Source organism: Demequina sp. NBRC 110056, assembly GCF_002090155.1.
Classification (GTDB): Bacteria; Actinomycetota; Actinomycetes; order Actinomycetales; family Demequinaceae; genus Demequina.
Map to the genome: position 1 here is coordinate 565,769 of NZ_BBRM01000002.1, position 55,701 is coordinate 621,469.

General features: G+C 72.0%; 56 protein-coding genes and 1 tRNA gene (2 of these 57 only partly in view). 13 read left to right on the plus strand and 44 right to left on the minus strand.

What is annotated here, in order from left to right:
- From lgt to B7K25_RS02715, 19 genes are all read right to left on the minus strand, one after another.
- Positions 1-686 carry the 5' portion of a prolipoprotein diacylglyceryl transferase gene (lgt, locus tag B7K25_RS02625; RefSeq protein WP_084103936.1) on the minus strand. Its footprint begins 379 nt before the window's first position, so 686 of the gene's 1,065 nt are visible here — the first part of the coding sequence; it begins with the start codon at positions 684-686; the stop codon falls past the left edge of the window.
- Positions 683-1,489: a tryptophan synthase subunit alpha gene (gene trpA, locus B7K25_RS02630; RefSeq protein ID WP_084103938.1), complete on the minus strand. Its 807-nt coding sequence runs from the start codon at positions 1,487-1,489 to the stop codon at positions 683-685. Before trpA ends, lgt begins: the two co-directional genes overlap by 4 nt.
- Positions 1,486-2,694 carry a tryptophan synthase subunit beta gene (gene trpB / locus B7K25_RS02635; RefSeq protein ID WP_084103940.1) on the minus strand — a complete coding sequence of 403 codons (1,209 nt, stop codon included), beginning with the start codon at positions 2,692-2,694 and terminating at the stop codon, positions 1,486-1,488. The genes trpA and trpB overlap by 4 nt, the downstream gene beginning before the upstream one ends.
- Positions 2,691-3,500, minus strand: coding sequence for an indole-3-glycerol phosphate synthase TrpC (gene trpC / locus B7K25_RS02640; protein ID WP_084103942.1), 810 nt, complete (start codon positions 3,498-3,500; stop codon positions 2,691-2,693). The genes trpB and trpC overlap by 4 nt, the downstream gene beginning before the upstream one ends.
- Before the next feature lie 256 nt (positions 3,501-3,756).
- Positions 3,757-4,197: a DUF2752 domain-containing protein gene (locus B7K25_RS02645; protein ID WP_144018810.1), complete on the minus strand. Its 441-nt coding sequence runs from the start codon at positions 4,195-4,197 to the stop codon at positions 3,757-3,759.
- 7 nt (positions 4,198-4,204) lie between these two features.
- Positions 4,205-4,546, minus strand: coding sequence for a DUF4190 domain-containing protein (locus tag B7K25_RS02650; protein ID WP_084103946.1), 342 nt, complete (start codon positions 4,544-4,546; stop codon positions 4,205-4,207).
- Between the two features lie 45 nt (positions 4,547-4,591).
- Positions 4,592-4,828 (minus strand): HGxxPAAW family protein, encoded by a 237-nt coding sequence (locus B7K25_RS02655; RefSeq protein WP_084103948.1) that lies wholly within the window; start codon positions 4,826-4,828, stop codon positions 4,592-4,594.
- A 30-nt stretch (positions 4,829-4,858) separates the two neighbouring features.
- Positions 4,859-6,400, minus strand: coding sequence for an anthranilate synthase component I (locus tag B7K25_RS02660; protein ID WP_084103950.1), 1,542 nt, complete (start codon positions 6,398-6,400; stop codon positions 4,859-4,861).
- Entirely contained in the window at positions 6,397-6,798 is a 402-nt protein-coding gene (gene hisI, locus B7K25_RS02665) for a phosphoribosyl-AMP cyclohydrolase (protein WP_084103952.1), read from the minus strand. Before hisI ends, B7K25_RS02660 begins: the two co-directional genes overlap by 4 nt.
- Positions 6,799-6,906: 108 nt before the next feature.
- Positions 6,907-8,712, minus strand: coding sequence for an ABC transporter ATP-binding protein (locus B7K25_RS02670; protein ID WP_084103954.1), 1,806 nt, complete (start codon positions 8,710-8,712; stop codon positions 6,907-6,909).
- Positions 8,709-10,580: an ABC transporter ATP-binding protein gene (locus B7K25_RS02675; protein WP_084103956.1), complete on the minus strand. Its 1,872-nt coding sequence runs from the start codon at positions 10,578-10,580 to the stop codon at positions 8,709-8,711. The genes B7K25_RS02670 and B7K25_RS02675 overlap by 4 nt, the downstream gene beginning before the upstream one ends.
- Entirely contained in the window at positions 10,577-11,347 is a 771-nt protein-coding gene (gene hisF / locus B7K25_RS02680) for an imidazole glycerol phosphate synthase subunit HisF (RefSeq protein WP_084103958.1), read from the minus strand. The genes B7K25_RS02675 and hisF overlap by 4 nt, the downstream gene beginning before the upstream one ends.
- Positions 11,347-12,288: an FKBP-type peptidyl-prolyl cis-trans isomerase gene (locus tag B7K25_RS02685; protein WP_084103960.1), complete on the minus strand. Its 942-nt coding sequence runs from the start codon at positions 12,286-12,288 to the stop codon at positions 11,347-11,349. Before B7K25_RS02685 ends, hisF begins: the two co-directional genes overlap by 1 nt.
- A gap of 32 nt (positions 12,289-12,320) precedes the next feature.
- On the minus strand, positions 12,321-13,757 hold the full coding sequence (gene pafA, locus B7K25_RS02690) for a Pup--protein ligase (protein WP_234988044.1): 1,437 nt from the start codon (positions 13,755-13,757) through the stop codon (positions 12,321-12,323).
- An 8-nt stretch (positions 13,758-13,765) separates the two neighbouring features.
- Positions 13,766-13,951, minus strand: coding sequence for a ubiquitin-like protein Pup (locus B7K25_RS02695; RefSeq protein ID WP_084103962.1), 186 nt, complete (start codon positions 13,949-13,951; stop codon positions 13,766-13,768).
- A gap of 262 nt (positions 13,952-14,213) precedes the next feature.
- Positions 14,214-15,731 (minus strand): depupylase/deamidase Dop, encoded by a 1,518-nt coding sequence (gene dop, locus B7K25_RS02700; RefSeq protein WP_234988045.1) that lies wholly within the window; start codon positions 15,729-15,731, stop codon positions 14,214-14,216.
- A 2-nt stretch (positions 15,732-15,733) separates the two neighbouring features.
- The gene (gene arc / locus B7K25_RS02705; RefSeq protein WP_084103964.1) at positions 15,734-17,143 is read right to left on the minus strand and encodes a proteasome ATPase; all 1,410 of its coding nucleotides are present in this window, start codon (positions 17,141-17,143) and stop codon (positions 15,734-15,736) included.
- On the minus strand, positions 17,143-18,168 hold the full coding sequence (locus B7K25_RS02710) for a tRNA (adenine-N1)-methyltransferase (RefSeq protein ID WP_084103966.1): 1,026 nt from the start codon (positions 18,166-18,168) through the stop codon (positions 17,143-17,145). The genes arc and B7K25_RS02710 overlap by 1 nt, the downstream gene beginning before the upstream one ends.
- A gap of 63 nt (positions 18,169-18,231) precedes the next feature.
- Positions 18,232-19,374 (minus strand): M50 family metallopeptidase, encoded by a 1,143-nt coding sequence (locus B7K25_RS02715; RefSeq protein ID WP_084103968.1) that lies wholly within the window; start codon positions 19,372-19,374, stop codon positions 18,232-18,234.
- 99 nt (positions 19,375-19,473) lie between these two features.
- On the opposite strand from B7K25_RS02715, the gene B7K25_RS02720 reads away from it, so the two are divergent.
- Positions 19,474-20,298 (plus strand): PD-(D/E)XK nuclease family protein, encoded by an 825-nt coding sequence (locus B7K25_RS02720; protein ID WP_200807825.1) that lies wholly within the window; start codon positions 19,474-19,476, stop codon positions 20,296-20,298.
- A gap of 6 nt (positions 20,299-20,304) precedes the next feature.
- Here B7K25_RS02720 and B7K25_RS02725 read toward each other — a convergent pair whose 3' ends face one another.
- On the minus strand, positions 20,305-20,994 hold the full coding sequence (locus tag B7K25_RS02725) for an HAD family phosphatase (protein WP_234988046.1): 690 nt from the start codon (positions 20,992-20,994) through the stop codon (positions 20,305-20,307).
- A 24-nt stretch (positions 20,995-21,018) separates the two neighbouring features.
- Here B7K25_RS02725 and B7K25_RS02730 point away from each other — a divergent pair, with 24 nt between their 5' ends.
- Positions 21,019-21,891, plus strand: coding sequence for a PAC2 family protein (locus B7K25_RS02730; RefSeq protein ID WP_084103970.1), 873 nt, complete (start codon positions 21,019-21,021; stop codon positions 21,889-21,891).
- A gap of 266 nt (positions 21,892-22,157) precedes the next feature.
- Here the strand turns inward: B7K25_RS02730 and B7K25_RS02735 are convergent, their stop codons facing one another.
- The gene (locus tag B7K25_RS02735) at positions 22,158-23,021 is read right to left on the minus strand and encodes an undecaprenyl-diphosphate phosphatase (RefSeq protein ID WP_084103972.1); all 864 of its coding nucleotides are present in this window, start codon (positions 23,019-23,021) and stop codon (positions 22,158-22,160) included.
- Between the two features lie 67 nt (positions 23,022-23,088).
- On the opposite strand from B7K25_RS02735, the gene B7K25_RS02740 reads away from it, so the two are divergent.
- Positions 23,089-24,048 carry an aldo/keto reductase gene (locus B7K25_RS02740; protein WP_084103974.1) on the plus strand — a complete coding sequence of 320 codons (960 nt, stop codon included), beginning with the start codon at positions 23,089-23,091 and terminating at the stop codon, positions 24,046-24,048.
- 25 nt (positions 24,049-24,073) lie between these two features.
- Here B7K25_RS02740 and B7K25_RS02745 read toward each other — a convergent pair whose 3' ends face one another.
- Positions 24,074-24,418 (minus strand): hypothetical protein, encoded by a 345-nt coding sequence (locus B7K25_RS02745; protein WP_084103976.1) that lies wholly within the window; start codon positions 24,416-24,418, stop codon positions 24,074-24,076.
- 42 nt (positions 24,419-24,460) lie between these two features.
- On the opposite strand from B7K25_RS02745, the gene B7K25_RS02750 reads away from it, so the two are divergent.
- Complete coding sequence (locus B7K25_RS02750) at positions 24,461-24,715, plus strand: DUF5703 family protein (RefSeq protein WP_234988047.1); 255 nt, start codon at positions 24,461-24,463, stop codon at positions 24,713-24,715.
- A 41-nt stretch (positions 24,716-24,756) separates the two neighbouring features.
- Here the strand turns inward: B7K25_RS02750 and B7K25_RS02755 are convergent, their stop codons facing one another.
- From B7K25_RS02755 to B7K25_RS02780, 7 genes are all read right to left on the minus strand, one after another.
- Entirely contained in the window at positions 24,757-26,058 is a 1,302-nt protein-coding gene (locus B7K25_RS02755; protein WP_084103978.1) for a M20/M25/M40 family metallo-hydrolase, read from the minus strand.
- A 102-nt stretch (positions 26,059-26,160) separates the two neighbouring features.
- The gene (locus B7K25_RS13830) at positions 26,161-26,307 is read right to left on the minus strand and encodes a GPGG-motif small membrane protein (protein ID WP_200807826.1); all 147 of its coding nucleotides are present in this window, start codon (positions 26,305-26,307) and stop codon (positions 26,161-26,163) included.
- A 225-nt stretch (positions 26,308-26,532) separates the two neighbouring features.
- Positions 26,533-26,919: a hypothetical protein gene (locus B7K25_RS02760; protein WP_084103980.1), complete on the minus strand. Its 387-nt coding sequence runs from the start codon at positions 26,917-26,919 to the stop codon at positions 26,533-26,535.
- A 119-nt stretch (positions 26,920-27,038) separates the two neighbouring features.
- A tRNA-Leu gene (locus tag B7K25_RS02765) sits at positions 27,039-27,127 on the minus strand.
- A gap of 101 nt (positions 27,128-27,228) precedes the next feature.
- Positions 27,229-30,615, minus strand: coding sequence for an error-prone DNA polymerase (locus tag B7K25_RS02770; protein WP_084103982.1), 3,387 nt, complete (start codon positions 30,613-30,615; stop codon positions 27,229-27,231).
- Complete coding sequence (locus B7K25_RS02775) at positions 30,608-32,374, minus strand: hypothetical protein (RefSeq protein WP_084103984.1); 1,767 nt, start codon at positions 32,372-32,374, stop codon at positions 30,608-30,610. Before B7K25_RS02775 ends, B7K25_RS02770 begins: the two co-directional genes overlap by 8 nt.
- Positions 32,371-33,075 (minus strand): hypothetical protein, encoded by a 705-nt coding sequence (locus B7K25_RS02780; protein ID WP_084103986.1) that lies wholly within the window; start codon positions 33,073-33,075, stop codon positions 32,371-32,373. The genes B7K25_RS02775 and B7K25_RS02780 overlap by 4 nt, the downstream gene beginning before the upstream one ends.
- A gap of 233 nt (positions 33,076-33,308) precedes the next feature.
- Between B7K25_RS02780 and B7K25_RS02785 the strand changes: the two genes are divergently transcribed.
- Entirely contained in the window at positions 33,309-36,041 is a 2,733-nt protein-coding gene (locus B7K25_RS02785) for an alpha-amylase family glycosyl hydrolase (protein WP_084104512.1), read from the plus strand.
- 10 nt (positions 36,042-36,051) lie between these two features.
- On the opposite strand, the gene B7K25_RS02790 is transcribed toward B7K25_RS02785, so the two are convergent.
- The 7 genes from B7K25_RS02790 to glgA all read right to left on the minus strand — a co-directional run bounded on the left by B7K25_RS02790 (position 36,052) and on the right by glgA (position 42,119).
- Entirely contained in the window at positions 36,052-36,849 is a 798-nt protein-coding gene (locus B7K25_RS02790; protein ID WP_084103989.1) for an RNA methyltransferase, read from the minus strand.
- Between the two features lie 132 nt (positions 36,850-36,981).
- The gene (locus B7K25_RS02795; protein ID WP_234988048.1) at positions 36,982-38,064 is read right to left on the minus strand and encodes an SPFH domain-containing protein; all 1,083 of its coding nucleotides are present in this window, start codon (positions 38,062-38,064) and stop codon (positions 36,982-36,984) included.
- Positions 38,061-38,498: an NfeD family protein gene (locus B7K25_RS02800; RefSeq protein WP_084103991.1), complete on the minus strand. Its 438-nt coding sequence runs from the start codon at positions 38,496-38,498 to the stop codon at positions 38,061-38,063. Before B7K25_RS02800 ends, B7K25_RS02795 begins: the two co-directional genes overlap by 4 nt.
- 114 nt (positions 38,499-38,612) lie before the next feature.
- The gene (locus B7K25_RS02805; RefSeq protein WP_084103993.1) at positions 38,613-39,536 is read right to left on the minus strand and encodes a sulfite exporter TauE/SafE family protein; all 924 of its coding nucleotides are present in this window, start codon (positions 39,534-39,536) and stop codon (positions 38,613-38,615) included.
- A gap of 110 nt (positions 39,537-39,646) precedes the next feature.
- On the minus strand, positions 39,647-40,114 hold the full coding sequence (locus tag B7K25_RS02810) for an Rrf2 family transcriptional regulator (RefSeq protein ID WP_084103995.1): 468 nt from the start codon (positions 40,112-40,114) through the stop codon (positions 39,647-39,649).
- 9 nt (positions 40,115-40,123) lie between these two features.
- Positions 40,124-40,906, minus strand: coding sequence for an ABC transporter ATP-binding protein (locus B7K25_RS02815; RefSeq protein WP_084103997.1), 783 nt, complete (start codon positions 40,904-40,906; stop codon positions 40,124-40,126).
- Between the two features lie 10 nt (positions 40,907-40,916).
- The gene (gene glgA / locus B7K25_RS02820; RefSeq protein WP_084103999.1) at positions 40,917-42,119 is read right to left on the minus strand and encodes a glycogen synthase; all 1,203 of its coding nucleotides are present in this window, start codon (positions 42,117-42,119) and stop codon (positions 40,917-40,919) included.
- 72 nt (positions 42,120-42,191) lie between these two features.
- Here glgA and glgC point away from each other — a divergent pair, with 72 nt between their 5' ends.
- Both glgC and serB read left to right on the plus strand, forming a co-directional pair.
- Entirely contained in the window at positions 42,192-43,433 is a 1,242-nt protein-coding gene (gene glgC / locus B7K25_RS02825) for a glucose-1-phosphate adenylyltransferase (RefSeq protein WP_084104001.1), read from the plus strand.
- Positions 43,430-44,062, plus strand: coding sequence for a phosphoserine phosphatase SerB (gene serB, locus B7K25_RS02830; RefSeq protein WP_084104003.1), 633 nt, complete (start codon positions 43,430-43,432; stop codon positions 44,060-44,062). The genes glgC and serB overlap by 4 nt, the downstream gene beginning before the upstream one ends.
- A 24-nt stretch (positions 44,063-44,086) precedes the next feature.
- Here the strand turns inward: serB and B7K25_RS02835 are convergent, their stop codons facing one another.
- From B7K25_RS02835 to fabG, 4 genes are read right to left on the minus strand one after another with little or no spacing between them, the layout of a single operon-like run.
- Positions 44,087-44,641 carry a pyridoxamine 5'-phosphate oxidase family protein gene (locus B7K25_RS02835; RefSeq protein WP_084104005.1) on the minus strand — a complete coding sequence of 185 codons (555 nt, stop codon included), beginning with the start codon at positions 44,639-44,641 and terminating at the stop codon, positions 44,087-44,089.
- 32 nt (positions 44,642-44,673) lie between these two features.
- Complete coding sequence (locus tag B7K25_RS02840) at positions 44,674-45,186, minus strand: histidine phosphatase family protein (protein ID WP_084104007.1); 513 nt, start codon at positions 45,184-45,186, stop codon at positions 44,674-44,676.
- Positions 45,187-45,190: 4 nt separating this feature from the next.
- Positions 45,191-45,958 (minus strand): enoyl-ACP reductase FabI, encoded by a 768-nt coding sequence (gene fabI / locus B7K25_RS02845; RefSeq protein ID WP_084104009.1) that lies wholly within the window; start codon positions 45,956-45,958, stop codon positions 45,191-45,193.
- A gap of 56 nt (positions 45,959-46,014) precedes the next feature.
- Positions 46,015-46,719, minus strand: coding sequence for a 3-oxoacyl-ACP reductase FabG (gene fabG / locus B7K25_RS02850; protein WP_084104514.1), 705 nt, complete (start codon positions 46,717-46,719; stop codon positions 46,015-46,017).
- Between the two features lie 201 nt (positions 46,720-46,920).
- Here fabG and B7K25_RS02855 point away from each other — a divergent pair, with 201 nt between their 5' ends.
- Positions 46,921-47,865: a hypothetical protein gene (locus tag B7K25_RS02855; RefSeq protein WP_084104011.1), complete on the plus strand. Its 945-nt coding sequence runs from the start codon at positions 46,921-46,923 to the stop codon at positions 47,863-47,865.
- Positions 47,866-47,942: 77 nt separating this feature from the next.
- The gene (locus B7K25_RS02860; protein WP_084104013.1) at positions 47,943-48,788 is read left to right on the plus strand and encodes an SURF1 family protein; all 846 of its coding nucleotides are present in this window, start codon (positions 47,943-47,945) and stop codon (positions 48,786-48,788) included.
- Positions 48,789-48,833: 45 nt separating this feature from the next.
- Here B7K25_RS02860 and B7K25_RS02865 read toward each other — a convergent pair whose 3' ends face one another.
- Complete coding sequence (locus B7K25_RS02865) at positions 48,834-50,432, minus strand: ABC-F family ATP-binding cassette domain-containing protein (protein ID WP_084104015.1); 1,599 nt, start codon at positions 50,430-50,432, stop codon at positions 48,834-48,836.
- A gap of 141 nt (positions 50,433-50,573) precedes the next feature.
- Here B7K25_RS02865 and B7K25_RS02870 point away from each other — a divergent pair, with 141 nt between their 5' ends.
- From B7K25_RS02870 to B7K25_RS02885, 4 genes are all read left to right on the plus strand, one after another.
- Entirely contained in the window at positions 50,574-51,236 is a 663-nt protein-coding gene (locus tag B7K25_RS02870) for a biotin transporter BioY (RefSeq protein WP_084104017.1), read from the plus strand.
- 9 nt (positions 51,237-51,245) lie between these two features.
- A complete protein-coding gene (locus B7K25_RS02875; protein WP_084104019.1) occupies positions 51,246-51,953 on the plus strand; it encodes an energy-coupling factor ABC transporter ATP-binding protein in 708 nt (235 codons plus the stop codon).
- Positions 51,950-53,152 carry an energy-coupling factor transporter transmembrane protein EcfT gene (locus tag B7K25_RS02880; protein WP_084104021.1) on the plus strand — a complete coding sequence of 401 codons (1,203 nt, stop codon included), beginning with the start codon at positions 51,950-51,952 and terminating at the stop codon, positions 53,150-53,152. Before B7K25_RS02875 ends, B7K25_RS02880 begins: the two co-directional genes overlap by 4 nt.
- 67 nt (positions 53,153-53,219) lie before the next feature.
- Positions 53,220-54,653, plus strand: coding sequence for a basic amino acid/polyamine antiporter (locus tag B7K25_RS02885; protein WP_084104023.1), 1,434 nt, complete (start codon positions 53,220-53,222; stop codon positions 54,651-54,653).
- Here the strand turns inward: B7K25_RS02885 and B7K25_RS02890 are convergent.
- The 3 genes in view from B7K25_RS02890 to sufU are tightly spaced (at most 7 nt apart) and all read right to left on the minus strand, a layout consistent with a single transcriptional unit that may run on beyond the window.
- Positions 54,650-55,207: a DUF1697 domain-containing protein gene (locus B7K25_RS02890; protein ID WP_084104025.1), complete on the minus strand. Its 558-nt coding sequence runs from the start codon at positions 55,205-55,207 to the stop codon at positions 54,650-54,652. The genes B7K25_RS02885 and B7K25_RS02890 overlap by 4 nt on opposite strands.
- A 7-nt stretch (positions 55,208-55,214) precedes the next feature.
- Positions 55,215-55,541, minus strand: a complete 327-nt coding sequence (locus B7K25_RS02895; protein ID WP_084104027.1) for a metal-sulfur cluster assembly factor — start codon at positions 55,539-55,541, stop codon at positions 55,215-55,217.
- Positions 55,538-55,701: the end of a Fe-S cluster assembly sulfur transfer protein SufU gene (gene sufU / locus B7K25_RS02900; protein WP_084104029.1), read on the minus strand. Its footprint extends 298 nt past the window's final position; 164 of the gene's 462 nt are visible here — the last part of the coding sequence; its start codon lies off the right edge, out of view — the gene reads right to left on this strand; the stop codon is at positions 55,538-55,540. Before sufU ends, B7K25_RS02895 begins: the two co-directional genes overlap by 4 nt.

Consider the following 55,701-nt stretch of genomic DNA (forward strand, 5'->3'; position numbering starts at 1 on the left):
ACCATCTCGATCCACAGGCGACCCGACACGTAGACCATGACGTACAGCCAGAACACGCGGCCGCCGCGCAGGTCGAAGCGCCGGTCGAGCCACACGATGAGCGCCGCTCCCGCGACGTTCCACAGCAGCTCGTAGAGGAACGTCGGGTGGAAGGTCGCGAACTGCTCGTAGCCGTCCGGGCGGAACGCCGGATCGATCTCGAGGGCCCACGGCACGTCCGTGGGGCCGCCGAACAGCTCCTGGTTGAACCAGTTGCCGAGGCGTCCGATGGCCTGCGCGATGAGGACGGCTGGCGCAGCCGCGTCGGCGAACGCCGTGAACGACGCGCCGTGGCGACGGGCGCCGATGTAGGCGCCGAGCGCTCCGAGCGCGATCGCGCCCCAGATGCCCAAACCGCCGTTCCAGATCTCGAAGGCCGCCCAGGGGTCCCCGCCCTCGCCGAAGTACGGCCCCGGCGTCGAGATCACGTGGTAGAGCCGGCCGCCGATGATGCCGAACGGGATGGCCCACAGGGCTATCTCGCCCACGGTCTCGGCGTCGCCGCCGCGCTCGACCCAGCGCCGGGTGGTGTACCACAGGGCGAAGAAGATGCCGGCGAGGATGAACAGCGCGTAGGCGTGGATGGTGAGCGGGCCGATGGCGAACGACTGCCACTCGGCGGGCGGGCTCGGGATGTACGTCCTCATGCGCGGGCCTCCCTCACGCCGGCGGCGAGCTGGGAGACGCGCTCGCGCAGCGCCGCGATCCCCTCGTCGGGGGTGGCGGCTTCCGCGAGGATCCGCACCAGCGCGGTGCCGACGATGACGCCGTCCGCGTACCGTCCGATCTCGGCGGCGTGCTCGCGGGTCGAGACGCCCACGCCCACGCACACCTTGGGAGCTCCGGCCTCGCGTGCCTCGCGGACCACGCGCTCCGCCGCGTCGCCCACCTGGGCGCGCTCCCCTGTGACCCCCATGAGCGGCGTCGCGTAGACGAAGCCGCGCGAGGCCGCGCACGTCATGTGCATGCGCTCCGTCGTGGTCGACGGGGCGACCAGGAAGACGGTGTCGAGGTCGGCGGCACGCGCCGCGGCCACCCAGTCCTCCCCGGCGTCGGGCGTGAGATCGGGCGTGATCACGCCCGAGCCGCCCGCGGCGACCATGTCAGCGGCGAAGCGGTCCAGGCCGTGCTGGAGCATCGGGTTGAAGTAGGACATCACCACGGGCTCTGCGCCGGCCTCGCGCACGGCGCGCACCGCGGCGAACGTGTCGGCGAGCCGGACCCCGCCCTCGAGCGCACGGGCGACGGCGAGCTGGATCACGGGGCCGTCGAGCACCGGGTCGGAGTACGGCGGGCCGATCTCGACGATGTCGGCACCGGCCTCGACCATCGCGACCATCGCACGGATCGACGTGTCAACGTCGGGGAAGCCCACCGGGAGGTAGCACACGAGCGCCGCGCGCCCCTCGCCGTCGTTGATCGCGTCGAGGCGATCGGACAGCGCGCTCACTCGCCGTCCTCCGGCAGCATGTCGAACCACCGTGCGGCCTGCTCGACGTCCTTGTCGCCGCGGCCCGACAGCGTGACGAGCAGGGTCGCGTCGGGACCGAGCTCGCGGCCCAGCGTGAGAGCGCCCGCGAGGGCGTGGCTCGACTCGATGGCTGGCAGGATTCCCTCGGTGCGGCTCAGCAAGCGGAAGGCCTCCATCGCCTCGGCGTCGGTGACGGGCCAGTACTCGGCGCGTCCGATCTCCGCCAGGTACGCGTGCTGCGGTCCCACGCCTGGGTAGTCGAGCCCCGCCGAGATCGAGTGACTCGGCATCGTCTGGCCCTCGTCGTCCTGAAGGATGTAGGAGCGCGAGCCGTGGAGGACGCCCGAGCGTCCTCCGGTGAGCGTCGCGGCGTGCCGGCCCGTGTCGACCCCGTCGCCCGCGGCCTCGCAGCCGATGAGCCGCACGGAGTCGTCGTCGAGGAACGCGTCGAAGGAGCCGATGGCGTTCGAGCCGCCGCCCACGCACGCGAGCACCGCGTCGGGCAGCCCACCGAGGGCGAGCATCTGCTCGCGCGCCTCGACGGAGATCACGCGCTGCAGGTCGCGCACCATCGCAGGGAACGGGTGCGGGCCGGCGGCCGTGCCGAACACGTAGTTGGTGGTCTCGACGTTGGTGACCCAGTCGCGGAAGGCCTCGTTGATCGCATCACGCAGCGTGCGCGTGCCGGTCTTCACCGGGATCACCTCGGCCCCGAGGAGCCGCATGCGGGCGACGTTGAGCGCCTGGCGCTCGGTGTCCTCCTCGCCCATGTAGATGACGCACTCGAGGTCCATGAGCGCCGCAGCCGTCGCCGTCGCGACGCCGTGCTGGCCGGCGCCGGTCTCCGCGATCACGCGGGTCTTGCCGATGCGCTTGGTCAGCAGCGCCTGGCCCAGCACGTTGTTGATCTTGTGCGAGCCCGTGTGGTTGAGGTCCTCGCGCTTGAGGTAGACGGTCGCTCCCCCGGCGTGGCGGGCGAAGCGCGGCACCTCGGTGATGATGCTCGGGCGGCCCGTGTAGTCGCGGGCGAGGCGGTCGAGCTCCTGACCGAAGGCCGGGTCGACGCGCGCCTTGTCGTAGGCGTCGGTGAGCTCGTCGAGCGCCGCCATGAGAGCCTCGGGGACGAAACGTCCGCCGAACGCGCCGAAGAAGGGCCCGGGGGCCTGCTGGAGCGACTCCGTCACGGACGCACCGCCCGGAGCGCGGGGTGGGCGCCTGCGGCGACCATCTCCGCCACAGCGGTGCGGGGGTCCTTGTCCTTGACGAGCGCCTCGCCCACGAGCACCGCATCGGCGCCCATGCGGGCGTACTCGACCACGTCGTGGCCGTCGCGGATGCCCGACTCCGCGACGCGCACGATGCCGTCGGGGATGATCGGCGCGATCCGCGCGAAGGTGTGGCGGTCGACCTCGAGGGTCTTGAGGTTGCGGGCGTTGACGCCGATCACGCGGGCGCCAGCGTCGGCGGCGCGCTTGACCTCCTCCTCGTCGTGCACCTCGACCAGGGCGGTCATGCCCAGAGAGTGCACGCGCTCGGTGAGGCTCTCGAGCGCCATCTGGTCGAGCGCCGCGACGATGAGCAGGACGACGTCCGCTCCGTGGGCGCGCGCCTCCCACACCTGGTACGGCGTGACGATGAAGTCCTTGCGCAGAATCGGGATGTCGACCTTGGAGCGCACGGCGTCGAGGTCGGCGAGGGATCCGCCGAAGCGGCGCTGCTCCGTGAGCACCGAGATGACGGTCGCGCCGCCGGCCTCGTACTCGGTCGCGAGCGAGGCGGGGTCCGTGATCGGTGCGAGGTCCCCCTTCGAGGGGCTCGAGCGCTTGACCTCGGCGATCACGGAGATCGCGTCGGAGGCGAGCATGGCGCGCGCGTCGAGGGCGCCAGGAAGCCGCCCGGCGCGCTCCTTGAGCGCGTCCATGGACGTGTCCGACTGCCGCACCGCCAGATCCTCGCGCACTCCGGCGACGATGCTCTCCAGAACGCTCATTCCCTGCCCCCGTTCATGGCGACCATCGTACCGCCGGGCCCGGGCGGCCATGACCGCCGCGGTCAGGCCCGCCCCGATGCCGCGCAATGGATCCCTTTCGCTGGCCTCGAGCCTCAGAACAGCGAGATGGATCCGTTTCGCGCGGGCGCAGGCGGGCGCTGAGCGCTGGCGCGGGCGCGTACGGAGGGCCGATGCGCGGGCTGGGGCCGCACGTACGCTCGACTCCGGAGCGCGGTCGGTTGAGGGGCGAGATCGACTAGGGCGCCAGGAAGGGCTCGAGCGCCGGGATGTTGCGCACCACCCAGAACAGTCCGAGCACCGCCGGAATCGAGATCGCCACCCACATCGGGATATGCGGAGCCGTGCCGCCACGCCACGCGATGCGCAGCCACGACGCCAGCAGCAGGACGCCCGCAGGGACGATGAGCAGCACCACGAGGGGGTTCAGAGCGAGGGCGGCCGCCACGTCGCCGTGGGCGAGCTCGTGCACCGCACGCAGGCCACCGCAGCCAGGGCACCAGTGCCCGGTGGTGGCGAGGAAGATGCAGGACGGGAAGAAGCCCGCCCGGTAGGGGTCGGCGAGCGCCGTGTAGGCGGTGCCGACGGCGAGCACGGCCGAGGCGATGAGCGGCGCCGCGAGGCGCCGCGGCCGGGACATCGGAGACGTCCCAGCCACCACATCGGCCGTGCTCGTCACGTGGAGATCAGACTCCGGTGGTCGACCACTCGTAGGTGCCGGTCGCGATGAGGACGGCGTACAGGATGCCACCGAGCACGGAGAGGATCGATCCGATGATTCCGAGGATGAATCCGACGTTGCCGATGTTGCCGTTGGTCGCGAGACCCTGCTCACCGGCCTCCTTCGACTTCTTGCCGAGGATGATCGCGGGGATACCGGCGAGCAGACCGCAGCAGACGATCGACAGGATGCCGAGCACGAGCGCCCAGACGCCGAGCTGGTTCTTCTCCTCGCTGCTGCCGCCACCGGGGAACGGCTGGCCGGCCGCGGGGGGCGGCGGCGGAGGGGGCGGGGTGATGTCGCTCATGCTTCTCTCCTTTGATGTGGGTGAGCGGCCGGGGACTCCCGAGCGCTACTGCAAGGGCTGGCCGTGGCCGAGCGCGCGGAGCGACGCTCCGGCGGCCAGCGCGACGACCGCGAGACCGACGCCGACCCACACCACGGGCCAGACCGGGATGGCGATCCCGATCGACGCGACCAGCGCGGCGATCATGAGGCCGATGTTGGTCACCCATGCCGCCGTGGTCTTGCCGTGGTTGGCGTGCGCCTCCTCCGGAAGGTCCTCCGGGGCGATCTCGATGCTCGACATTGTTGCTCCTTGCGTGTCGTGGTGGTCAGTCTAGCCAGGCCGCACGGCCGTGAGCCGTGAGGCGAGGCTGATGGCGCGGATCATCGCCGCGGCCTTGTCCTTGGTCTCCTGGTCCTCGCTCGCCGGAACGGAGTCCGCGACGACGCCGGCGCCCGCCTGCACGTGCGCGACGCCGTTCTCGATGAGCGCGGTGCGGATCGCGATGGCCATGTCCATGTCGCCCGCGAAGTCGAAGTAGCCCACCGCTCCGCCGTAGAACGCGCGCCGGGTGGGCTCGATCTCGTCGATCAGCGCGATCGCGCGCGGCTTGGGCGCGCCCGACAGGGTGCCGGCGGGGAAGGTCGCGGCGAACACGTCGACGGGGCCGTAGGCGGGCTCGAGCTCGCCGACCACCGTCGAGCAGATGTGCATGATGTGCGAGTACCGGTTGACCTTCATGAACTCGAGCACCTCGACGGACGTCGGGGCGCACACCTTGACGAGGTCGTTGCGTGCGAGGTCCACGAGCATGACGTGCTCGGCGATCTCCTTGGGGTCGGCGAGCAGCTCCTCCTCGAGCGCCTTGTCCTGCTCGGGCGAGGCGCCACGCGGCCGGGATCCCGCGATGGGGAACGTCGACACGCGGCCGCGGTGCACGGCCGCGAGCGACTCGGGGCTCGCGCCCACCACCGCGAAGCTGCGACCCAGGTCGTCCTCGAGATGGAAGCAGTACATGTACGGGCTGGGGTTGAGGGTGCGCAGCACGCGGTACACGTCCAGGGGCGAGGCCTCGGTGTCGAGGTCGAAGCGCTGTGCGGGCACCATCTGGAAGACCTCGCCGTCGCGGATCGCTCCCTTGGCGAAGGTGACCATGTCCTCGTACTCGCCGGGCGCGGACCGCTGACGGACCTCCGGCGCAGAGGCGTCGGGGTCGATCGCGGAGACCTCGCCCGGCACGGCGTCGAGCAGCGCGCGCTCCATAGCCGCGACCCGCTCGACGGCGTCGGCGTAGGCACCCTCGATGCCGGTCTCCTGGGCGTCAGCGTTGACCGCGTTCGCGATGAGCCACACGGACCCGTCGTGGTGGTCGATGGCCGCGACGTCGGCCGCGAGCAGGAGGTGCGCATCCGGCACGTCGATCTCGCGAGGCGCCTTCTGGGGCAGCGTGGGCTCCCACTGGCGCACGATGTCCCAGCCCATGACCCCCACCAGCCCGCCGGTGAGCGGGGGCAGGCCGGGGATCGGCTCGGACTGGAGCTCGCGCAGCGTCGCGCGGATGACCTCGAGCGGCGCCCCGTCGGCGAGGCCCACGGGCACGTCACCCGACCACCGCGCCTCGTCGCCGTCGATGGTGAGCGCCGCGCGGGAGCGCACGCCCACGAAGGAGTAGCGGCCGCGCGAGCCGTCGGGCTCGGCGGACTCGAGGATGAAGGTGCCCGGCCGCTCCCCCGCCAGGGCGCGGTAGACCGCGACCGGGGTCAGCGCATCGGCGAGCACGCGGCGCACCACGGGCACGACGCGTCGCGTCGCGCCATACGCGACGAACTGCTCGAGGGTCGGCCAGGTCTCGCCCCACTGGACGGTCACGGTCATGACTGGCCGGCCCCCGCATCGGCGCTGCTACCGTCGCCCGCGAGGCCGTCGGCGTCGACGGCACCCAGGTCGCCGCCCGCGTCGAAGCACGACCGCTCGCCGGAGTGGCACGCGGGACCCACCTGGGTCACCGTGACGAGCAGCGCGTCGCCGTCGCAGTCGATCTCCACGGCGTGGACGTGCTGGACGTGTCCCGACGTGTCGCCCTTGCGCCACAGCTCGCCGCGCGAGCGGCTCCAGTAGACCGCCCGTCCGGTCGTCAGGGTCTGGTGCAGGGCCTCGTCGTTCATCCACGCGACCATGAGGACGTCGCGCGTGTCGCGATCCTGGACCACGGCGCACACGAGCCCGTCAGGAGTGCGCTTGAGGCGCGCGGCGACGGTGTCGTTCAGCGGCATGGGCTCATCCTTCCAGATCGCGGCCACGTCTCGCGTCGCCCCGCTCGCGTGACGGCGGAGGGCCGATGCGCGGACTGGGGTGGGCTCGCCCCCGCGGCTGGGTCGGGGCTAGTCCCTCGTCTGCGAGACCCACGCGGCGTACAGGGACGCGTAGGTGCCACCGGCGGCGACGAGGTCGCGGTGGGGACCGACCTCGATGAGCTCGCCCTGCTCCATGACCGCGACGAGGTCGGCGCGCTCGGCGGTCGACAGGCGGTGCGCGATGACGACCGCGGTGCGGCCCTGCATGAGCCCCTCGAGCGCGCGCGAGATGCGCACTTCCGTGGCGGGGTCGACCGCGGAGGTCGCCTCGTCGAGGATCAGCAGGTCCGGGTCGCGCAGATAGGCCCGCGCGATCGACACCAGCTGGCGCTCGCCGGCGCTGAGCAGCTCGCCGCGCGGCCCCACGTGGGTGTCGAGGCCCTGCGGCAGCGCGTCGATCCAGGCGTCCAGCCCGAGCGACTCGAACGCGGCGAGAGCGCGGTGCTCGAGGTCGTCGGCCGAGGCGTCGGGGATGGCGTAGGCGAGGTTGCTGCGGATCGACCCGTCGAAGAGGAAGCCCTCCTGCGGCACGACGGCGATGGACCGACGCAGCGAGTCCATGGGCACCTCGCGCAGGTCGACGCCGCCGACCCTCACGAGCCCCTCGGTCGGGTCGAAGAAGCGGGACATGAGGCGCGCCAGCGAGGTCTTCCCCGAGCCCGTCTGGCCCACGAGCGCGATGCGCTTGCCCGCGGGCACCGCCAGGTCGACGCCCTTGAGCACCTCGGGACCGCCGGGGTACGTCAGGCGGATGCCCTGCATGTCGAGCTCGCCGTGGCCGTGCGGGATGGGGGTGCCGTCCGCGCCGGGATCGGCGATGGTGACCTCCTCGTCGACCAGCTCGAGGACGCGACGCCAGCCCACGACGGCGCGCTGCATCTCCGCGAGCATCTCGATGATCCACATCAGCGGGCCGGCGAACATGTAGACCAGGAACGCGAAGGCGACCACGGTGCCGACGGTGAGGTCGCCGCGCAGCGCGAGCGCGGTGCCGCCGATGAGCGCGAGCCCCGTCGCGAGGGACTGACCGATGACCGTCGAGGAGAAGTTCAGCGAGGCGAGGATCGACGCCTTGCGCTCGGCGCGCAGGATGTCGTCGATGTCGGCGTTCAGCTGGTCGCGCATGCGCTGCTGCACGCCGTAAGAGCGAATGGTCGCGACGCCGACGATCTGCTCGGAGGTGCGGCCCAGCAGGTCCGCCATCTTCGAGCGCACGCCCTGGAACGCGCGGCGCACGCGCGGCTGGATCCACAGCAGCGAGAACACCATCGGCAGGAACGCCAGCAGCACGAGCAGCGACAGCTGCCACGAGTACGCGAGCATCACCATGAACACCGCGGCGGACTCGAGCGCGGAGATGATCATCGCCGCTCCCGTCCACTGCATGAGGTCGCGCATGGTCTCGACGTCGCCGGTCACGCGCGAGACGTAGCGGCCGCGCTGCTCCTCGTTCTGGGTGAGGACGCTGAGCTCGTGCACCTTGCCGAACGCGCGGATGCGGAGCGTCGCGAGGCCCTTCTCGGCGGCGGACACCATCCGCACGCGCACCCGCCAGGCGAGCACCGCGGCGAGGATGAGCACTCCCGCGCCGGCCAGCGCGTAGCGCAGCACGACCTCGACGTCGACGCCTCCGGGGGCCAGCAGCCCCTCGTCCGTGACGCGCTGCGTAAGGAACGGCACGGCCGCTCGCCCGCACGCCGCGAGGGCGGCGAGGATCAAGGTCACGACCAGGCCCGCCCGGAACTCGGGGCTCACCTGGAGGCCGCGACGGAACATGTGCCGCACCGACATCTCGTCGCCCGACTGCGGGCGAGCCTGCTGCGCGCCGGTCATCCGACGTACCCCGCTTCCTCCTCGGCCTGGCGGCGCGAGTCCTCCTCGTACGCGAGCACGAGCTCGCGGTAGCCGCGGTCGCGCTCGAGCAGCTCGGCGTGGGCGCCGGCGTCCACGACGCTGCCGGAGTCGACGTGCACGACGTGGTCGGCGAGCATGATGGACGCGAGGCGGTACGCGATGATCAGCACCGTCGGGCCCTGGCCGTCCGCGCTCAGGCCGCGCAGGATCTCCTGCTCGACGCGGGGGTCGACCGCGGATGTGGCGTCATCGAGGACCAGCACCCGGGGGCGGCGCACGAGCGCGCGCGCGAGCGCGAGGCGCTGGCGCTGGCCGCCCGAGAGGTTCATGCCGCGCTCGGCGAGCACGGCGTCGAGGCCCGTCGCCTCGCCCCTGCCCACGCCGCGCACCACGTCGGTGATGCTCGCCTGCTCGAGCGCGGTCCAGACGGCGTCGTCGTCGTAGTCCTCGCCGAGCGTCACGTTGTCGCGGACCGTGCCGGCGAAGACGAAGGCCGTCTGCGGCACGAGCGCGACGTGGCCGCCCAGCGCGGCGATGGTCTCCATGTCGACGTCGTCGAGGGTGATCGCCCCCTGCACGGGGTGCGCGAGGCGCGCGGCGGCGAGCGCCACGGTGGTCTTGCCGGCACCGGTCGCGCCGACGAGGGCGGTGACCGTGCCCGGCTCGAGGGTCAGCGACACGTCGCGGAGGATGACCGCGAGGCCGCCGTCGCCGTCGTCGGCCCCGATGTCGGCGCCGGAGAAGCGCACCGCACCGGCACCGTCGCGAGGCACCTCGCGGTGGCCGGGCTCGTCGACCTCGGTGGCGGCCTGCGCGATCTCGCCCACGCGGCGGAACGCGACGAGCGCCTGCGGCATCTGGCCCAGCACCCAGCCGAGGCCGCGGATCGGCACCGCGAGCAGGGTCACGAGGTAGATCGCGGACACGACGTTGCCGACGGTGACCGCGCCCGCCTCGGCGCGCAGCGCGCCCACGATCATCAGCGCGACGGACCCCAGGGGCACGATGAGGTCCATGAGCGGCTCGAACCACGCGCTCGTGCGGCCCACCCGGATGTCGGCGTCGCGCAGGCCCGTCACGGCCGTCGAGAACCGGTCGGTCTCGCGCTGCTCGGCGCCCAAGGCCTTGACGACCGTGCCGCCCTCGAAGCTCTCGTGGGCGATGGTCGACACGTCGGCGCGCAGCGACTGACCGAGGTCCCACCGCGGGGTGATGACCTTCTCGTAGGCGAGGTTGATCGCGAAGATGATGGGCACGACGGCCAGGCCCGTCACGGCCAGCCACGGGTCCATGCGCCACATCGACCAGCCGGCGGCGAACATCATGACGAACGAGCCCACCGTGAAGGCGAACGGGTGCAGGGTGTTGGTGGCGCTCTCCGAGTCCGAAGACATCGCGGACAGGATGCGACCCGAGGGGTTCGCCCGGTGCCACCCGAGCGGGAGGCTGGCGAGCGCATCGGCCACCACGCGGCGGTGCCGCGCGCCAACGCCCGCGACGGCGATGCCCTGCACGCCGCGGCGCAGCCCCACGAGGACGGCGTTGAGGATGCCGATGAGGAGGAACGCGCCGCCGGCGAGCATGATCGCCTCGAGCGGGTCCTGCGTGATCTCGCCCCAGATCCCCTGGATCTCCTCGCCCGCCACCCCGGGGATCACGACGTCGTCGGTGATCTCGCCGAGCAGCGTGCCGAAGATGACGGTGAGGATCGAGAACACCGCGGCGGCGGCGATGGCGAAGACGAAGCGCCAGCGCTCGGTCCTCACGGCGTGCCGGAGCAGCTGGAACGCCTTGCGGTTGAAGGACCCGCTCAGGCGGTAGTCGTCGGCCCTGGTGGACCCGCTCATCGAACCTCGATTCCCGCGGAGCGCATGGCCTCCTTGACCTCACCGATGCTGAGGGTGCCGAAGTGGAACACGCTCGCGGCGAGCACCGCGTCGGCTCCCGCCTGCGCGGCCTCGACGAAGTGCTGGGCGGTGCCGGCGCCTCCCGAGGCGATGAGCGGGATCGACACCACGGCGCGCACGTCGCGGATCATCTCGAGGTCGAAGCCTCCCGTCGTGCCGTCGGCGTCCATCGAGTTCAGCAGGATCTCGCCGGCGCCGAGCTCCGCCCCGCGTCGGGCCCACTCGACGGCGTCGATGCCGGTGCCCTTCTTGCCGCCATGGGTGGTGACCTCGAAGCCGGACTCGGTGACGGTGTCGGGTCCGCACCGGCGCGCGTCCACGGACAGCACGAGCACCTGGGAGCCGAAGCGCTGGGCGATCTCGCGGATGAGCTCGGGACGCTCGATGGCCGCCGTGTTCACGCCCACCTTGTCCGCGCCGGAGCGCAGCAGTCGGTCGACGTCCTCGGGGCTGCGCACGCCGCCTCCGACGGTGAGCGGGACGAAGACGGTGTCGGCCGTGCGACCCACCACGTCGTAGGTGGTGTCGCGGCCGTCGCTCGACGCCGTGACGTCGAGGAACGTCACCTCGTCGGCGCCCGCAGCGCCGTACTCTCGCGCGAGCTCGACGGGGTCGCCCGCGTCGCGCAGCTCCTTGAAGTTCACGCCCTTGACCACGCGTCCGGCGTCGACGTCGAGGCAGGGGATCACCCGCACCGCAGCACCCATCACGCCTCCGGATTCCACACGTCGAGGATGTCGACGACGAAGATCATCGTGCCCTGCGCGGGGTAGCCCAGCGCGGGCGGCACCACCATCATCACGCGCGAGCCCTGGGTCTGGTCGAGCAGGCCCTGCTGGAGGCCCGGCACCGCGGACACCTCGTCCATGTCGACGAGCAGCGGCTCGCGCTCCGCGGGCCACGACGAGTCGAACACGTCGCCCGCCTTCCACTGCTCCCCCGCCTCGAGCCCGGCGTCCTCGTCCGCGGGGCTGTCGGAGAAGTACACGATCGAGTAGTTCGCGAGCACCTGCGAGGCCGCCGTGATCTGCGGGCCGGAGCCGCGCACGAGCGTCGCGGTCTGGAGGTCTGCCGGCGCCACGGCGTCGTCGGGCACCGAGACCTCCGGGGTGCCGTCCTCGAGCGTCGTGACCGTCGGCATGCCCTCGGGGGTGTCGACCGGCTCGCCCACGGGGCCCGTCGGGAGCACGTCGACCACCATCGCGATGGGCTCGCTCTCGGCGACGCCCTCGCCAGGGGGCGTCACCACGAGGACGCGGCCGCCGACGTGGACGCCCTGCAGCGCCTCGTACATGCCGTCGCCGATGATCTCGGGCGCCAGCAGGAACGACGTGGGGGTGCCGTCGAAGGTGTTGATGATCACGGTGCCGTCGACGAGGGACTCGCCGTAGATGTCGAGGAGCAGCGACTGGCCGTCGACGAGCAGGTCGCCGTCGCCCTCCCACAGCACCCGGGTCTCCTCCTCGCTGTAGTCGAGGCCGGGCACGAACTCGATGTCGGGAGCGAGGGTCTCGGACTGCGTCACGGTGATGGCGTCGATGCCCGCGGACGGCGACACGCTCGCGTCCGTCTCGTCCGGCTCGCTCGTGCACGCCGCGAGGGCCAGCGCACCGGCGCAGGCGGCAGCGAGCATGGCGAGACGACGCATGGGTGCCCCTTTCGAGACGGGAGGGAGTGGGTTCAGTCTACTGCCGGGGCGGAGCCGTCGAGCGCCTCGAGCAGGCTGTCGACGCGCTCGTCGGTGGCCCGGAACGGGTCCTTCAGGAGGATGGTCCGCTTGGCGCCGCCGGCCAGCTTGAGGTGCACCCAGTCCACGGTGAAGTCCTGGCCCGACGCGAGGGCCGCGGTGACGAAGCGGCCCCGCAGCGCGGCCCTGGTCGTGGCCGGCGGCTCCGTGCGCGCGGCCTCGATCTGCGCATCCGACACCACCGTGGCAGCCAGCCCGTCGCGCACGAGCCGGTGGAACAGCCCCCGGGTCGGCGAGATGTCGTGGTAGGCGAGCTCCAGGCGCGCGAGCCGGGGGTCGTCGAGGCGGCAGTCGAGCCGGTCGCGATAGCGCTCGATGAGCCGATGCTTGATCGCCCAATCCACCTCGGTGTCGACCAGCGTCGGGTCCTGCGTGCGCACGGCGTCGATGCCGCGCTGCCACAGGTCGAGGATGCGCTCGACCTCGTCGGTGCGCTCGATCAGGTCACCCACGTGCGAGCGCACGACGTCGAGGTACGTCTGCTGGACCTGGACGGCGGTGAGCTCGCGTCCGTCGGCGAGCTCGACGGTCGCCGCGCCCGTGAGGTCGTGGGCGACGTCGCGGATCGCCTGCATCTCCTTGGCGAGCGTGAGGTCGGGCAGCGGGATGCGCGCCTCCATGAGCCGCAGCAGGAGGTCCGTCGCGCCCACCTTGAGCAGCGTCGTGGTCTCCGACATCGACGAGTCGCCGACGATGACGTGCATGCGGCGGTAAAGCTCGGCGTTCGCGTGAGGCTCGTCGCGGGTGTTGATCATGGGCCGCGAGCGCGTGGTCGCGGAGCTCATGCCCTCCCACATGTGGTCGGCGCGCGACGAGAAGCTGAAGTGCGCACCCGCGGGAGTGCGCGTGATGGTCCCGGCGCCGGTGACGATCTGGCGGGTGACGAGGAACGGCAGCAGCGCCGAGGCGAACGCGCGGAAGTCGGCGCGCCGGCGCACCAGGTAGTTCTCGTGGCACCCGTAGCTGTTGCCCGCCGAGTCGACGTTGTTCTTGTACAGGTGGATCGAGCCCTCGACCCCCGCGTCGGCGAGCCGTCGCTCGCCCTCGGCGACGAGGTCGTGGACGATGCGCTCCCCCGCCTTGTCCGACGCGATGAGGTCGGTGAGGCTGTCGCACTCCGCCGTCGCGTACTCGGGGTGCGCGCCCACGTCGATGTACAGCCGCGACGCGTTCGGCAGGAACACGTTCGACGACCGGCCCCACTGCACCACCGAGTGGAAGAGGTGCCCGGCGACCTCCTCGGGCGTCACGGCGCGCGCGTTGGGCGCGTCCAGGTGCAGGCCGAACTCGGTCTCGAGCCCAAAGATCCGTCGCTCGGACGGGACCTCGAGCGGCGGCGGGACGTCGGCGGAGATCCCGCCAGGCAGCACGGACGCGGCTACTGCCCGCCCTTCTGGACGAAGGAGCGCACGAACTGCTCGGCGTTGACCTGCAGCGAGTCGTCGATCTCGTCGAGGAGGCTGTCGAGCGCGTCGGTGCTCTCCGCCTTCGCGCCGCCCGGCGTGGGCTCGGGCGCGGGCGCGTCGTCCTCGTACGGCTGGCCGGAGGCGTGGGTCTGAGGCATGCCTCGAGTCTAGCCCCGCGGCCCGGGGCCACACCCCTGCGGGCTGGCGCCCCGCTCTCGACTCCCGACAGTTCCGAACATCGCGGCACGCGACACCCCGCATGCGCGGCCGTCCGGCCTCCTGGCGCCGGCGTGTCGGCACGAGGATGTTCGGAACTGTCGGGACGCCCGGGGTTCGGAACTGTCGGGGCGAGCGTCGGTGACACGCGGGTTCGCGCCTCTCGCTGGGAGCAGCGCCGATGCGCGGGCCGGGTCTCGCCTGTCAGCCCAGCTCGTCGAGAATGGGGTGGGAGGTCTGCAGGGGGTCGTCGAGGTGGAGCACCTCGAGCCGGCCGTGGCGGGTCTCGCGGTCGAGCACCACAGTGGACCATCCCGCCGCGTCGACGAGCTCCGGGTGGCGGGCCACGAAGGCACCGCGGATGGCGGCGCGGGTCGACTGCGGCGCCGTCGAGACCGCGGTCGCGACCTCCTCGTCGGTCGCGAGGCGCGTCACCGCGCCGGCGGCGGCGAGGCGTGACGCCCACCCGTCGCCCAGGCGACTCCACTGCAGGTCCAGGGCGGCCAGGCGCGGGTCGTCCCACGGCAGGGGCACGGCGGACCCGTCCTCGCCGGTCACGGAGTTCTTGTCGCGAAGACGCCCGAGCAGCTGGAGCTTGGCGACCCACTCGACGTCCTTGGCCGCGGCGAAGATGTCGCGCCCGAGCGCGTCGAGCACCTGCTCCCAGCGAGCGAGCACCTGAAGGTCGTCAGCGGACTGCGCGTAGTCGCGCGAGATCTCGAGCAGCGCACGCTGCACTTCGAGCGCGGTCGCCTTCTCCCCCGACGCGAGCGCGAGCTCGGTGCGCTGGTCGAGGTCGTAGGACACGCGGGTGACGTCGCCGACGGGATCCGCGAGCACGAGCGCCTCGAGCCTCTCGTCGTCGGCCTCGATCGCACCGAGCACGAGCGCCGTGGTGCCGATCTTGAGGTAGGTGGGGACGTCGAGGCAGTTCGCGTCCCCGATGATGACGTGGAGGCGCCGCCAGTGCTTGCGGTCGGCGTGGGGCTCGTCGCGCGTGTTGACGATGGGCCGGCGCAGCGTGGTCTCGAGGCCGATCTCGGTCTCCATGTAGTCCGCGCGCTGCGAGATCTGGAAGCCGGGGCGCTCCCCGCGCTGGCCGAGGCCCACCCGTCCGGCTCCGACGACCACCTGACGCGTCACGAGATGCGCGGTGATGAGTCGCGCCAGCGCGTCGAAGTCGACGTCGCGGCGCACGAGGAAGTTCTCGTGGGTCCCGTAGCTCGCGCCCTTGCCGTCGACGTTGTTCTTGTAGAGCTCGACGCGGGAGTCCTCCTCGACCGCGTAGCGCTGAGCGGCCGCGAGCGCGATGGCGTCGCCGGCTCGGTCCCAGATCACGGCCTCGCGGGCGCTCGCCACCTCGGGACCCGAGTACTCGGGGTGGGCGTGGTCGACGTAGAAGCGCGACCCGTTCGCGAGCACCGCGTTGAGGTGCGCGGGGTCCTCCCACGAGCCCCGGCGGCGGCGCAGCGAGATGCGTCCGTGCGCCGGGTCCCACTCGTGGACGTCCGTGAGCATGTCCGCGCCGGCGGTCGCCCGGTCGCGCCGCATCCCCCGCTGATCCTGCAAGGGATCCTCGCCGCCGTAGTCCCACGGCGCCGTCTTGCCGTCGGCCCACAGGCGGCACGCGCTCACCAGGCGCGAGGACAGCAGGATCGGGTTGGCCTGCGGCGCCTCGGGGTCGACGATCCCGTACTCGGTCTCGATGCCGGCGACGCGCACGCTCAGCCCTCGCGCAGCGAGCTCGACGCGACCGCTCGCGCCTCCGCCAGCTCCTGGTCGCACGCCGCGTCGACGTGCGCGGCGCTGAGGCCGCGCTCGCCACCGGCGATGAGCGCCTTGATCGCGCGGGTCTTGGCACGGTCGACCGCGTTGCGGATGAGCGCGCCCGACATGAGGGACTTGTTGGACGGGTCCGCGTAGAGGCGGTCCACGCCGCGCTCGGCGAGGTCGCGGGCCGCCTTGTCGCGGTCACCCCCGGCAGCCGTCACAGCCGAGTCGGCGATGGGCAGGTCCGCGGTGAGGTACTTGGAGAAGATGTCGCGCGCGCTCGGCGCGTCCGGCCGGGAGATCTCGATCTTCACGTCGAGACGACCGGGCCGCAGGATGGCGGGGTCGAGCATGTCCTCGCGGTTCGAGGCGCCGATGACGATCACGTTCCCCAGCTGCTCGACGCCGTCGAGCTCCGTCAGCAGCTGCGGCACGATCGTGGTCTCCATGTCGGAGCTCACGCCCGAGCCGCGAGAGCGGAACAGCGCCTCCATCTCGTCGAAGAACACGACGACGGGCGACCCCGCGCTCGCCTTCGCGCGGGCGCGCTCGAAGATCGTGCGGATGTAGCGCTCGGTCTCGCCCACATACTTGTTGAGCAGCTCCGGTCCCTTCACGGACAGGAAGTACGAGCGGTCGGCCCCCACCGCATCGGCGAGGCTGTGCGCGACGGCCTTCGCGATGAGGGTCTTGCCGCAGCCCGGAGGGCCGTACAGCAGCAGCCCGCGCGGCGGCGTGAGCGCATGCTCGCGGTACAGGTCGGGGTGACGCAGAGGCAGCTCGATGGCGTCGCGGATGCGCTCGATCTGCGGGGCGAGCCCGCCGATGCGGTCGTAGTCGACGTCGGGCACCTCCTCGAGGAGCAGAGCCTCGACGCCGGTGCGCTCGATGCGCTCGGTCGCGAACCCGGTGCGCGGGTCGATGATGACGGTGTCGCCCTCGGACAGCCGCGAGCGCGCGTCTCCGCCGGTGAGGATGACCACCCGCTCGTCCTCGCCGCGGGCCACCACGAGCAGGCGCTCGTCGTCGATCACCTCGCGCACGATCGCCCCCTGGCCGGCGCGCTCGGGCTGCGCGATCCCGACGACGACGCTCATGGGGTTGAGCAGCACCTCGGCACCGGGAACGAGGTCGCCCTCGATGTTCGGAAGCATCGCGACGCGCATGCGTCGCCCGTTGCTCACCACGTCGGCGTGGGCGCCCACCTTCTGGACGAAGGTCGCGAAGGTCTGCGGCGGCTCCTGTGCCTGCGCGAGCTTGTCGCGCATCTCGCCCAGCGACGTCCGGGCCGTCTCGAGCAGCCGCTGCAGCTCCGCGTTGCGCGCCTGCAGCGCGGCGACCTTGTCCTGGCCGTCGGCGACCATCAGCTCTCCTCCTGCTCGTGTCCGTCCTGCTCGTGGCCTTGTTGCTCCACCTCGCGGGTGTGCTGCGCGTCGCGGCGCACGCGACGGATCTTCTTGTCGCTCACCGCCCGCTCCCCCAGGTCCTCCGGCGACCACTCGCCGTCCGTGGGGTACGCGCCCTTCGCCGGACGACGCTTGCGCAGCGGCGCCTCGACTCCCGGGGCGAGCCTGCGCGTGGTGAGGAGGAAGCCGGTGTGGCCGATCATCCGGTGGTCGGGCCGCACGGACAGTCCCTCGAGGTGCCAGGTGCGCACCATCGACTCCCACGCCTGGGGCTCCGTGAAGCCGCCGTGGTCGCGCAGGTCCTCGGCGAGCCGGGACAGCTGCGTCGTCGTGGCGACGTAGGCGAGGAAGACGCCGCCCGGGGCGAGCGCATCGGCCGCCGCGTCGAGGTTCTCCCACGGCGCGAGCATGTCGAGCACGATGCGGTCCACGGTGCCGGGCTCCGCGACGTCGCCCACGCGGTCCGCGAAGTCGCCGAGCTCGAGCCGCCACGCGGGGTGCGGTCCGTCGAAGTGGCTCTCGACGTTGGCGCGTGCGATGTCCGCGAAGTCCTCGCGACGCTCGATCGAGATCAGCTCGCCGCCGTCGCCGACGGCGCGCAGCAGCGACATCGTCAGCGCGCCGGAGCCGACCCCGGCCTCGACCACGCGGGCGCCCGGATAGATGTCCGCCATCTGGATGATCTGCCCCGAGTCCTTGGGGTAGATCACCGCGGCGCCGCGCGGCATCGACATGACGAAGTCGCTCAGCAGGGGCCGCAGCACCAGGTACTCGTAGCCGGCGGTGTTGGTGACGACGGTGCCCTCGGGCTGGCCGATGATCTCGTCGTGGGTGAACTGCCCGCGGTGCGTGTGGAAGGTCTTGCCGGCCTCGAGGACGATGGTGTGGTGGCGGCCCTTGGCGTCGGTGAGCTGGATGCGGTCGCCCGCGCGCAGGGGGCCGCGGCGCGCGGCGGCGCCGGTCGGCGTGGAGGGGACGGTCATGCGTTCCAGTCTAGGGGCGCTGGAAGGGGCCTCTCGAGCGTGCGGTGGCCCCTCGCGGGCCCGTCAGCGCAGCGCCTCCATGACGTCCGAGAGTCGCGCGACGCCCACGGGACGGCCGCTGTCGACCACCACCCAGCCGTCGGTCTTGCCCCACCACTCACGCAGCCGCATCACGAGCTCCTCGCCGCCGAGCGTGGGTGGCACCTCGCTGCCGCGAGGCACCGGCATGAGCACCGAGGTCAGCGCGGTGGCGTCCCGCGACTCGGCGGGGACCGCCTCGCCGATCGCGACCGGGAAGTGTCCGGCGACGGCTCCGTCGGCTCCCGTGACGACCACCTCGCGCGCGCCTGCGGCGACGGCGGCCGCGAGCGCCTGGTCGACGCTCGCGGTGTACGGCACGGCGATCGCCGGCACCATCACCGAGCCCGCGCTCACCACCTCGCGCTTGCTGAGGTGCTGCGCGGCGCGCAGCGCCTGGGACGCCGCGGGCCACAGGATCACCGCGATGAGGCCCGCCCAGAGCACGTCGAAGACCGTGGGCGTGCGTCCGGCTGCGAGGGGCGCGCCGAGCGCGTACAGCACGACGCCCACGGCGATCACGCGCCCGCCCCACGCCGCGACGATGACCCCACGCCAGCGATCCTTGGTGACCGCCCAGACGACCGACTCGAGCACGCGGCCGCCGTCCATGGGGATGCCCGGCAGCGCGTTGAAGATCGCGAGGATGAGGTTGGCCACCGCGAGGTACTGGACGATGAGGTAGCCGGTGATGTCCCCCTCGACGAGGTCGACCAGGGTGATGTCGAACGCGCCCGTCGCGAGCAGCGCGTAGGCGAGCCCGGAGATGACGAGGTTGGTGAGCGGCCCCGCGGCGGCGGTGAGCCCGTTGTCGCGCGGCGTGAGGCCGCGCGCGTCGAAGCTCGTGTGCCCTCCCCACAGCGTGATGACGACCTCGTGCACCTCGCGACCCAGCGCCTTCGCCGTGGCGGCGTGGCTGAGCTCGTGCAGGAACACGGAGACGAACAGCAGCACGGCGAGGATGAGGCCGATGGTGAAGCCGCGGCGCGTGAGATCCGCGCCGCCTCCGGTGCTGAACAGGAACGCCAGCAGCACGAGCATCACGAGGGTCGACGGCTGGACGATGATGCGGCCGCCGAACGCGCGGCCGAGCTGGAACCCGCGCGTGCGCTGGGGGGACTCGGTCATGGCACCACGGTAGTTGGTGGCGACCCGCCGCCTCCTCGGCCATACGGCCGATGCGCGGGCTGGGCGGTCGATGTCGGTGGCCCGTCCTAGGGTGGCCTCATGAGCAGAGCCCCCGCGCTGTCCCCGTCGCGCGCCGGCGACTTCCGCCAGTGCCCGCTGCTGTTCCGGCTGCGCACCATCGACCGCCTTCCGGAGCCGCCGTCGCTCGTGCCCAACCTCGGCACGCTGGTCCACGCCGTGCTCGAGCACCTGTACGACCGGCCGCCGGCCGAGCGCACCGCGGCCACGGCCCACGCGATGCTCGAGCCCGCGTGGGAGGCGATGGTCGCCAAGGATCCCGAGCTCGCGGATCTCGTGGCGGACCCTGCCGAGCGGGAGAGCTTCTTCTCCGATGCGCGCGGGCGTCTCGACACCTACTTCACGATGGAGAACCCCCAGCGCCTCGAGCCGACCGGACGCGAGGAGTTCGTCGAGTACCAGCTCGACGACGGTCCGCGCCTGCGAGGCGTCATCGACCGCGTGGAGGTCGCGCCCGACGGCTCGATCCGCATCACCGACTACAAGACCGGCAAGACCCCGCATCCGCGCTACGGCCAGCAGGCGAAGTTCCAGATGCGCTTCTACGCGCTTCTCGTCGAGCGCCTGCGCGGGCGCCGTCCCGCGCTGCTGCAGCTGCTGTACCTCCGCGACGGCGGCACGGTGGTCCTGCACCCCACGGATCAGGACATGGACCTCATCGAGCACGAGATCCGCGAGCTGTGGGCCGACATCACGGCCGCGGCGCGCAACCTCAGCTTCCGTCCCCAGCCGTCGAAGCTGTGCGACTGGTGCAGCTTCCAGGCACAGTGCCCCCAGTTCGGCGGCACTCCCCCGGCGCTCGATCCCGCCGCCGTCGAGCGAGCCCTTGGGATCTCGGTCGCGTAGCCGCGCCTAGGTCGACGCGCCCAGCTCGTCGATGCGGCGCCCGCCGGCGATCTCGCGCAGCAGCGGCACCGTCATGTGCTCGAGGGAGCGCACGCGGGACAGGCCCGGACGTCCCTCGATGGGAGTGAGGCGTCGCACGCCGATGGTGTGCGCCCCCGACGAGTACGCCGACGCGACGCCGGCCGGCGAGTCCTCGAGAGCGACGCAGTCAGCGATGTCGACGCCGAGCTCGGCGGCGGCGGTGAGGAAGGCCTCGGGATCGGGCTTGCCCTTCGACACCCGATCCCCCGTGACGACCACGGCGAAGGCGTCCGGAGCGTGGGCGACCAGCGCGTTCGCGAGACGCGTGTAGGACATCGTCACCAGCGCGCACGGGATGCCGGCGGCGACCACCTGCTCGAGCAGTGCACGCGCATCGGCCTGCCACGGCACGTGCTCGCGCACCTGAGCGGTCACCCGGCCGAGGAGGTGTTCGACGATCTGGTCGATCTCGAGGTCGACGCCGCGGTCCTGCAGGACCTTGCCCGACACGGTGAGCGGATTGCCGACGAGCGACAGCCCGTCGTCGTGGGTCCAGGGCACCCCGAACTGGTGGGCGAGCTCCGTCTCCGCCGTGATCCAGTAGGGCTCCGAGTCGATCAAAGTGCCGTCCATGTCCCACAGCACGGCAGCGGGAAGAGGGTGCTGGGAAGTCACGGGTCATGAGTCTAGGCTGGGCGAATGAGCACGGACGAGCGCGACACCGCCATCGGGGCGGACGAGACCGTGATGATCGCCGCCTTCGAGGGCTGGAACGATGCCGGCGGCGCGGCGTCGTCCGCGCTGGACCACATCGCGGAGGTGTGGGGCTCGCGCCAGCACCTCGCGATCGACCCGGAGGACTACCACGACTTCCAGGTCAGCCGCCCGTCGCTGACCCGCCTGCCGTCCGGCGACCGGGTCATCTCCTGGCCCGGCACCGTGGTGTCGACCACGCCGGGCCCGTGGCACGGCGACCGCACGCTGTCGCTCGTGCGCGGCATCGAGCCGTCGATGCGCTGGCGCTCCTTCAGCGCAGAGGTGCTCGACGCAGCGGAGGACCTCGGCGTCACGACTCTCGTCACCTGCGGCGCGCTGCTGCTCGACGTGCCGCACACGCGGCCCCTGCCGACCTTCGTCACCAGCGAGGACGTCGACGCCCGCGACCGCTACGGCCTCGAGCCGTCGGACTACGAGGGGCCCACGGGCATCGTGGGCGTGCTGGGCCACGAGGCGCAGCTGCGCGGCATCACGGTGCTCAGCGTGTGGGTGGGCGTGCCGCACTACATCGCTCACCCGCCGAGCCCCAAGGCGACGGCGACGATGCTCGGCCAGCTCGAGCGCCTGCTCGGCGTGCCGATCGACCTGGGCGAGCTGCCCGACGAGGCCGAGGCCTGGCAGCGCGGCGCCGACGAGCTCGCCGAGGAGGACGAGGAGATCGCCGCGCACGTGCAGCAGCTCGAGTCCGTCATGGACGAGACGAGCCTGCCCGAGGCGTCCGGCGACGCCATCGCCGCCGAGTTCGAGCAGTTCCTGCGCCGGCGCGGCGACGGCGGACCCAAGCGCCCCGAGTAGTCACGCGGCCCTGAGCGTCAGCGCGCCGCCCTGGCACACGCATCGTCCCTCCGTGCACACCCGCTGACACGGGCGCGCGGTCCCAGCACCCGCATCGTCGCTCCAGTCGGCGCCGCGCACTCCGCACCCCGCCCCCGCTGACAGTGCGAACCACTTCTCCGGGCGACACGCCGTCCGCAGAGCCGATGCGGTGCGCTGCTCGGCGTGTCGCGCCAGTTTCTGGTTCGTACTGTCAGAGGGGGCGGTGTGTGGCTCGCGTCAGGTCGTCAGCCGAGGGCCGTGAGCACGCCCGCGCCGAGCAGCACGAAGATCAGCGCCGACAGGCCGATGCGGTACCAGACAAACGGCCAGTACGAGTGCTTGGTGATGAGCTTGAGGAACCACACGATCACGACGTAGCCGACCGCGAACGCGACGATCGCCGCAATCACCGTGTTCGCGATGCCGGGCCCGCCGGGGGCCGTGAGCTCCTCGGAGTTGGTGACGAGCTCGAACAGGCCCGAGCCGAGGACCGCGGGGATGGCGAGCAGGAACGAGTACCGCGCGGCCGCCTCGCGCGTGAGCCCCAGGAACAGCGCCATGGAGATGGTGCCTCCCGAGCGCGACACGCCTGGGATGAGCGCCATCGCCTGCGCGAGGCCGAGCAGCCACGCGTCCTTGGCGGTGAGCTCCGTGAGCTCGCGCTCCTTGCGTCCGAAGCGGTCGGCGAAGCCGAGCACGAGCGCGAAGATCGCGAGCACGGCGGCCGTGAGGTAGAGGTTGCGCAGGTGGTGCTCGATGAAGTCCTGGAACAGCAGGCCCAGCACCACGATGGGGATCGAGCCGAGGATCACCCACCAGCCGAGGCGTGCATCGGGGCTGCCCTTGCCCAGTCGGGACGCTCGATCGGTGCCGTTGCGGCCGCCGAGCGCGGCGAACCACGCGGAGATGATGCGGGCGATGTCCTTGCGGAAGTACAGCAGCACCGCGGCCTCGGTGCCGATCTGGATGATGGCGGTGAACGCCGCGCCCGGGTCACCGCCGCTGGGCAGCAGCGGGCCGATGACGCGGATGTGCGCGCTCGAGGAGATCGGCAGGAACTCCGTGAGCCCCTGAACGAGGCCGAGGATGACCGCTTCCCACCAGTTCATGACCGCAAGGCTAGCGCCCGCGCGTCGCGCCGATGCGCGGGCCCCGCGTGCCGGTAGCGTCGCGTCCATGCAGCGCAGGCGGGTGGGTACGAGCGGACTGACGGTCTCCGCCCTCGCGCTGGGCACCATGACCTGGAGCCGCGACACGAACGCCGACGAGGCAGGCGCGCAGCTCGACGCCTTCCTCGACGCTGGCGGCACGCTGCTCGACACCGCGGCGTCGTACGCGGACGGCGGCTCGGAGTCGCTCATCGGCACGATGCTGGGCGGCACGATCGCGCGCTCCGACGTGCAGATCTGCACCAAGGCGGGCATCCGTCGCACCGAGGCCGGCGGCATCATCGACGCCTCGCGCGACACCCTCCTCGACACGCTGGACGCGTCACTGGCACGCATGGGCACCGACCACGTCGACCTGTGGCTCGTCCACGCCTTCGACCCGGTGGCGCCCGTCGACGAGACGCTTCACGCGCTCGAGATCGCCGTGAACTCGGGACGTGCGCGCTACGTCGGCGTGTCCAACCACCCGGGCTGGGCCACGGCACGCATCGCGACCCTCGCGGGGCGCCCATCCCTGTCAGCGGTGCAGGCCGAGTACTCGCTGGTCCAGCGCGGCATCGAGCGCGAGGTCGTGCCCGCGAGCGACGCGCTCGGCCTCGGCGTGCTCGCGTGGTCTCCCTTGGGACGCGGTGTGCTCACCGGCAAGTACCGCGACGCGATCCCCGCGGACTCCAGGGCCGCGTCCGAACACCTCGCGGGCTTCGTCGCCCCCTACCTGGACGACCGTGCCGCCTCGATCGTCGACGCCGTCGTCACCGCCGCCCAAGGGCTCGAACGCCACCCGCTCGAGGTGGCGCTTGCCTGGACGCTCGGGCGCCCGGGCATCGCGTCCGCCGTGGTCGGCGCTCGCACCGCCGCGCAGCTGACTCCATCGCTCGCCGCGCTCGACCTCGAGCTGCCCGCGGCCATCGCGGACGCCCTCGACGAGATCTCAGCCGCGCCCATCGGCTACCCGGAGCGGAGGTAACGGCCATGACGACGCCGGAGCTCGCCTATCGCAGGTCGAAGTCCTCCAGGTCGTCGTCCATGTCGTCCTCGTCCTCTGCGGCGTGGGCGTCGAGGGAGTCATCCTCGTTGTCTTCGTCGTCGTCCGCGCCGACGTCATCATCGTCTTCGTCGTCCTCGTCGTCCTCGAACTCGTCGTCGACGACGATCGGCAGCGTCTCCGCGAACTCCGTGTCGAGGGCGTCCTCGTACTGCTCGAACGCGGAGGCGACCGCCTCGTACGCATCGTCGACAGCGGCGTCGGCTGGACCGCGGCGCGTGGTCACGGCCTCGAGGTGCTCCTCGAGCGTGGCGACCAGGCGTCTCAGCGCCTCGCGCGCGTCGGTGCTCATGGTTATGAAGGTACCTGGGGATGCAGTTGAATGGGAGGGGTCATGAGAGAAATCGGCACGCACGCATCGCACGTCGTCTCGCCATCGCGCGGGAGGGCGACCGCGCCCAGCCGCTTCGAGTGGCGCGTGGTCGACATCCCGCGGGACGTGACCCGCGCGGAGGCCCTCGCCGTGGTGCGCGAGCAGGTCGAGTACGGCCGCTGGGAGCTCAAGCGCTCCCAGATCCTCGTCGGCGGCGCCCGCCGGGTGTGGCTGCGCAGGCGCGTGATGCGCGTGCTGCGCACCGACGCCGCGTGACGGCGCGACCCGCCTGAGCGCCGGCTCGGACGCTGCTCCGATCAGCAGTCGGTGAGGAACCGCTCGAGCACCCGCACGCCAAAGTGCAGGCTGTCCACCGGGATCCGCTCGTCGATCCCGTGGAAGAGCGCCGGGAAGTCGAGGTCGGGCGGCAGCTGCAGCGGCGCGAAGCCGTAGCCCGTGATGCCGATCGCCGCGAGGTGCTTGTTGTCGGTGCCGCCCATCAGCGAGTACGGCAGCACCGGAGCGCCGGGGTCCTCGGCGCCGAGCGCAGCGATCATCTTGTCGACGAGCGGCGTCTCGAAGGGCACCTCGAGGCTCTGCTCGGTGATGTACGGCTCGACCTTGACGTGCGTCCCGGCGAGCTCCTCGATGGTGCGCAGCACGTCCGCCTGCTGGCCGTGGAGGAAGCGCGTGTCGACGTACCCGACCGCCGTGTCGGGCACGACGTTGGTCTTGTAGCCCGCGTCGAGCATCGTCGGGTTCGACGTGTTGCGTACCGACGCCTCGATCATGGGCGCCATCGCGCCCAGGCCTGACACGAGGCGGTCGATGCATTCGGGGGTGGCCTCGTACTCGATGCCCTCGAGCTCCGCGACGCCCCGCAGAAGGTGCTCCGCGGTGGGCGTGATGTCCAGCGGCCACGGGTGGGCGGCGATGCGGCTGAGCGCATCGGCGAGGTGCACCACGGCGTTGTCGCGGTGGACGAGCGACCCGTGACCCTGCGTGCCGTGCGCGATGAGGCGCAGCCACTGGATGCCCTTCTCCGCGGTCTGGATCAGGTAGGCGCGTCGACCGTTGATGGACGCGGAGAAGCCGCCCACCTCGCTGATGGCCTCGCTCGCGCCGCGGAAGTCCTCCGCGTGGTTCTCCACCATCCACTTGGCGCCGCGCGCTCCCCCGTGCTCCTCGTCGGCGAAGAACGCGAGCACGATGTCTCGCGGCGGCTTCACTCCCGCGCGGATCATCTGCGCCACGGTCGCGAGGATCATCGCGTCCATGTTCTTCATGTCGACGGCTCCGCGGCCGTAGATCATGCCGTCGATGATCTCCGCGGCGAACGGGTCGACCGACCAGTCCTCCTTGAATGCTGGAACGACGTCGAGGTGGCCGTGCACCACCAGGGCGTCGCGGTCGGGGTCGGACCCCTCCCACAGGCACGTCACCGAGGCGCGCCCGGGCTCGGACTCGCGGATCACGGGCTCGAGACCCAGGTCTGAGAGGAACCCGGCGACGTACTCGGCGGCCTCGCGCTCGCCCGGACCCGGCTCGTCGCCGTAGTTCGAGGTATCGATGCGGATGAGGTCCTGGCAGATCTGAACGACGTCGACGGGGGTGCTCATGGGATCAGGCTATCCGTCGCGCGGAGTGCGACGCGGACATGGCGACGCCCGCCGGTCCGAGGGGAGGGACGGGCGGGCGTCGGCGGCGCTGGCGCGCCGGTGTCAGGTGAAGATGCTCACACCTCCGGGCCCGATCAGCAGGCCCACGACGATCAGGACGATGCCCCAGAGGAGGTCCTTCTGGATGATGCGAACGATGCCGAGAATCACGAGGACGACGGCGATGATCCACAGGATGGTGCCGAGCATGGTCTTCTCCCTTGCAACTTCGTTGGTGGTGCTTCGGACACCCTTCTCAACCGTGCAAACGCCCAGCGCATTCCCGGTTCGTTACCGTTCCGTGATCTCCCCCGCCTCCCCTCGCTCCACGAAAGTGGGCCCACTTTCATCTTCCAAGGCCCGATCACGATGAAAGTGGGCGCACTTTCTCCGTGGCGGGAAGGGGACTGCAGAGGGCCGATGCGCTCGCTGGCCTCAGCGCGCCACGCGCGTCACGGAGGTCCCGGCTCGCAGCACCGTGGCGACCTCTCCCACGGCATCGACGCGGTCGAGCAGCGCGGCCAGATCGTGCCCCTGGGGACCATCGATGTCGACGACGTACGTGATCCCCGTCGAGTGGAGAGGCTCGCGGTCGTACCCGCCGCCCGCGCTCACCCTCACGCCCGCGATCGCGAGGCCGAGCGCCTGCGCCTCGCGGTGCACGTCGTTGAGGACGTTGCCGGCCACGGCGAGGTGGAGGAGGTGGCCGCCGGTGAACTCGGTGCTGATGGTGACGCCAGCCGCGGTCCAGCGATGCGCGATCTTCACCGGCGCATCGTCGTCGCGCAGGCTCCCGGAGGAGACCACCGCCGCGTACTCCATCGTCAGCTCCCTCGCCGAGGCTTCGGGCTCCTCTCCAGGCTACGCCGGGGAGCGCATCGGCGCCCGAGAAGTCGCTGGAGAACGAGAGAGGGCCGGGAGTCTGAGACTCCCGGCCCTGCTGGTGTCCGAGGGGGGACTTGAACCCCCACGCCCTAATACGGGCACTAGCACCTCAAGCTAGCGCGTCTGCCATTTCCGCCACCCGGACGAGTGGTCTGAAGCCCCTGGGAACGTGTCCCTGAGCGCCTCAGCGCGACGGCAATCGTAGCACGGGATTCGGGCCCCGATGAAACCGGTGCGGCTCCCCTGTCAGCGGAAGTCGCGGCTCTTCGCGGGCACCTTGAGGCTGAGCGGCGAGAGGTGCTCGGCGACCAGGTTGGTGGCCCCGTCGGCCCGCTCGATGCGGCCGCGGATGACGAGCGCCGCCGAGCGCCGCGCGACCGCCTGGAAGCGCCTCCAGACGCCCACGGAGCAGATGACGTTGAGGAAGCCCGTCTCGTCCTCGAGCGAGATGAACGTGACTCCCTTGGCGGTCCCGGGGCGCTGGCGGTGGGTCACGACCCCGGCGACCGTGACGCGGCGTTCGGCCTCGTGGCCGAGCACGCCAGCCACCGTGAGCACGCCCTGCGCGTCGAGCCCCTCGCGGACGAACACCGTCGGGTAGCTGTCAGCCGACACCCCGGACGCCCACACGTCCGCGACGGCCTCCTCGACGGCACTCATGCCGGGGAGCATGGGCGCCTCGACGCCGCTCACGACGTCGGGGAGGGTGTCCGGCCCCTCACGCGCGAGCGCGCCGGATGCCCACAGCCCCTCGCGGCGCGTCACGCCCAGCGACTCGAGGGCACCCGCGGTGGCGAGCGCCTCCCACTGCGCCACCGTGAGCCCCTTCTCCGGCGCGAGGCCCGACTCCCCCGCCACCCCAGCGGGGCGCACCCGCACGCGCCTGGCCATGTCCGTGAGCGAGACGAACGGCCCGTCGGCGCGCGCGTCCACGATCGCCTGCGCGGCGTCGGCGCCGAGCCCCCGGACCGCGGCGAGCCCCATCCTGACGGCGAGCCTGCGGTCCACGCGGGTGAGGACCGCCATGTCCTCCCGGGTCTCCGCGGGGGCGTCGAAGGGCTGAGCGAGGCGCTCGACGCGGGCGAGGACCTCGGAGCGCTCGACGCACGGGCGCAGCACCACCTGGCCGTGACGGCGCGCGTCCGCGGCGAGCGACTGGGGGCTGTAGAAGCCCATGGGCTGCGCGGCGAGCAGGCCCGCGTAGAAGGCCGCGGGCTTGTGGACCTTGAGCCAGCTCGAGGCGTAGACGAGGTAGGCGAAGGAGTACGAGTGGGACTCGGGGAAGCCGAAGTCGCTGAAGGCCTTGAGCTTGTCGAAGATCTGCTCCGCGACGCCTGAGGTGATGCCGCGCTCGTTGGCGCCCACCATGAAGCGCGCCCGCAGCGCCTCCATGCGCTCCGGGGAGCGCTTGGAGCCCATCGCCCGGCGCAGCTGGTCGGCGAGCGAGCCGTCGAAGCCCGCACAGTCCATCGCCATCTGCATCAGCTGCTCCTGGAACAGCGGCACGCCCAGCGTCTTGCCCAGGGACTTCTCGAGCAGCGGGTGCAGGTAGGTCACGGGCTCGCGGCCGCGGGCGCGGTTGATGTAGGGGTGGACGGAGCCGCCCTGGATGGGCCCGGGCCGGATGAGTGCGACCTCGATGACGATGTCGTAGAAACGGCGGGGCCGCAGGCGCGGCAGGGTCGCCATCTGCGCGCGCGACTCGACCTGGAACACCCCCACGGTGTCCGCGGCGCACAGCAGGTCGTAGACCTCGGGGTCCTCCTGCGGCAGGACGTGCAGCCCCAGCTCCTCCCCCTCGGTGTCGCGGATGAACCCGAAGGCGTACCTCAGCGCCGACAGCATCCCCAGCCCCAGCAGGTCGAACTTCACCAGCCCGGCGTCGGCGCAGTCGTCCTTGTCCCACTGCAGCACCGTGCGCCCGGGCATGCGCGCCCACTCCACGGGACACACGTCGATGACCGGGCGGTCGCACAGCACCATGCCTCCCGGGTGGATGCCGAGGTGGCGCGGGAGCCGCATGAACCGGTCCGCGAGGTCGAGCACCGGCTCGGGGATGTGCTCGAGATCCTGAGTGGGCGGCGGCTCGGGCCACATGGCGTCGCGCTGCTGCGCCGCCCACTCCTCCTGCTTCTCCTGCGGCACGCGCAGCGATCCCCACCGGTCGATGCTCTTGGACCAGGCGTCCTGCTGGCCCACGTCGTAGCCCAGCGCCTTGGCGGCGTCCCTCACCGCGGAGCGCGGCCGGTACTGGATGACGTTGGCGACCATCGCGGCGTTGATGCGCCCGAAGCGGGAGAAGACGTACTGGATGACCTCCTCGCGGCGGTCGGACTCGATGTCCACGTCGATGTCGGGCGGTCCGTCCCGCTCGGGCGCGAGGAAGCGCTCGAACAGCAGCCCGTGCGTGACGGCGTCGACGGCCGTGACCCCGAGCGCGAAGCACACCGCGGAGTTGGCCGCAGAGCCGCGCCCCTGGCACAGGATGTCCTGGTCGCGGCAGAAGCTCACGATGTCGTGGACGATGAGGAAGTACCCCGGGAAGTCGAGCGCCTCGATGACGTTGAGCTCGTGCTCGATCTGCTGCCACGCCCCGGGCACCCGCTCGTCGTGCGGCGGCCCGTACCGCGCGTACGCGCCGCGCTTGACGAGCTCGCGCAGCCACGAGGCCTCGGTGTGCCCGTCGGGCACGGGATACGGAGGAAGGTTCGGGGCGACCAGCTGGAGGTCGAACGCGCACTCGGCGGCCAGTCGCGCCGTGGCGGCGACGGCCTGGGGATGGCGGCGATGCCGATGCGCCATCTCGGCCGGCGAGCGCAGGTGGCTGCCCGCGGTTCCTGGCAGCCAGCCGTCCATGTCGTCGAGCGAGGAGCGGGCGCGAACCGCAGCGAGCGCTCCCGCGAGGTCGGCGTCGCGCGGCCTCGCGTAGTGGGCGCCGGTGGTCGCGACCAGCGGCAGCGAGGCGTCGAAGGCGAGGTCGGCCAGGGCGTCGTTGCGCTCGGAGTCGAAGGGGTCGCCGGTGTCGGTGATCTCGACCGCGACGCTGTCGCGCCCGAACAGCCCCACGAGCCGGTCGAGCTCGCGGCGCGCGGCGCTGTAGCCCATCGCCGTGACGGCCCCCGACAGCGCCCGCGCGCCGGGCACGCCGACGCCCGCGAGCGCGCGCCGCACGGATCCCTTGCGGCACCCCGTCAGCACCTGGAAGCGCCCCTCGCCTGCGGCCGCCAGATCCTCGAGGGTGTACCGCGCGAGCCCCTTCTCCCCGGTCGCGAGGTGCGCCATGCCGATGGCGTGGGACAGCCGCGCGTAGCCCTCCGCGCCTCGGGCGAGCACCAGCAGGTGGCTGCCGCGTGGGTCGGGCACGCCGGTGGGCGGGTCGAGGACCGGCGGCCCGCCGGGGCTCTCGGGGGCACCGAGGTGCAGCTCCGCGCCGAACACGGCGGGCAGGTCGATCGCGCGGGCGGCGTTCGCGAAGCGCACGGCGCCGTAGAGCCCGTCGTGGTCGGTGATGGCGAGGGCGGACAGCCCCAGGCGCCCCGCCTCGGCGGCCATCTCCTCGGGGTGGCTCGCGCCGTCGAGGAAGCTGAAGGCGCTGTGGGCGTGCAGCTCGGCGTAGACGGGACGCTCAGTCATAGACGGCCTCGAGGACCCAGCGCCCGCCCGTGAAGGAGGCCAGCAGCGCCGGACCCGGCGAGCCATCGGCCCGCCGCAGCGCGACCTGCAGGCAGGCGCGCCGCGAGGCGTCCTCCGACCACCACCGCTCGACCACCGGCCACGGCCCCGCCCACGCCTCGACGGGCTGCGGCAGGCCCCACGCGGGACCGTCGTCGCGCCGCCCCACGCCGCCCGAGGACGGGTGACGCCTGGCGGCGGCTGCCCGCTCGTCCTGAGGGTCGACCTGCATCCTGACCCAGGTGGGAGGCGCGCTCATGCCGAGGCGCCGGTCGATGAGCACCGGCGCGCCGCCGGCGTCGAGCACCTCCAGGGGCTCGGGCACGGCCAGCACCGTCGCGGGCGCGGGCTCGGGGATCTGTCCCGGCCACGGATGCTCGATGCGGCGCGCGGCGGGTGCCTCCTGACCCCACGGCAGCGCAAGCACCCGGTCCCGCGGGGAGCGGCCGCCCTGCTCGCGCACGGCGAGCACGGCATCGGCCCCCAGCAGGGACTGCACACGCTCGAGGGTGCGCTGGGCCCGCGAGTCCGCGCCGGAAACCCCGCCCCACAGGTACGCCTGCTCCGAGCCGAGCGCCACCACATCCTCCGCGGTCAGCTCGAGCGAGGTCAGCGGCGCCCGCTCGGGACCGGCGGCGGTTCCCGACAGCCACCCCTCGAGCTGCCAGCGCACCCGGTCCGTCATGTGCCGCGCGAAGGCCCCGGCCCTCGACCCGACGTCGGTGCGCCACACCCGCTCGAGCGTGTCGCCGCGCTCGGTGGTCGCGGCGATCCGCACCCGTCCACAGCGCACCCCGGCCTCGAGTAGCGCCTCATCCAGCAGACCCGCGACGTGGGCGGCCACGAGAGCGAGCTGCTCGACGCGCTCGGCGGGCTCCTCGAAGGCGTAGCCCACCGCGATGTCCTCCTCGGAGCGGCGCAGCACCGGCGGCCGCACGTCCTCCCCGCGTCCCACCCGATGCGCCCACATCCCCACCGGGCCGAAGCGCGCGAGCACGTCCCCGACGGGCAGCGCCGTGTACTCCGCGAGGGTGCGCAACCCGAGCCTGGTGAGCACGCTCACGAGGTCCTCGACCTGCTCGCGCTGGCGGCGCTCCATGGCGGCCAGCGGCAGCACGTCGACGGGCGCGTCGGCCAGGAAGGCGGCGGACTCGCCGGGAGGGACGAGCGCGGAGCCGCGCGCCGCCAGCACGGCGGCCAGCAGCCCGTCCGCCATCCCCACCGAGGACTCGCAGCCGGCGAGCTCCGCGACGGCCGTGACGAGCGCCTCCGCGAGCGCCTCCTCCGACCCGTGGAAGCGCGCGGCGCCGTCCGCGGGGATCATCAGCAGGCCCGGGCGGGACACCTCGACCCCCGACACGACGTCCTCGGCCGCGGCCGCGACGGCCTCGAAGGCTCGCGCGTCGCGGCCCTCGTCGTGCGCGAGGATCGCGATCTCGGGGCACGCGCGCTGGGCGAGCCGGCGGCGCATGCCGCGCCGCACCCCGGCCGCCCGTGCCGCGGCCGACACCGCGACCAGGCCGCGCCCGTGCAGGACGGCGGCGGGCGCATCGGCCCTCAGGGAGGCCTCTCCCATCGCGGCGACCACGGGCCAGTCGGGCACCCACAGGACCGCGCGACGCGTCGTGGCGACAGGTCCGGCAGCGACGGGCCCAGCGACGACGGGGCCAGTGACGACAGGGCCAGTGCCGGCCTTGCGGGCGGGGGCGGTCTCGCTCATGCGACCTCCTCGTCCACGTCGATGCGCGCGCCGGGCCGGCTCCAGCGCAGCCCGGGGTCGGCGTCGAGCAGGACGCGCACTCGCCGAGCCCCGCCCTGGCGCCGGCCGGTCACGGCGACGACGAGCTCGCGCTCGCGCAGCCGCCCGTCCCCCGCGCCGAGGCCCGTCCAGGCCGCGCGCTCGACGTCGAGCCGCACGTGCGCACCCGTCCAGTCGCCCGCGGCGATGATGACCCCGCCCCTCTCGCGAGCCCGAGAGCCCAGGCGCCTGCGGTCGGCGTCCGACAGCGCGAGACGCTCCCCCAGCAGCACCACGTCCATGCCGTCCACGCATGCCCCCACGGCAGCGGGCGCCTGCGCGCCCGGATGCGGGACGAGCGCGAGCCGCGACAGGTCGATGCCGCGCCTGGCCGCCGCCACGACCCCGACCGTGGGCATGCCGAGCGCCGCGACCCAGGAGCCCTCCGCGGACGCCCGAGCGGCGAGCGCGAGCATGAGCGAGGTCGCCCCCGACACCGCGATCACCTGGCCGCGCCGCAGGCCCTCGGGAAGCAGCCCCGCGACCTCCTGGGCGAGCGGCAGCGCGGGCCGCTCCCACTCCTCCCGGCCGGCGCCGACGCGCGTGCTCACCCCCGCGAGCGCCGCGCGGGCGCGGCTCAGCCGCTCCTCGCGCGAGGCGTCAGGGGTCGTCTCGGTGATCACAACTCTCCCGCAGCTCTCCAGGTCGGGCCCTCAGGGCCCTCGGTCTTCGCGGGGCGAACTCTCCGGCACGCCTCGCGTTCGAACATATGTTCGATTATGACCCCAGGGTCTAACATCCGGCAAGACGGGCGTGAGATGTCGGCGAGAGCGGCTACGATGGCTCCCACGACGCTATGCAAGCGCTTGCATCCCGTCGCCGGAACCAGCACGGACTCACCGAGGAGACCCTGTCGATGCTCAGCTCGCCCCGCACCCGCATCGTCGCCGCCGGCGCCGCGGCGCTCGCCATCGCCGCCATCGCGATCGGCTGGTTCCTCACCACCCGACCCGAGACCCCGCACGCCGTCGCCCCGGCGCGCAACGCCGGGTCCGAGCAGCTCCTGTACTTCCTGCTGACCGACCGCTTCGCCAACGGCGACCCCGGCAACGACGACGGAGGGCTGGGCCCAGACCCGGCCATCTCCGGCCTCGACCCCACCGACTCCGGCTACTTCCAGGGCGGGGACCTCGCGGGCGTCGAACAGCGCCTCGACTACCTCGCGGGGCTCGGCGCCACCGGAATCTGGGTCACTCCCCCGTTCACCAACAAGGCCGTCCAGCCCGAGGACTCCTCCGCCGGCTACCACGGCTACTGGATCACCGACTTCACCGAGGTGGACCCGCACCTCGGCGGCACCGCTGCCCTGGAGAGCCTCGTCGCGGCGGCGCACGAGCGCGACATGGCCGTCTACCTGGACATCATCACCAACCACACCGCGGATGTGATCGGCTACGAGGAGGGCGACCGCGTCCCCTACGTCGCCACCGACGCCGCCCCCTACACGGACGCCGGCGGCGAGCCCTTCGACGACCGCGCCGCGGCGGCCGCGGGCGACTTCCCCGAGGTGACCACCGCATCGTTCCCCTACAGCCCCGTCCTCGAGGCGGGCGCGGAGGACGCCAAGTCCCCCGCCTGGCTCAACGACCTCACCCACTACCACCACCGCGGCAACTCCACCTTCACCGGGGAGGACAGCCTGTACGGCGACTTCTACGGGCTCGACGACCTGTGGACCGAGCACCCCGCCGTCGTCGAGGGCATGACCGACATCTACGCCGACTGGGTGGCGACCGGCATCGACGGCTACCGCATCGACACGGTGCGCCACGTCGACGACGGCTTCTGGGAGGCCTTCGTGCCGGCGATCCTCAAGGCTGCGGAGGAGCACGGCAACGACGACTTCGTCATCTTCGGCGAGGTCTACGACGGCTCGCGCTCCGTCACGTCGCGGTTCACCACGGAGGTGGGCATGCCGGCCGTGCTCGACTTCCCGTTCCAGGGCGCCGCGCGCGCGTTCGCCTCCGACGGCGGTTCGGCCACGGACCTGGCCGCCTTCTTCGACGCCGACGACTGGTACACCGATGCGGACTCCTCCGCCGCGGACCTGCCGACCTTCCTGGGCAACCACGACATGGGCAGGTTCGGCTCGATGCTGCTCGAGGACGACCCGTCAGCGACGGCCGAGGAGCTGCTCGCGCGCGACCGGCTCGCGCACGCGCTCCTGCTCACGAGCCGAGGCACCCCCGTCATCTACTACGGCGACGAGCAGGGCCTCACCGGCGACGGCGGCGACAAGGCCGCGCGCCAGCCGCTGTTCGGCACGTCGATCCCGGAGTACACCGACGACGCGCTGATCGGCTCGAGCGCCTCGCTCGCCGACGAGGCCTATGGCCAGGACCACCCGCTGTACACCTGGATCGCCGAGCTGTCGCGCGTCGCCCACGACTCGGCGGCGCTCACCACGGGCGCGCACCAGACGCGACTCGCCGAGGACGGTGCTGGCGTCTACGCCTTCACCCGCATGGACCGCGACGAACGGGTCGAGACCCTCGTCGCCCTCAACTCCGCCGCCGAGCCCCGCACCGTCGACGTGCCCACCTGGTCCCGGGGCACGTTCTCGCTGCTCGCCGGCGACGGCGACGCGACCCTTCAGACGGACGATGCGGGGGTCGTCACCCTCACCGTCCCGGCCTACGGCGCGGTCGTCTACGGCGCCGATGCGCCCATCACCGAGCGCTCGGACGCCTCGGTCTCGCTCGCGGCGGGCTGGGACGCAGCCGGGCCCGACGACGAGGTCGACCTGGGCCGCCTGCCCGTACGAGCCGAGGTCACCGGCGACGGCTACGCCGAGGTGTCGTTCTGGGCGCGCACCGTGGGCGGCGACTGGGAGCACCTCGGCACCGACGACGCGGCCCCCTTCCAGGTCTACGACGTCGTCACCGACCTCGCCCCCGGGGCGGCGGTCGAGTACCAGGCCGTGGTGTCGGACGGCCGCGACACCCTCGCGACGAGCGACGCCGTGACCGCGCAGGTCCCTGAGCCGACCGTCACGATCGCGTCGCCGGCCCCAGGCGACACGCTCGGGGTCGAACCGCTGATCGTCGCCGCGGTGTCCCCCGTGCGCGTGGATGCGGCGACCACCACCGTGACGATCGAGCGACGCCTTCCCGGCGGCGACTGGGAGACGGTCGTCGTCGACACGTCCTCCTCCGCCTACGCCGGCGTCGACGACCTCGGCGCCGTCACCGCGGGTTCCGAGGTCCAGTACCGCGCCACGCTCACCCAGGGCGACGCGACGGTGGTGTCGTCGGTGGTGGCGGCGAAGGCGGGAGGCGCGCGTGGCGCCGGGACGCCATCCGTTCCCGGCAGCTTCAACGACGTCGTGGGCTGCGCCGAGGTCTGGCAGCCCGACTGCGAGGCGGTCGTCATGACATTCGACGAGGCCGCCGGCGCGTGGACGCTGACCGTCGACCTCCCCGCCGGGGAGCACGAGTACAAGATCGCGATCGACGGCTCGTGGGACGAGAACTACGGCGAGGGCGGGGCGGCGGACGGCCGCAACATCGTCCTCGCCCTCGGCGCCGATGCGTCCGTCACCTTCACGTACGACCCCGTCACGCACGTCGTGTCCACCGAGGCCGGCTGAGCACCGACTGTCACTCGCGCGAGCGCAGCTCCCACATCGCGACCGCCGAGGCGGCGGCCACGTTGAGCGAGTCGACCCCACCGGCCATCGGGATCACGACGGCCTGGTCGACGTGCTCGAGGGCCTGACGGGTGAGGCCGTCGCCCTCGGCTCCCATGACAAGGGCGACCCGCTCGCCCGCTGACGCGGCGAAGGCGTCCAACGCGACCGCATCGGCCCTCAGCGCCAGCCCACCGACCGCGAAGCCGAGCGCGCGCAGCTCGTCCAGCGCCCCCGGCCAGGTCTCGGCACGGGTCCACGGCACCTGGAACACCGTGCCCATCGACACCTTGACGCTGCGGCGGTAGAGCGGGTCGGCACACGTGGGCGCGACGACGATCGCATCCGCGCCGAGCCCGGCCGCCGAGCGGAAGATGGCGCCAACGTTGGTGTGGTCGACGATGCCCTCGAGCACCACGACGCGACGCGCGTCCCTCACGAGGTCGCTCAGCGACGGCAGCGCGGGCCGCTCCATCGCCGCGAGCGCACCCCGGTGCACCTGGTAGCCGGTGACGGACTCGAGCAGCTCCTCGGGCGCGAGATACACCGGGACGTCATGCGGGACGGCGATCGAGTCGACCCACCGCTCGCTGAGCAGCACGGACCGCGGCTCGTGGCCGGCAGCGAGCGCACGGTCGATGACCTTGGCGCCCTCGGCCATGTACAGGCCGCGCTCGGGCTCGATGCGGCGGCGCAGCGCGACGTCGGTGAGTCCGCGGTAGTCCTCGAGCCTCGGGTCGGAGGCGTCGGCGACGGGGATCAGCGGCATGGGGACATCCTCGCAGGCGTGGAGCGACAGCCAGGCACCATCAGGACGTCAAGGTGGACAGGTGCGCGCACCGGGCCGGGCAGCACGACGGCCCCGCCGCGGAGGCGACGGGGCCGTGTGGTCGAGCGACGGCTACTGCTGTCCGCGCTCCTTGTTCGGGTCGAACGGGCGACCGGAGCGGGTGCCGGCATCGGTGGCGTCGGACGTGGCGTCCTCGACCTCCTGCTTCGCCTGACGCAGCGCCTCGGCGGGATCCGTGAGCGCGGAGGTGATCCGCGACTTGCGGTCGGTGCCGCGCTCGGGGTCGCGCTCGAGGGGCTCGGGGCCCTCCTCCATGCCGAAGGCCGCGGAGATCGACTTGAGCGCGCCCGTGAACTCGGTGGGGACGAACCACACCTTGTTGGACTCGTTCTTGGCGATCTCGGGCAGCATCTGCAGGTACTGGTACGCGAGCAGCTTCGAGTCCGCGTCGCCCTCATGGATCGCGTCGAACACCTGAAGGATCGCGCGCGCCTCTCCCTCGGCGGTGAGGATCGCGGCCTGCGCGTCACCCTCGGCCTTGAGGATCGCCGACTGCTTCTGGCCCTCGGCCTCGAGGATCTGCGACTGCTTCACACCCTCGGCGGTGAGGATCGCGGCGCGACGGTCACGCTCGGCGCGCATCTGCTTCTCCATCGAGTCCTTGACGGACAGGGGCGGGTCGATCGCCTTGAGCTCGACGCGGCCCACGCGGATGCCCCACTTGCCCGTCGCCTCGTCGAGGACGGTGCGCAGCTGGCCGTTGATCTGGTCGCGGCTCGTGAGCGTCTGCTCGAGGTCCATGGTGCCGATGACGTTACGGATGGTGGTGACGGTCAGCTGCTGCATGCCGACGATGTAGTTGGCGATCTCGTAGACCGCGGCCCGCGCGTCGGTCACCTGGAAGTAGATGACGGTGTCGATCTCGACCACGAGGTTGTCGGAGGTGATGACCGACTGCGGCGGGAAGGACACGACCTGCTCGCGCATGTCGACCTTCTGGCGGACCTTGTCGATGAACGGCACGAGCAGGTGCATGCCGGCCTGCATGGTGCGGGAGTAGCGTCCCAGGCGCTCGACCACCCGCGTCTCGGCCTGCGGCACGATCTGGATGGCTCGGGCGATCGCCGTGATGACGAAGATCGCGAGGACGATCGCCGCGACGGCGATGGCAATCTGGACGGGATCCATGATCATGCCTCCTTCTCGGGCGCGACGATGGCGGTCGCGCCACGGATCTCGAGCACCGTGACCTCGGTGCCCTCCTCGATGACGGGGGCGTCGTCAGGCGTCCTCGCCGACCACACCTCGCCATTCAGCTTCACTCGGCCGGCGGTCTCCGACACGAGGTCGAGCGTGCGGGCGATGCCGCCCACGAGCGCCGCGGTGTTGGTCTCGATGAGCTCACCCTTGGCGCGAATCGACTTCAGGAGCCAGGGCCTCAGCGTGAACAGCAGCAGCGCAGCGACCGCGCAGGCGATGATCACGCATACCCACCACGGCAGTCCCAGCAGCGCCGCCGCGCCGCCTGCGAGGGCGCCTCCGGCGAGCATCGCGAACGTCAGGTCGAGGGTGAAGACCTCGACGATGCCGAGCGCCATCGCGCCCACGAACCACCACAGCGAATCCATGATCCACCTCCTGTCAGGGAACCTAACAGGCGGGGCAACCGGACGACATCGTCCGCGCGGATGAACTCCGCGGGTGGAGTCCTCACCAGGGACGATGCGCCCGCGGGTACCCTCCTACGCCGGCTCGTCGTGGCCGAGCCGAGCGGGCTCGGGCGAGGCGTCAGCAGCGAGCCGGGTCGCGGCACGGTGCGCCCGCCAGGACCACGCGATCGCCGCGATCCAGACCGCCACGATGCCAACGTAGATGGCGGTCTGCGCCACGCCGGTGACGGGGATGTACTCGGCCCTGATGAGCGTGCGCACGTTGGTGAGGATGATCAGGCCTCCCACTGCGGCGCCGAGGAGGCGCGGCGGGATGATCCGGACGAGCCATGCGGCGATGGGCGCGGCGACGAGGCCGCCCGCGAGCAGCGCGAGCACCCAGCCAGCGTCGATGCCCGCCGTGCCGATGCCAAGGAGGAAGCCCAGCGAGGCGGCGAGCGCCACCAGGAACTCCGAGGTGTCGATCGAGCCGATCACCTTGCGTGGCTCCATCCGACCAGAGGCGAGCAGCGCGGGAGTGCCCACGGGCCCCCAGCCACCGCCACCAGTCGCGTCGACGAAGCCGGCGACGAGCCCGAGGGGCGCCAGGAAACGCTTGCCCAACGGCTTGCGGTCCGGGGCGTGGCGCACTCCCCAGACCGTGAAGCGCAGCAGCACGTAGACGCCGAGCGACAGCAGCACGATCGCCATCACGGGCGCCGCGAGCTCGGTCGACAGGTTCGACAGCACGGTCGCGCCCAGGAACGCGCCCGCCGCGCCGGGGATGCCGACGCGGCGCACGACCCGCCAGTCGACGTTGCCGAGGCGCCAGTGCGCCGCGCCGCTCGCGAGGGTCGTGCCGACCTCCGCGAGGTGCACCGTCGCCGAGGCCGCCGCCGGGGCGATGCCTGCCGCGAGCAGCAGCGTGGTCGAGGTCACGCCGTAGGCCATGCCGAGGGAGCCGTCGACCAGCTGGGCACCGAAGCCGATGAGGGCGAGGACGATGAGGGAGCGCACGGCGACCTCCTGGAGGGTGCGGCGCGTCGGCGCCGGCGGCGATCCTCATCGCCGCACGACGCACATTACCCACTACTTCAGTAGGAATCAATCCCTATCGAGAAAGTAGGTTATTCGGGCGGGTTCTCCCACACGGCGGGGTCGTCGACCATGGCCGTCACCGACGCGGGCAGCGCGCCCGACGCCACCTGTGCGATCGACACGCCTTCGAGCGCCTCGCGCACCCGGGCGCGCAGCGCGACCCACACCGCGAGCAGCGGCTGCGCGGTGCCGTCGTAGTGCAGATCCGAGGGCCGCTCGCCGCGCACGAACACGAGGGGCCCGTCGACGGCCCTGACCACGTCCGCCACGGTGATGTCGTCGGCGGGACGCGTCAGGCGGTATCCCCCGCCGGCGCCACGTTGCCCCACGACGAGGCCGGCCTCGCGCAGGTCGACGAGGATGCCCTCGAGGAACTTGCGTGAGATGCCCTGCGCCTCGGCGATGGCCTCGGTGGTGCGCGTCCGGCCCTCCGCCTCGGCGGCGGCCAGCTCGGTCGCGGCGCGCACCGCGTAGTCGGAGCGCGCGGAGATCCTCACGGGCCCGGCTCAGCCCCGCCGCGCGGTCCAGCGACCGCCGAAGGCGTGCAGCTCGACCGGCATGCCGTAGGTCTCGGTGAGGTGGGCGGACGTGATGGTGTCGCGGATGGGGCCCGCGGCCACGACGGCGCCCTCGCGCAGCAGCAGCGCGTGCGTGAACCCCTGCGGGATCTCCTCGACGTGGTGGGTCACCATGACCATCGCGGGCGAGCGGCGGTCCCCGGCGAGCTCCGTGAGCGCGGCGAGCAGCTCCTCGCGCCCTCCCAGGTCGAGGCCCGCGGCCGGCTCGTCGAGCATGAGCAGCTCGGGGTCGGTCATGAGCGCACGGCCGATCTGCACGCGCTTGCGCTCGCCCTCGGACAGCGTCCAGAACTCGCGGTCGGCGAAGCCGCCCATGCCGAACGCCTCGAGCAGCGCGAGCGCTCGCTCCTGGTCGATGTCGTCGTACTCCTCGCGCCAGCGACCCGTGACGCCGTGCGCCGCGGTCATGACCACGTCGAGCACGGACTCGTCGTCGGGGATGCGGTCCGCGAGCGCGGCGCTCGACAGGCCGACGCGGGTGCGCAGGTCCTGGGTGTCCGTCTGGCCGAGCGTCTCGCCCAGGATCACCGCGGTGCCCTCGGTCGGGTGGGACCGAGCGGAGGCGATGCTGAGCAGCGAGGTCTTGCCCGCGCCATTGGGACCGAGGATCACCCAACGGTCCGTCGCGCCGACCTCCCAGTCGACTCCGGACAGGATCGCATTGCCGTCTCGGCGCAGGCTCACGCCCTCGAGTCGCAGCACCTCAGTCATGCATCCGAGCCTATCCGACCAGCGCGCGGTAGAGCTGCAGCGTCCGCTCGCCGATCGACTCCCACGAGAAGTGCTCCGCGGCGCGCTCGCGGCCCGCCTCGCCCATGCGTGCGGCGCGTTCGGTGTCCGACACCATGTCGGTGAGCGCCGCCGCCAGGTCCGCGACGAAGGCGTCGGGGTCGGTGGGCGTCCCGGTCCCGTCCTGGACCTGGTCGATGGCCACGAGGGTGCCGGTCTCGCCGTCCACGACGACCTCGGGGATGCCTCCCGTCGCCGTCGCCACCACGGGCAGCCCGACGGCCATGGCCTCGAGGTTGACGATGCCGAGCGGCTCGTAGACAGAGGGGCACACGAAGGCGGTGCACGCGTCGAGCACCGCGACGAGCTCGGGGCGCGGCAGGTGCTCCTCGATCCAGATCACGCCGTCGCGGCGCTCCTGCAGGCTCTTCACGAGGCCCGAGACCTCGGCGGCGATCTCCTTGGTGTCGGGCGCCCCGGCGCACAGCACCACCTGGACCTCGGGTGGCAGCTGCTCGACCGCGCGCAGGAAGTGCGGCAGTCCCTTCTGGCGCGTGATGCGGCCCACGAACACGAGCGCGGGTCGAGAGGTGTCGATGCCGTATCGGGCGACCACCGCATCGGCGCTGGCGCGCTCCTCGTCCGTCGCGGGCGGCGCCCACGCCTCGACGTCGATGCCGTTGTGGATCACGCCCACCTTGCCCGGGTCCACGCTCGGGTAGGAGCGCAGGATGTCGGCGCGCATGCCGGCGCTCACGGCGATCACGGCATCGGCGCCCTCGTAGGCCGCCTGCTCGATCCACGAGGACACCCGGTAGCCGCCGCCCAGCTGCTCGGCCTTCCACGGGCGCAGCGGCTCGAGAGAGTGGGCGCTCAGGACGTGCGGGATGCCGTGCAGTCGCGAGGCCAGGTGGCCGGCCATGTTCGCGTACCACGTGTGCGAGTGCACGAGGTCGGCGCCTGCGCAGTCCTTCGCCATCGGAAGGTTGTGCGCGAGCACGTCCAGCGCCGCGTCGCCCACGCCTCCGCCGAGCGGGTCGTAGCCGATGACGCCGGGCGCGTCGCGAGGGCCGTCGAACGCGCGCACCTCGACGTCGATGTGCTGACGCAGGACGGCAGCGAGCTCCGTGACGTGGACGCCGGCGCCCCCGTACACGTGTGGCGGGTACTCGCGGGTGAGGATGTCTGCTCGCATATCTCCACGGTACTGGGCCCGACTGGGCGATGCGCCCTGACACACGTGGGACACGCGGCCTATGCTGGTCGTATGCCAGCGCAGAAAGTCCTCGCCATCGTCCTCGCAGGAGGTGAGGGCAAGCGCTTGATGCCCCTCACCGCTGCCCGCGCCAAGCCGGCCGTGCCGTTCGGCGGGACCTACCGGCTCGTCGACTTCGCCCTGTCGAACCTCGTGAACTCGCGGTACCTGCACATCGTCGTGCTGACGCAGTACAAGTCGCACTCGATGGACCGTCACATCGCGAGGACCTGGCGCATGTCGCCGCTGCTCGGCAACTACGTCGCGCCGGTGCCGGCGCAGCAGCGCCGCGGCAAGCACTGGTACCTCGGCAGCGCCGACGCGATCTACCAGACGGTGAACATCATCGAGGACGAGAGCCCCGACATCGTCGTGATCGTCGGCGCCGACCACGTGTACCGCATGGACTTCTCGCAGATGGTGGACTCGCACATCGAGACCGGCGCGGACTTCACGGTCGCCGGCATCCGCCAGCCCATCGGCCTCGCGGACCAGTTCGGCGTCATCGACGTCGACAAGGACAACCCGGGCATGATCAAGGCGTTCCTCGAGAAGCCCAAGGACCCCGAGGGCCTGCCGGACTCCCCCGGCGAGGTGCTCGCGTCCATGGGCAACTACGTCGCATCCGTCGAGCCGCTCCTCGAAGCGCTCAAGGCCGACGCTGAGAACGAGAAGTCCAAGCACGACATGGGCGGCGACATCGTCCCCTACTTCGTCGACAAGGGCACCTGCGGCTTCTACGACTTCGTCGACAACGACGTCCCCGGCTCGACCGACCGCGACCGCGACTACTGGCGCGACGTGGGAACGCTCGACTCGTACTACGAGGCCCACATGGACCTCATCGCCGTCATGCCTGTGTTCAACGTCTACAACCGCGAGTGGCCGCTCCACCAGGGGCTCATCACCGAGCCCCCGGCGAAGTTCATCCACTCCGAGGAGGGCCGTCTGGGCCACGCCGCGGACTCGATCGTCTCGCCCGGCGTCATCGTGTCGGGCGCGACCGTGACGGGCTCCGTGCTGTCCCCCGGCGTGCGCCTGCACTCCTGGTCGACGGTGTCTGACTCCGTGCTGCTCGACGACGTCGAGATCAACCGCCATGCCCAGGTCCACCGCGCGATCGTCGACAAGAACGTCGTGGTCGAGGAGGGCGCACGCATCGGCATCGACCGCCAGAGCGACCTCGAGCGAGGCTTCACCGTCACCGAGTCCGGGATCACCGTGGTGCCCAAGGGCACGGTCGTCTCCGCATGAGCGGACGGCTCATCGTCCTCGACGTCGACTCCACGCTCATCACGTCAGAGGTCATCGAGCGCATCGCCGCGCGCGCCGGCACCGAGGCTGAGGTCGCCGCGGTGACCGAGTCCGCGATGCGCGGAGAGATCGACTTCGCCGAGTCCCTGCGTCAGCGGGTCGCGACCCTCGAGGGCGTACCCGACTCGGTGTTCGCCGAGGTGATCGACGAGGTCGAGCTCACCCCGGGCGCCGAGGAGCTCATCGGCACGCTGCAGGGCGAGGGCTGGACCGCCGCGCTCGTCTCAGGCGGGTTCGCCGAGATCGTCGAGTCGCTGGCGGGCCGGGTGGGCATCACCCGCTTCCGCGCCAACCGCCTCGAGGTGGCGGACGGCCGCCTCACGGGTCGCACCGTAGGCCCCGTCATCGACCGCGCGGCGAAGGCCGAGGCGCTCCGGGAGTTCTGCGCTGAGCTCGGCATCTCGCCGGCGGACGCGGTCGCCGTGGGCGACGGCGCAAACGACCTCGACATGATGGCGGCGGCGGGCCTCGGCATCGCCTTCAACGCCAAGCCGCTGGTGCAGGAGCAGGCGGACATCGCCGTGAACTCGCGCAGCCTCGCCGACGTCCTGGACGTCATCGAGCGCTGACTCGCGCGCGGGTGAGCCCCGAGCTCACGCCCGCTCGTGGGGAGCGAGCGCCGGCAGCCCGTCGAGGCTCACGGCGTTCTTGCGCTCTCGATACTCCCGCAGGCCCTCGTCGCCCTTGCCGCGCGCCCAGCGGTCGAGCTCGTCGCGATCCCGCTCGTAGGTCATCAGCGGCACCGACATCCCGCACGAGTCGCTGATGCGCTCCGCGGTCACCACCACGATGGCCCGCGCCCCCGGCTTGTCCGGGAACAGCGCCGCCATCTCCGCCCACACGGGCTGGTCGCGCGTGACGACCGTCGCGGTGCCGTGGACCCTCGCGATCATCGGCGGCCCCTCGAAGGCGCACCACATCAGGGTGATCCGGTCGAGCTGGCGGACATGGGCGATGGTCTCGGCGCCCGATCCCGTGAGGTCGAGGTACGCCACCCGACGGTCGTCGAGCACCACGAGCGTGCCCTCGCCGCCCTTCGGCGACACGTTGACGCGGCCATCCGCGGCCGCGGTCGCGACGAAGAACATCGGCTGTCGCGCGATGAACTCCGCGATGAAGCCGTCGAGGCTGTCATGCTCGGTCGACATCGCGGTCCTCTCCGCCCGAGTCGGTGCCAGCTCTAGAAGTGCGCGTCCGACCGCACCACGTCGGTCAGGACGGCCGAGCGCTGGTCGAGCTCCGACCACGCCACGGGGACGTCGAGGACCGCGGCGGTCCCGGTCGGCAGCCCGTGTGCGACGCGCTGCAGCGCCTTGGTGTCGGAATCGGGGCCCGAGAGCCACGCCGCGGCGGCGGAGATCGTGGGCTCGTGTCCGATCACCACGACCGTCTCCGTGCCCGACGGCACTCGCGTGAGCAGGCTGTGGAGCCCGCCGACGTGCGTCTCGTAGAGGTCGGGCTCGGTGCGCACGGTCGGGCCGGTCCACGCCGGCGACATGAGCTTCCAGGTCTGCTGCGTGCGGTTCGCGGACGACACGAGCACGAGGTCGGGGCTGACGCCAGCGCCGGCCAGCAGCTTGCCCAGCTCGGTCGCGGACGAGCGTCCCTCGAGCGTGAGGGCACGGTCGTGGTCCGACAGCGCCCCGGAGGGCGCCTCGGCCTTGGCATGACGGACGAGCACGAGGGTGGCCATGCGCCTACTGTCCCATCGCGTGCACGCCGCCGTCTACGTGGATCATCTCGCCCGTGGTCGCCGGGAACCAGTCGCTCAGCAGGGCGGTGACGGCCTTCGCGGTGGGCTCGGTCGCCTCGGAGTCCCAGCCCAGCGGCGCGCGCTCGGACCAGTTGCCCTCCATCTGGTCGAAGCCGGGGATGTGGCGGGCGGCGGTGGTCTTGATCGGGCCGGCCGACACCACGTTGCACCGGATCCCGTGGGGCCCGAGGTCGCGCGCGAGGTAGCGGTTGACGGCCTCGAAGGACGCCTTCGCGACGCCCATCCAGTCGTAGACGGGCCAGGCGAAGCGGCCGTCGAACGTGAGACCGACCACGGAGCCTCCGGCGCTCATGAGCGGCAGCGTCGCCTGGGCCAGGGCCTTGAGCGAGTACGCGGAGATGTGGATCGCCGTCGCGACGTCGTCCCACTCGCCCGTCATGAAGTTGCCGCCCATGACGGACTGGGGCGCGAAGCCGATCGAGTGGACCACGCCGTCGAGGTGCGGCACGTGCTCCTTCACCTGGTCCGCGAGCGCGTCGAGGTGCTCCGGGTTGGTGACGTCGAGCTCGACCACGGGCGCCTCGACCGGCAGCCGCCGGCCCATCGCCTGGGTGATCTTGAGCGTGCGACCGACGCCGGTGAGGACGACGGTCGCGCCCTGCTCCTGGCACAGCCGCGCCACGTCGAAGGCGATCGAGCCCTCGGTCAGGACTCCGGTCACGAGGACATTCTTGCCATCAAGCATTCCCATGGCTCGAAGCCTAGCGGGGCGTCCGCCGCCCCTCCCACCGCTAGGTGGTCGTGTCGCTAGTGGCCCATCCCGAGGCCGCCGTCGACCGGGATCACGGCCCCCGAGACGTAGCCGGCCTCGTCCGACGCGAGGTAGACGGCCGCCGCGGCGACCTCGTCGGCGCTGCCGAAGCGCTTAGCGGGGATGGTCGCCTCGTACTGCTTGACCGTGTCCTCGGCGAGCTCCGCGGTCATGTCGGTCGTGATGAAGCCCGGCGCGATGACGTTGGCGGTGATGCCGCGGGCACCGAGCTCGCGGGTGACGGACCGCGCCATGCCGACGAGCGCGGACTTCGACGACGAGTAGTTGACCTGGCCGGGGTTGCCCATGAGCCCCACGACGGAGCCCACGAGGATGATGCGACCGAAGCGCTGGCGGATCATCGACTGCGAGGCGCGGCGCACGCAGCGGAAGGTGCCGGTGAGGTTGGTCTCGAGGACGTCCGCGAAGTCCTCGTCCGACATGCGCATGAGCAGCCCGTCGCGCGTGATGCCGGCGTTCGCCACCAGGATCTCGACCCGGCCGTGGCGCTCCTCGAGGGCGTCGAACGCGGCGTTCACCGCGTCGGAGTCGGTGATGTCGGCGATCTCGCCGTCCACTCCGTCGGGCAGCGTGCCGCTGCGGTGCAGCGAGCTGACGGTGTAGCCGGCGGCGACGAAGCGCTCGGCGAGGGCGCGGCCGATGCCGCGGTTGGCTCCGGTGACGAGGACGTGGCGTGACATGAGGGCAACGGTAGTCCACCGTCCGCTCCCGACGGCGCCCGAGCGCGGTCCGTCGACGGCCGTCGACAGCGCGATGGTCACCGTTTCGTAACACCCTCAGAAGGGTGTCGGCAGCGGCAGAACTTGTTGGTACTGTGGCCCAGTCGAAACGTTTGGATACGCAATGGTGAGCATCCACCGTCGCACAAAGGGGAGTGACGAATGACCACGGACGACACGGCCGCGCGCACCGCTCGCGCACCACGGCGCCTGAGCAACGCTGGGCGCCTGAGCGCCCTCGGCGCCGTCGCGGCTCTCGCCCTCACCGCCTGCGCGGGTGGCGACGACGGCTACGTCGACGCCTACTTCGACAACGGCGACCCCATCTACGCCCCTCACAAGGTCGCGCTGTTCGACGAGGCGGGCACGCCCCGCTGCGAGCAGCCGATCGCGTGGCAGCGCGTCGAGACGCGCGGCCGCTCCTACACCTCCACCGGCGGGCTCGTCACCGCGTGGCTGTTCGAGGTCATGAACAACGAGACCAACCCCGACAGCGCCACGGACGAGCGCGAGAAGGGCAAGCTCGAGCGCGCGCTGGGCAGCACGGACCGCATGTACGAGTGGACCGACCCCGCGTTCGATGCCGAGAACGGCATCTCCTCCCCCGGCGACCTCGACGGGCTCAAGGCCGAGTGGCAGACCCACCTCGAGGGGCTCGGCACCGAGGCGGCGCTCGACCAGTACGCGCGTCCCGGCGACAGCTGGCTGGTGACGCCGACCGCGACCTACACGATCCGCCGCATCACCGACGTCGAGGGGTTCATCGAGGAGAACGACATCCCCACGACGTTCAACGGCCAGCGCAACGACTACGCCGGCGCCATGGACCGCGAGACGGGGATCGAGTACCTCATGGTGACGTCGCGCGAGACGGGTGAGGCCATCCTCATGACCGCCGACGACCGCCTCACCATCGAGGAGGGCTCGGAGCTCTTCAACGAGTACGAGATCGACCTGAGCGTGGGCTTCCCGGACGACCCTGAGGCCCGCCTGGTGCTCGCGAACGACCAGTGCCCCGCCATCGACGGCACCCAGGGCTCGCGATTCTGGGTCTACGAGTTCGAGATGCTCGAGTCCGTCGAGCAGGAGCCCGTCTCGCTGCTGTGACGCTGGACTGACCACGAGGGCCTGTCGCCGCTGCCGCGGTGGCAGGCCCTCGTGCGTGCCGCGACTAGCATCGGGGGGTGTCCAGCCGCCACCCGTCCATCCCGCGCATCGTCGCGACGATGGCGGTCGCTCTTGCCGTGAGCGCCGTCGCGGTGATGCTCGGCTTCTGGCAGCACGGTAGGCACGTGGATCGGGCCGATGCGCGGGCCGCCTTCGATGCGGCCGCGCAGGCCCCCGTGGGTCCCCTCGCGGAGGTCGTGCCGCCCTCGGCGGTCGACGAGCTGCCCCCGGGCGCCGAGTGGCGCACGGTGACGGCGACCGGCACCTTCGACCCCGAGTCGCTCACCGTGCTGCGGTCGCGCCCGGTCGACGGGACCCCGGCGTGGCAGTACCTCGCATGGCTCGACACCGACGACGGCCGGTCGCTTGAGGTGAGCCTCGGCTGGATCCCGCGGCCGGGACCCGAGGAGGACCCCGCCGTCCCGGAGCTCGACCCCGCCGAGACCGTCACGGTCACGGGCGTGCTGCGCTCCTGGGAGCCGGACGACGGCAAGGAGCCCACCGCATCGTCCGTCACCCGGATCACCCCGGCGCAGCTGCCCGAGCCCACGCACGATCCCGTGCCCGGCTACCTCATGGCTCGGGAGGTGTGCGGCTCGCACGGCTGCTCCCCCGCCGCCGTCGGCGAGCCCGTGCCGCTGCCCGAGCTCACGCTCGGACCGCACCTGTCGTACGCCTGGCAGTGGTGGCTGTTCGCGGCCATGGCGCCGGTCGGCGGCGTGCTGCTGCTGCGGCGCGACGCCCGGCTCCACGCCGAAGGTGCCGGGCCGGCGCCGGAGAGGTCCACGCCGCCCCCAGCCCGCGCATCGGCCCCCCGTCGGCGCCGCGAGCTGAGCGACGAGGAGATCGAGGACGCCCTCTAGCGGCTTCCTGCCCCTGCCCCACTCAGGTTCCAGGGTGGACGGAGGTCAGGCGAGCGAGATGAGGTCCTTGTAGGACTCGTTGTAGAGGTCCTCGACCGCGTCGGGCAGCAGCAGCACCCGCTCGGGCTCGAGCGCCTCGACGGCACCCTCGTCGTGCGTCACCAGGACGACGGCGCCCTCGTACGAGTGCAGGGCGTTGAGGATCTCGGCGCGCGAGGCCGGGTCCAGGTTGTTGGTGGGCTCGTCGAGCAGCAGCACGTTCGCCTGCGACACCACGAGGGTCGCGAGCGCGAGCCGCGTCTTCTCCCCGCCGGACAGCACGCGCGCGGGCTTGTCCGCGTCGTCGCCGCTGAACAGGAACGAGCCGAGTACGCCGCGCACGCCTGCGTCGTCGAGGTCGGGCGCCGCGTGACGCATGTTCTCCTGCACGGTCGCGTCGAGGTCGAGGGTGTCGTGCTCCTGGGCGTAGTAGCCGAGCTTCAGCCCGTGGCCCGCGTCGACGGTGCCCGTGTCCGCCTGCTCGACGCCTGACAGCAGCCGCAGCAACGTGGTCTTGCCTGCGCCGTTCAGGCCGAGCACGACGACCTTCGACCCGCGGTCGATCGCGAGGTCCACGTCCGTGAACACCTCGAGCGAGCCGTAGTTCTTGGACAGGCCCGAGGCGGTGAGCGGCGTCTTGCCGCACGCGGCCGGCGTCGGGAAGCGCAGCGCCGCGACCCTGTCGGACTGTCGCTCGCTCTCCGTCTCCGCGAGCATGCGCTCGGCGCGCTTGAGCATCTGCTGCGCCGCGACCGCCTTGGTCGCGGAGGCGCGCATCTTGTTGGCCTGGGCGACCAGGGCGGTCGCCTTCTTCTCGGCGTTGGCGCGCTCGCGGTGGCGGCGACGTTCGTCGTCCTCGCGCTGCTTGAGGTAGAGGTCCCAGCCGAGCGCGTACTGGTCGATCACGCCCCGGTTGGCGTCCAGGTGGAACACCTTGTTCACCACGGTGCGGATGAGGTCGACGTCGTGGGAGATGACGATGAGCCCGCCGCTGTACTGCGCGAGGAACGTGCGCAGCCACACGATCGAGTCCGCGTCGAGGTGGTTGGTCGGCTCGTCCAGCAGCAGCGTCTCCGCGTCGGAGAACAGGATCCGCGCGAGCTCGACGCGGCGGCGCTGGCCTCCGGACAGCGTGCCGAGCGGCTGGGCGAGGATGCGCTCGGACAGGCCCAGGTTGGCGGCGATGCGCTGCGCCTCGGACTCCGCGGCGTATCCGCCTGCGGCGCGGAAGCGCTCCTCGAGACGCGGGTAGCGCTCCATGGCCTTGTCGCGGGCGGCGTCGTCGTCGCCGGCCATGGCCTCCTCGGCCTCGCGCATCTTGCCCGCGAGCCCTCCGAGGTCGCGCACCTCGAGGATGCGGTGCACGGCGAGCTGCTCGAGGTCGCCCGTGCGTGGGTCCTGCGGCAGGTAGCCGATGCGACCCTTCTGGATCGCCTTGCCCGCTGAGGGCAGCCCTTCGCCCGCGAGGATGCGCGTGAGCGTGGTCTTCCCTGCGCCGTTGCGGCCGACGAGGCCGATGCGGTCGCCCGCGTTCACATGGAACGACGTGGGGTGCAGCAGCACCCGCGCGCCGATGCGCATCTCGAGCTCCTGGGCGGCGATCAACGAAATACCCCTCGCGTGATGACGTGGTTCTTGTACGGTCCCGACAATGTTCGCGCACCGACCCCGTCGGAGGCCGATGCGCGCTGGCGCCCGCCGGTAGCGTGAGCGCCGATCCATTGTCCCATCAGCAGGAGGACCTCGATGCGCCGTCACGTCAACGGGCCCACCATCGCCCTCGTCGCGGTCTTCGCGGCCTTCATCGCCGCCTCCACCGCGGTCCCGGAGGTGACTCTCGCCGGGGGCATCCCGCTCACGCTGCAGACCTTCGCCGTGGTGCTCGCGGGCCTGTGCCTGGGGCCGTGGCGCGGCTCGGCCGCGGTGCTGCTCTACCTCGTCGTCGGGCTCGCGGGTGCGCCCATCTTCGCCAACACGATGGGCGGCATCGGAGTCCTCGCCGGCGCGACGGGCGGCTACCTCGTGGGCATGGTGATCGCCGCGTGGGTCGTGGGCGCGCTCGCGGCCTGGAATCGCCGTCGCGGCACACTCAACGTGTGGACGCTCATCGCGTCCGGCCTCGTGTCGATCCCCGTCATCTACGCCGTGGGAGTGCCGTGGCTCGCGGTGCGCACGGGGCTGCCCGTGTGGCAGTCGGCCGAGGGCTGCACGTCCATCCTTGACACCTCCGACTCGTGTCTCACGGCGCTGAGCGTCGGGGTCATCCCCTTCCTGCCGGGCGACCTGATCAAGGTGGTCCTCGCCGCCGTCGTCGCGAGCATCATCCACCGGGCCTACCCCCAGCTGCTGCCGGGCCGCCGCGTGCCCGTGCCCTCGGACGTGGACCGCACGGAGGCCACGACCGCATAACCTTGACGCATGATCGAGTTCAAGGATGCGAGCGTCATCGCGCCCGATTCCGGTGTCCGCATCCTCGAGCCGACGTCGCTGACGCTCACCGAGCGCCACGTCTCCATCATCGGGGCCAATGGTGGCGGCAAGTCGACGCTGGTGCGGATGATCAACGGTCTGGTGCCGCCCACCGAGGGGTCGGTCGAGGTCGAGGGCCTCGACGTCGTCAAGCACGGGCCGCGCGTCAGGCGCCTGGTCGGCTTCCTCTTCACGGACCCGTCCGCGCAGCTCATCATGCCCACGGCGATCGAGGACGTGATGCTGTCCCTGCGTCGCACGATCGACAAGAAGGACGAGCGGGCTGAGGCCGCCCTCGCCGCGCTCGAGGAGATCGGGCTCGGCGAACGCGCCGAGGTCTCCGTCAACGCTCTGAGCGGCGGCCAGCGCCAGCTGCTCGCGCTCGCGGGCGTGCTCGCCGTGACCCCGTCGATCCTCATCGCGGACGAGCCGACCACGCTGCTCGACCTGCGGTGGCGGGCTCACGTCGGGTCGCTGCTGCGGTCGCTGCCTGTCCAGCTCATCGAGGTCACCCACGACCTCGACTCCGCGTCCCGAGCCGAGCGCACCATCGTCATCGACGACGGCTCGGTCGCGTTCGATGGCTCCCCGGTCGAGGCCGTCGCGTACTACCGCGACCTCATGTTCGGACGGGTGTCGCGCCGGGAGCGCTCATGATCTCGATGCTCGGGCTGTACCGGCCGCGCCAGACGCCGTTGCACGCGGCTCCGACGTGGTTCAAGGTGCTCGGGCTCATCGCCATCACGGTCACCACCGTCCTCATCGAGGACCCCGTCACGTCCGTCGGCATCATGTGCGCCTGCGTGCTGCTGCTGATCTCCACGGAGCCGCCGGCGAAGGCGACGCTCTACGCGATGATGGGCACCGTCGTGGTCGCGGCGCTGTCCGGCTCGCTGCACATGTGGCGCGGGGACTACGCACGCGCGATCGACATCGCCGCGGACCTCATCGGCGTCGTCGCTCTCGCGCTCGCGGTGACCTGCTCGACGTCCATGGCCGCGATGCTCGACTTCGTGTCCGCGGCGGCCCGGCCGATCCGGTTCCTCCTGCCGCCCGAGACCCTCGGACTCATGTTCGCGCTCATGCTGCGCGCGCTGCCCGAGGTCGCGCGCCTCTACCTCGAGTCGCGCATGGCGGCACGCGCGCGCGGCCTCGACCGCTCGATCCGCGCCGTCGTGTTCCCCACGACCACCCGCACCGTGGGGTTCGCCCTTCAGCTCGGCCAGGCCCTCCACGCCCGAGGGATCGCCGAGGAGGCCCGGATGTCGCGCAAGGACCGGCGCGCGGAGCGGGCCGAGGCGCAGCAGGCGACGGCGCAGGCGGAGTCCTCGGCGCTCGCGGCGCGCGGTCTCGCTCCGGACGCATCCGGCTCGAGCAGCGCCGATGCGCGCGCCGGCGCGGGTGCGGCCGCGGCGGCGGGAGTCACCACGGGCAGCGCCGATGCGCGTGCCACCTCGGGCGCGGCTGTCGGCGCCAGCGACGCGACCAGCCCGGCGTTCGGCGATGATGCCAAGCCCGGCTCGGAGGACGGCGCACGCGCGGCAGACGGAGCCAGCACGGACGTTGACACTCAGAGCGACGGCCAGAGCGACTCGCCGAGCCACGGCGAGAGCGAGGTCGCGGCGCCGAGCCGCTGGGGCCGCCGAGCGCGCCGCCAGCAGCGCTCGCAGCAGGCAACTGACCACGCTCCGGCAGGCCAGGTCTCCGCTCCCGACGCCGATGGCGCCGATGCCACCGCCTCGGACCGCGACCCGGCCGCGCCCGGTGCACCGTCCAGCGAACGGCACGACCTCAGCCGCGACGAGGCGTTCGACATCCTCATCAACGGCGGCGCGCGGCGCGATCGGAACGCCTGATACCAGCGCGGTCGCGGGACGCGGCGGCTAGGCTGGCTCGCAGATCCGCTCACGCTGGGAGGCGTGCATGACGCAGCCTGACATCGCCACGGAGCCCGCCGGGCACTCGCGTCGCCCGCTGTCCGCGCCGGTGCTCACGGCGATGGTCGTCGGCACCATGGTCGGGGCCGGCGTCTACTCCCTACCGTCCTCGTTCGCCGCCTCGACCGGGGTGTACGGGGCTCTCGTCGCGTGGGCGGTGGCCGGCGGCGGCATGCTCGCCCTCGCGTTCGTGTTCCAGCGCCTGGCCACGGCCCGCCCCGATCTCGACTCGGGCATCTTCGCGTACGCGAAGGCGGGGTTCGGCGACTACGTGGGCTTCCTGTCCGGGTTCGGGTACTGGACGAGCGCGTGCGTCGCGAACGTCACGTACTGGGTGCTCATCGCCTCGACCGTCGGCACCATCGCGCCCGTCTTCGGCGAGGGCGACACGGTCGCCGCGCTCGTGCTGGGCACGGCCGGCATCTGGACCTTCCACCTCATCATCCAGCGCGGGGTGCGCCGCGCGACCCTGATCAACGGGATCGCGACGGTCGCGAAGCTCGTGCCGCTCGCGCTGTTCATCGTCGTCATCGCCTTCAGCGGGTTCTCGTGGGACACGTTCACGGACAACCTCGCCGGCGACCCGAGCCTGGGGTCGCTCGGCGACCAGGTGCGGTCGACCATGCTCGTCACGGTGTTCGTGTTCATCGGCATCGAGGGCGCGAGCGTCTACTCGCGGTGGGCCAAGCGGCGCGAGGACGTGGGTCGCGCGACCGTCATGGGGTTCCTGTCGGTGCTCGCGATCTTCGTCGCGGTGACGATGCTGAGCTACGGGGTCCTTCCGCGTGCCGAGCTCGCCGAGCTGCGCCAGCCGTCCGCCGCCGGAGTCCTCGAGGCGGCGGTCGGCACGTGGGGTGCCTGGGCCATCGGCATCGGCCTGATCGTGTCGGTGCTCGGCGCCTACCTGGCATGGTCGCTGCTCGCGGTCGAGTCGCTGTTCATGACCGCGCGCAGCGGCGACGCGCCGCGCTTCCTGGACCACACGAGCGCCCGCTCGGTTCCCACCCGCGCGCTGCTCGCGACGTCGCTGGTCACGCAGCTGTTCCTGCTCGTCGCGCTCACCGCCGAGAGCGCTTTCGACTTCTCGCTCGAGCTCACGAGCGCGCTCGCGATCCTGCCGTACCTGCTCACCGCGGGCTTCGGCCTCAAGGTCGCGCTCGGCGACCGCCGCCTCGCGGGCCCGCTCGCTGCCGCCGCGGTCGCCACGGTCTACGCGATCTACCTCGTGTACGCGATGGGCACCACCTACGTGCTGCTCGCGCTCATCATCTACGCGCCAGCATCGGCGATCTACGCCTACGCGCGCCGCGAGCGAGGCAAGCGCGTCTTCACCGCCGCGGAGGCGATCCTGTGCGCCCTCGCGACCGCCGGCGCGGTGCTGGGCGTGGTCGCCCTCGTGGCCGGCTGGGTGTCGCTCTAATCCGTCGCGTCGTCGAGCATCGCGACCAGCGCGAGCGTCGTGGTCCAGGAGCGAATCGTCATGTCGGCGTACATGGGCGTGCCGACGACCTTGGACATCCTGCTCTTGGTGCGCTCGGCGCTGAGGCGTTGGAAGTAGACGGCTCCCTCCCCAGCCCACGCCGTGTCCACGCCCTCGCGGATGCCGAACGCGGCGAGCGCATCGGCGCTGCTCACCCCGGGGCGCAGGAAGGCGACGTCGCTGTGGAACGTGTCGGGGGCCTCGCCGAAGCCCTCGGGTGCGTCGTGCACCGCGGTGCGCAGCGCATCGGCGGTCAGCGCCACGACCACCGTGTCGACGTCGAACTCCTCGGCGAGGGCGCGCTCGACGGCGGTCGCGACCGTCGCCGGCGCCCGCCGCGGGGCGCCTAGCAGCACGTTGCCCGACTGGATGTAGGTGCGCACGCCGGCGTAGCCGCGCTCCTCGAGGGCCTCGCGGAGGCGCGCCATCGGCACGGGGCGGCGTCCGCCCACGTTGATGCCGCGGATCAGCGCGACGTGCGTGGCGCCGGCCACGGCTCGCTCAGATGTTGAAGCCGAGGGCGCGCAGCTGCTCGCGGCCGTCGTCGGTGATCTTGTCCGGGCCCCACGGCGGCATCCACACCCAGTTGATGCGGAAGCCGTCGACGATCCCGTCGAGCGCCTGGCCCGTCTGATCCTCGATGACGTCGGTCAGCGGGCAGGCCGCGGACGTGAGCGTCATGTCGATGACGGCGTGCTGGTTCTCGTCGAGCGCGACGCCGTACACGAGGCCCAGGTCGACGACGTTGATCCCGAGCTCGGGGTCGATGACGTCGCGCAGGGCCTCCTCGACGTCGGCCGCGTTCGACGGGGCGGTGGTCTCGGTCATGACTCGTCCTTTCGTGCCTGGATGAGCGCGTCCTTGAACGCCATCCATCCCAGCATGGCGCACTTGATGCGCGCCGGGTACTTGCCCACTCCGACGAACGCCGTGGCGTCGCCGAGCAGGTCCTCCTTGTCGTCGTCCAGTCCCTCGCCCTTGGCCTGCA

Bases quoted from the DNA above. Each gene is read 5' to 3' on its own strand.
- trpC (WP_084103942.1), bottom strand. From the start codon at position 3,500: ATGAGCGTTCTGGAGAGCATCGTCGCCGGAGTGCGCGAGGATCTGGCG.
- B7K25_RS02650 (WP_084103946.1), bottom strand. From the start codon at position 4,546: ATGAGCGACATCACCCCGCCCCCTCCGCCGCCGCCCCCCGCGGCCGGC.
- B7K25_RS02655 (WP_084103948.1), bottom strand. From the start codon at position 4,828: ATGTCGAGCATCGAGATCGCCCCGGAGGACCTTCCGGAGGAGGCGCAC.
- B7K25_RS02660 (WP_084103950.1), bottom strand. From the start codon at position 6,400: ATGACCGTGACCGTCCAGTGGGGCGAGACCTGGCCGACCCTCGAGCAG.
- hisI (WP_084103952.1), bottom strand. From the start codon at position 6,798: ATGCCGCTGAACGACACCGTCGCCGCGCGCCTCAAGCGCACTCCTGAC.
- B7K25_RS02670 (WP_084103954.1), bottom strand. From the start codon at position 8,712: ATGACCGGCGCGCAGCAGGCTCGCCCGCAGTCGGGCGACGAGATGTCG.
- B7K25_RS02675 (WP_084103956.1), bottom strand. From the start codon at position 10,580: ATGAGCGGGTCCACCAGGGCCGACGACTACCGCCTGAGCGGGTCCTTC.
- hisF (WP_084103958.1), bottom strand. From the start codon at position 11,347: ATGGGTGCTGCGGTGCGGGTGATCCCCTGCCTCGACGTCGACGCCGGA.
- B7K25_RS02685 (WP_084103960.1), bottom strand. From the start codon at position 12,288: ATGCGTCGTCTCGCCATGCTCGCTGCCGCCTGCGCCGGTGCGCTGGCC.
- B7K25_RS02695 (WP_084103962.1), bottom strand. From the start codon at position 13,951: ATGCCTCAGACCCACGCCTCCGGCCAGCCGTACGAGGACGACGCGCCC.
- arc (WP_084103964.1), bottom strand. From the start codon at position 17,143: ATGGTCGCCGACGGCCAGGACAAGGTCGCCGCGCTGCAGGCGCGCAAC.
- B7K25_RS02710 (WP_084103966.1), bottom strand. From the start codon at position 18,168: ATGACCGTCCCCTCCACGCCGACCGGCGCCGCCGCGCGCCGCGGCCCC.
- B7K25_RS02715 (WP_084103968.1), bottom strand. From the start codon at position 19,374: ATGACCGAGTCCCCCCAGCGCACGCGCGGGTTCCAGCTCGGCCGCGCG.
- B7K25_RS02720 (WP_200807825.1), top strand. From the start codon at position 19,474: ATGAGCAGAGCCCCCGCGCTGTCCCCGTCGCGCGCCGGCGACTTCCGC.
- B7K25_RS02730 (WP_084103970.1), top strand. From the start codon at position 21,019: ATGAGCACGGACGAGCGCGACACCGCCATCGGGGCGGACGAGACCGTG.
- B7K25_RS02735 (WP_084103972.1), bottom strand. From the start codon at position 23,021: ATGAACTGGTGGGAAGCGGTCATCCTCGGCCTCGTTCAGGGGCTCACG.
- B7K25_RS02740 (WP_084103974.1), top strand. From the start codon at position 23,089: ATGCAGCGCAGGCGGGTGGGTACGAGCGGACTGACGGTCTCCGCCCTC.
- B7K25_RS02745 (WP_084103976.1), bottom strand. From the start codon at position 24,418: ATGAGCACCGACGCGCGCGAGGCGCTGAGACGCCTGGTCGCCACGCTC.
- B7K25_RS02750 (WP_234988047.1), top strand. From the start codon at position 24,461: ATGAGAGAAATCGGCACGCACGCATCGCACGTCGTCTCGCCATCGCGC.
- B7K25_RS02755 (WP_084103978.1), bottom strand. From the start codon at position 26,058: ATGAGCACCCCCGTCGACGTCGTTCAGATCTGCCAGGACCTCATCCGC.
- B7K25_RS13830 (WP_200807826.1), bottom strand. From the start codon at position 26,307: ATGCTCGGCACCATCCTGTGGATCATCGCCGTCGTCCTCGTGATTCTC.
- B7K25_RS02760 (WP_084103980.1), bottom strand. From the start codon at position 26,919: ATGGAGTACGCGGCGGTGGTCTCCTCCGGGAGCCTGCGCGACGACGAT.
- B7K25_RS02770 (WP_084103982.1), bottom strand. From the start codon at position 30,615: ATGACTGAGCGTCCCGTCTACGCCGAGCTGCACGCCCACAGCGCCTTC.
- B7K25_RS02775 (WP_084103984.1), bottom strand. From the start codon at position 32,374: ATGAGCGAGACCGCCCCCGCCCGCAAGGCCGGCACTGGCCCTGTCGTC.
- B7K25_RS02785 (WP_084104512.1), top strand. From the start codon at position 33,309: ATGCTCAGCTCGCCCCGCACCCGCATCGTCGCCGCCGGCGCCGCGGCG.
- B7K25_RS02790 (WP_084103989.1), bottom strand. From the start codon at position 36,849: ATGCCGCTGATCCCCGTCGCCGACGCCTCCGACCCGAGGCTCGAGGAC.
- B7K25_RS02795 (WP_234988048.1), bottom strand. From the start codon at position 38,064: ATGATCATGGATCCCGTCCAGATTGCCATCGCCGTCGCGGCGATCGTC.
- B7K25_RS02800 (WP_084103991.1), bottom strand. From the start codon at position 38,498: ATGGATTCGCTGTGGTGGTTCGTGGGCGCGATGGCGCTCGGCATCGTC.
- B7K25_RS02815 (WP_084103997.1), bottom strand. From the start codon at position 40,906: ATGACTGAGGTGCTGCGACTCGAGGGCGTGAGCCTGCGCCGAGACGGC.
- glgA (WP_084103999.1), bottom strand. From the start codon at position 42,119: ATGCGAGCAGACATCCTCACCCGCGAGTACCCGCCACACGTGTACGGG.
- glgC (WP_084104001.1), top strand. From the start codon at position 42,192: ATGCCAGCGCAGAAAGTCCTCGCCATCGTCCTCGCAGGAGGTGAGGGC.
- serB (WP_084104003.1), top strand. From the start codon at position 43,430: ATGAGCGGACGGCTCATCGTCCTCGACGTCGACTCCACGCTCATCACG.
- B7K25_RS02835 (WP_084104005.1), bottom strand. From the start codon at position 44,641: ATGTCGACCGAGCATGACAGCCTCGACGGCTTCATCGCGGAGTTCATC.
- B7K25_RS02840 (WP_084104007.1), bottom strand. From the start codon at position 45,186: ATGGCCACCCTCGTGCTCGTCCGTCATGCCAAGGCCGAGGCGCCCTCC.
- fabI (WP_084104009.1), bottom strand. From the start codon at position 45,958: ATGGGAATGCTTGATGGCAAGAATGTCCTCGTGACCGGAGTCCTGACC.
- fabG (WP_084104514.1), bottom strand. From the start codon at position 46,719: ATGTCACGCCACGTCCTCGTCACCGGAGCCAACCGCGGCATCGGCCGC.
- B7K25_RS02855 (WP_084104011.1), top strand. From the start codon at position 46,921: ATGACCACGGACGACACGGCCGCGCGCACCGCTCGCGCACCACGGCGC.
- B7K25_RS02870 (WP_084104017.1), top strand. From the start codon at position 50,574: ATGCGCCGTCACGTCAACGGGCCCACCATCGCCCTCGTCGCGGTCTTC.
- B7K25_RS02875 (WP_084104019.1), top strand. From the start codon at position 51,246: ATGATCGAGTTCAAGGATGCGAGCGTCATCGCGCCCGATTCCGGTGTC.
- B7K25_RS02880 (WP_084104021.1), top strand. From the start codon at position 51,950: ATGATCTCGATGCTCGGGCTGTACCGGCCGCGCCAGACGCCGTTGCAC.
- B7K25_RS02885 (WP_084104023.1), top strand. From the start codon at position 53,220: ATGACGCAGCCTGACATCGCCACGGAGCCCGCCGGGCACTCGCGTCGC.
- B7K25_RS02895 (WP_084104027.1), bottom strand. From the start codon at position 55,541: ATGACCGAGACCACCGCCCCGTCGAACGCGGCCGACGTCGAGGAGGCC.